Here is a 55,397-nt window from a genome sequence, read left to right as displayed (position 1 = left end):
GACGGCGGTGAATGTCGTCTCGCCCAGAATTACAAAATGAACCGGCTCAGATCGGCGTTCTTGGCGAGATCGCCGATGTGCTTCTGCACGTAGTCCGCATCGACTCGGATGGTGTCGCCATTGCGGTCGGGCGCGGTGAAGGAAATCTCGTCCAGCACCCGCTCCATCACGGTCTGGAGCCGCCGCGCGCCGATGTTCTCGACCGTCGAATTGACGGCTACTGCGATGTCGGCGAGCGCATCGATGGCGTCATCGGTGATGTCGAGCGTGACGCCCTCGGTCTGCAGCAGCGCGACATATTGCTTGATCAGCGAGGCCTCGGGCTCGGTGAGGATGCGCCGCATGTCGTCACGGCTGAGCGCCTGCAATTCGACGCGGATCGGCAAGCGGCCCTGCAATTCCGGCAAGAGGTCGGAGGGTTTTGCGACGTGGAAGGCGCCCGAGGCGATGAACAGGATGTGGTCGGTCTTCACCGCGCCGTGCTTGGTCGAGACCGTGGTTCCTTCGATCAGCGGCAGCAGATCGCGTTGCACACCCTCGCGCGAGACATCGCCGCCGACGCGGCCCTCGCGCGCGCAGATCTTGTCGATCTCGTCCAGGAACACGATGCCGTTGTTCTCGACCGCGCTGATCGCCTCCAGCGTCAACTGATCGTTGTCCAGTAGCTTGTCGGATTCCTCGTTGACGAGAATCTCGTGCGAGCCCTCTACCGTCAGGCGCCGCGTCTTGCTGCGGCCGCCCAGCTTGCCGAAGATATCGCCGATCGAGATCGCGCCCATCTGCGCGCCCGGCATGCCCGGGATCTCGAACATCGGAAAGCCGCTGCCGGAGGACTGCGTCTCGATCTCGATTTCCTTGTCGTTGAGCTCGCCGGCGCGCAGCTTCTTGCGAAAAGACTCCCGCGTCGCGGCGCTGGAATTGGCGCCGACCAGCGCGTCGAGCACGCGCTCCTCCGCAGCGAGCTGTGCGCGTGCCTGCACGTCCTTGCGCTTGCGCTCGCGCACCTGGGAGATCGCGACCTCGACGAGATCGCGCACGATCTGCTCGACGTCGCGGCCGACATAGCCGACCTCGGTGAACTTGGTGGCCTCAACTTTAAGGAACGGCGCGTTCGCAAGCTTGGCGAGGCGGCGCGCGATCTCGGTCTTGCCGACGCCGGTCGGGCCGATCATCAAAATGTTCTTCGGCAGCACCTCTTCGCGCAAGGAGCCCTGGAGCTGCTGGCGGCGCCAGCGGTTCCGGAGCGCGATGGAGACGGCGCGCTTGGCGTCGGATTGGCCGACGATGAAACGGTCCAGTTCGGAAACGATTTCGCGGGGGGAGAAGTCTGTCATGGGTCTTAGCTAGGGTCAGAAGCAGGCCGGGACAAGCCGCTTTTTTGTGTCAGATGATCGGCGGGCCCGACTGCCATTGTTTCACGGCGTCGATCGGATGGATCAGCATCAGGATGTTCAGCGTCAGATTGTCGCGAATATGCAGCGCCAACATGACCTCGAAGGCGAGACCGATCACGATAGTGGCCGAGACCGGCAGAGTACGTGCCGCGAGGAAACCCAGCACCATGAACAGCGTGTCCGAGATCGAATTGACTATGCTGTCGCCGTAATAATCCAGCGAGATCGTGCCGGCGCGATAGCGCTCGATGATGAACGGCGAATTCTCGACGATCTCCCAGGCGCCTTCGATCAGCATGGCGATGATCAGCCGCGCCGGCCAGGACAGTCGCAGGAACGGCAGGCGCGAGAACAGGAACCAGGTCAGTCCATAGAACAGGAAGCCGTGAAGGATGTGCGAGAAACTATACCAGTCGGCGATGTGCTGGGAATTCTCCGAACTGTTCACCACGCCATGCCAGAGCTTGACGTAGCCGCAGGTGCAGATCGGCACCCGCCCCATCGCGAACAGGATCGAGGCCTGCAGCGCCAGCAGCAACAGCGCGATGCCGACCCATGCAATCGGTGGAAACGCTGCCCTGCTCCTGCCGGTGTATGTCAGCGTCACGGCTCGCACACCATCAAGAGGGCTGCTCCGTCGGGCGTCTCGACCATGCGGTCGCGGATGAACCCCGCCTTCTCATAGGCCCGCACGGCACGCAGATTGAGCGGATCGGGATCGGTCACCATGCGCGGCAGGCCGTGCCGCAGCTCGGCATCGACGAACTGGCGGATAAAGGCCGAGCCATGGCCGCGCGCGATCATGTCGCTCTCGCCGATGAACTGGTCGATGCCACGCGTGCCCTCCGGTTGCGACCCGAAGCCTGTATTCCAGGCGGTCAAGCCGTAGCACTGAAGATAGCCGAAGGGCCGGTTGCCGGCCAACACGATGAACTGGTCCATCGCGGGCTCATCGAGGTCGCTGCTCACGAGCGAAAACTGCTGGTCCGGATCGCCCCACCATTCCCGCACATGCGCCGCGCCGAGCCATCGCCGGACCAGCGGCAGGTCGGCCGCGGTCATCGGGCGGAAGGCGTAGGAATGGCCCATATTGCTACCGATCGGTGCTGCGCTCCCTCTCCCGCTTGCGGGGGAGGGTTGGGTTGGGGGTGCCTCCGCAATCGACACTCCCAATGTGGAGCTAGCCCCACCCGGCGCTTCGCGCCGACCTCCCTCGCAAGCGGGAGAGGTTGCAGCGCGCGGATCGGGCGTTCCCAGCAAATGACACTTTGCCTAGCCGGTCGGCAGGCTTTCGATGGTCAGGTTGCGGTTGGTGTAGACGCAGATCTCGGCGGCGATATCCAGCGAGCGGCGAACGATGGTCTCGGCATCCTTGTCGGTGTCGAGCAGCGCACGCGCCGCGGCCAGCGCGTAATTGCCGCCCGAGCCGATCGCCATCACGCCAGCCTCCGGCTCCAGTACGTCTCCGGTGCCGGTCAGGACCAGGGAGACGTCCTTGTCGGCCACGATCATCATGGCCTCCAGTCGCCGCAGGTAACGGTCGGTGCGCCAGTCCTTGGCGAGCTCGACCGCGGCCCGGGTCAGTTGTCCCGGATATTGCTCGAGCTTGCTCTCCAGCCGCTCGAACAGGGTGAAGGCGTCGGCGGTGGCGCCGGCGAAGCCGCCGATGACGTCGCCCTTGCCGAGCTTGCGGACTTTCTTGGCGTTGGACTTGATGACGGTCTGGCCGATCGAGACCTGGCCGTCGCCACCGACCACCACCTTGCCGCCCTTGCGGACCGTCAAAATCGTGGTGCCGTGCCAGACCGGCAGGCTGTTCCGGGAATCCTGCATGAAATACCTCGTTGTCCGGCCTGATTTAGGGGGTCGGAGGCGCGTGTACAACGGGCCGCTCCGGTCCCAAATTTCGCTCACCATAGACGCAAGTGCCGCCCTGCCAGGGCGATCCCGCAGTAGCGAAGGCGTCATTTGGCTGTTAAAAGACCGCCGTTTTCCGGCTTAGGTGGACCAATGCGCACCGCGACGATCAAGCGCAAGACCAAAGAGACCGACATCGAGGTGACTGTGAACCTCGATGGTTCCGGCGCGTCCAACATTGCGACCGGCATCGGCTTTTTCGACCATATGCTCGATCTCCTCGCCCGCCATTCCCGCATCGACCTGACGGTCAAGGCGGTGGGCGACCTGCACATTGATCATCATCATACCACCGAGGACACCGGCATCGCGCTGGGCCAGGCGGTCAAGCAGGCGCTCGGCAACATGGCCGGCATCACCCGCTATGCCGACGTTCACTTGCCCATGGACGAGACGCTGTCGCGCGTCGTCATCGACATTTCGGGACGGCCGGTCCTGGTGTTCAGGGTCGACTTCTCCCGCGACAAGATCGGCGAGTTCGACACCGAGCTCGTGCGCGAATGGTTTCATGCCTTCGCCATGAACGCCGGCGTGACTCTCCACGTCGAGACCCTATATGGCGAGAACAGCCACCATATCGCCGAATCCTGCTTCAAGGGTCTGGCGCGGGCGCTGCGGGCGGCGGTCGCGATCGATCCGCGGGCGGCGGGCGAGGTGCCCTCGACCAAGGGCTCGCTCGGCGGCTGACCTCTTCGTTCGGCGGCGCCAAGGCGGTGCTGGCGGCTTCTATTCAATCCTCGAGAACGGGGCATCCCAAATGCCTGTGTACACAGTTCATGCTCCCACCCCCGGCGGGGCCGACCTGCGCGCGACCGACAAGTTCGCGTTCGTGCGTGACGGCTTCCATTTCTGGGCGATGGTGTTCGGCCCGCTCTGGCTGCTCTGGCACAGGCTCTGGCTGGCGCTGATCGGCTGGCTGATCTTTGCTGCCGCGTTCTATGCCGGGCTGTCCAGCCTTGGGCTCGGACGCACCTCGATCTTCTTTGCCGAAATCGTCGTTGCTCTTCTGATGGGCCTCGAGGCCTCGAGCCTGCGCCGCTGGACGCTGTCACGCGGCAATTGGCGTCAGCTCGACGTCGTCGTCGCCGACGACAAGGACACCGCCGAGCGGCGCTTCTTCGAGCGCTGGAGCCAGAAGCAGCGCGGCATCGTCAACGATCAGTGGGCCGTCGATCGCGGCGGTCCGCCGCCGACCCGCAACGTGCCGGGTCAGCACTTCTCCAACCCGCCGCCGCTGCCGGCCGGCGGCATCATCGGATTGTTTCCAGAACCGGGAGGGTCAAGATGAGCGTAGCCATCATCGATTACGGTTCCGGCAATCTGCATTCCGCCGCCAAGGCGTTCGAGCGCGCCGCGCGGAGCCTGGAGAATCCGCAAAAGGTCTTCGTCACCAGCGATCCGGATCAGGCTTATGGCGCCGATCGCCTGGTGCTGCCGGGTGTCGGTGCCTTCGCCGATTGCCGGCGCGGGCTCGATGCCGTCAACGGCATGGTCGAGGCGATCACCGAAGCGGTCAGGGTCAAGGCGCGGCCGATGTTCGGCATCTGCGTCGGCATGCAGCTCTTCGCCACCCGCGGCAAGGAGCACGTCATCACCGATGGGCTGAACTGGATCGCCGGCGATGTCGAGAAAATCACGCCGCGCGACGAGAGCCTGAAGATCCCGCACATGGGCTGGAACACGCTCGATGTGCTGCGTGAGCATCCGGTGCTGAACAAGCTGCCGCTCGGTCCCAAGGGCCAGCATGCCTATTTCGTGCACTCCTACCACCTCAATCCGGCCAATGAGGCGGACGTGCTCGCGCGCGCCGACTACGGCGGGCCGGTGACCGCGATCGTCGCCAAGGACACCGCGGTCGGCACGCAATTTCACCCCGAGAAGAGCCAGCGTTTTGGCCTCGCCCTGATCTCGAACTTTTTGCGATGGAAGCCGTGATTCTCTTTCCTGCCATCGACCTCAAGAACGGCCAATGCGTGCGCCTCGAGCAAGGCGACATGGCGCGCGCGACCGTGTTCAACCTCGATCCCGCGGCGCAGGCACAGAGCTTTGTCGCGCAGGGTTTTGAATATCTCCACGTCGTCGATCTCGACGGCGCCTTTGCCGGCAAGCCGGTGAACGCGCAGGCCATCGAGGCGATGCTGAAGACGATCAAGATTCCCGTCCAGCTCGGCGGCGGCATTCGCGATCTCTCAACCGTCGAAGCCTGGCTCGACAAGGGCATCACCCGCGTCATCATCGGCACCGCCGCCGTGCGCGATCCGGAGCTGGTGAAGGCTGCCGCGAAGAAATTCCCCGGCCGCGTCGCGGTCGGGCTCGATGCCCGCGACGGCAAGGTCGCGGTCGAAGGCTGGGCTGAGACCTCGCAGGTGACCGTGCTGGAGATCGCGCAGCGTTTCGAAGATGCCGGCGTTGCCGCCATCATCTTCACCGACATCGCGCGCGACGGCCTGCTCAAAGGGCTGAACCTGGACGCGACCATTGCGCTCGCCGAGGCCATCTCCATCCCCGTGATCGCCTCCGGCGGCCTCGCCTCGATCGAGGACGTCAAGGCGATGCTGACGCCACGAGCATCGAGGCTCGCCGGTGCGATCGCCGGCCGTGCGCTTTACGACGGCAGGCTCGATCCCGCTGCGGCCCTCACCTTGATCCGCAACGCGCGCCCCGCTTAGGAGACATCAGATGTTCAAGGCGCGCGTAATCCCCTGCCTCGACGTCAAGGACGGCCGGGTCGTCAAGGGCGTCAATTTCGTCGACCTCCGCGATGCCGGCGATCCCGTCGAGGCGGCGATCGCCTATGACGCGGCCGGCGCCGACGAGCTCACTTTCCTCGACATCACCGCGACCCATGAGAACCGCGGCATCATGCTCGACGTGGTCCGGCGCACGGCGGAAGCCTGCTTCATGCCGGTCACCGTCGGCGGCGGCGTGCGGACCATCGACGACATCAGGACGCTGCTGCGCTCCGGCGCCGACAAGGTCTCGATCAACAGCGCCGCGGTGTCGCGGCGCGAGTTCGTCAAGGAAGCGGCCGAAAAGTTCGGCGAGCAGTGCGTGGTGGTCGCGATCGACGCCAAGCGCGTCAAGCGTCCGGGGGGCTCCGATCGCTGGGAGATATTCACCCATGGCGGGCGCAATTCGACTGGCATCGATGCCATCGAATATGCCCAGGAGGTGGTGTCGCTCGGCGCTGGTGAAATTTTGCTCACCTCGATGGATCGGGACGGCACCAGGCAGGGGTTTGACATCCCGCTGACCCGGGCGATCGCCGACAGCATTACCGTCCCCGTGATCGCTTCGGGCGGCGTCGGAAATCTCGATCATCTCGTCGACGGTATCCGCGACGGGCATGCCACCGCGGTCCTGGCCGCCTCGATCTTCCACTTCGGGGAATTCACCATCCGCGAAGCCAAGGAGCACATGGCCAGGCGCGGGCTAGCCATGCGCCTCGATGCCTGACGACTCCCGTTCATAAAAATGCTACATCAGCCGGGATGCCGGCTGAACCAGCCGGGGCGCGTTCCGAGTATTCTGTATGCCGCGTTTCACGATCCACGATCTGGCCCAGACCATCGATGTCCGCGCGGCATCCGGCGGAGAGGGGTCCTATACCCGCAAGCTCCTGGACAAGGGTGCGGAGCATTGCGCCAAGAAGTTCGGCGAGGAAGCGGTCGAAACCGTAATCGCAGCAGTCGAAAACGACCGCGCGCATCTGATCGCTGAAAGTGCCGACCTGCTCTACCACTTCCTTGTGTTGCTCAAGGCACGCGGCGTAAAGCTGGAAGAAGTCGAGGCGGCGCTGGACAAGCGGACCTCGATGTCAGGGTTGGACGAGAAAGCATCGCGCAAGAGCGACTAGCCAAGGTGGAAACGGTCATGGATATCCGCGCGCCCGAGCAGCAGTATAATCCGTACCGCATTTATACGCGCGAGCAGTGGGCGCGATTGCGCGACGATACGCCGATGACGCTGGAGCCCGGTGAGTTCGACCGGCTGCGTTCGATGCACGATCGCCTCGACCTTCAGGAGGTGGAGGACATCTACCTGCCGCTGTCGCGCCTGCTGTCGATCTATGTCGATGCCATGCAGCGCCTGTATTATTCGCAGCGCCAGTTCCTCAACATCCGCGACCGCAAGATGCCCTACATCATCGGCGTCGCAGGTTCGGTTGCGGTCGGAAAGTCGACCACGGCCCGCGTACTCCAGGCCCTGCTCGCGCGCTGGTCGCCGCGCCCCAAGGTCGACCTGATCACGACCGACGGTTTTCTGTATCCCAACGCCGTGCTCGAGCGGCAGGGCAACATGCAGAAGAAGGGATTTCCCGAGAGCTACGATCTGCCACTGCTGCTCGGCTTCCTCTCCGACATCAAGGCCGGCCGCCACCACGTGCGTGCGCCGGTCTATTCGCATTTGACCTACGACATCGTGCCGAACCAGTGGGTCGAGATCGACCAGCCGGACATCCTGATCGTCGAGGGCGTCAACGTGCTGCAGACCGGCAAGCTGCCGCGTGACGGCAAGGCGGTGCCGGTCGTCTCCGACTTCTTCGATTTCTCGGTCTATATCGACGCCGATGAAGCGGCGCTGCGGCAGTGGTACATCAAGCGCTTCCTGGCGCTGCGCGACACCGCGTTCACCAATCCAAAGTCCTACTTCAACCGCTACGCGCCGTTGTCCGACGAGGAGGCCACCGCCACCGCGATCGCGATCTGGGAGCGCACCAACCTCGCCAATCTCGAGGACAACATCCTGCCCACCCGCCCCCGCGCGACGCTGATCCTGAAGAAGGGCGCCGACCACGTGGTGGAGAGCGTGGCGCTGCGAAGGCTGTAGCCATCGCTATCGTAGGGTGGGCAAAGGCGCGCCCTTCGCGCCGCGCCCACCATCTATCCGCATTGTCAAACGTGAATGGTGGGCACGCTGCGCTTTGCCCACCCTTCGGCTGCTTTGCTCTGAGTGCACGACTTCCACGTCGTCATTGCGAGCGAAGCGAAGCAATCCAGAATCTTTCGGTGGAAGGATTCTGGATTGCTTCGTCGCTTGCGCTCCTCGCAATGACGACGGAGAGACCTCTTTAGAGCACCAGATGCCGCGCCGCCGCGAGCCCGGCCAGCGCCTCGTCGAGCTTCTCGCGATCGAGCGGCTTGATCAGGAATCCGTCCATGCCTGCCTCGAAACAGGCGTAGCGATCTTCCACCAGCGTGTTCGCGGTGAGCGCCAGGATCGGTGTGCGGCGGCCGCCGGTGCGGGCTTCATGTGCGCGGATGCGCTTGCTCGCCTCGATGCCGTCGAGCTGCGGCATCTGGATGTCCATCAGCACGAGATCATAGGACGCGCCGGCCGATGAAGCGGCGAGCCAGGATTCCAGCGCCGCCTCGCCATGGACCGCGATGACGACGCGGTGGCCGAGTTTTGTCAGCAGCGACCGCATCAAGAGTGCGTTGATCTCGTTGTCTTCGGCGACCAGGATCGAAAGACCCTTTGCCGGCGCAGCGCCCGCCTCCGCTGGTTCAACCGGTTCCGGTGCGAGATCGGGCGAGATCACCTCCGGCGTCAGCGCCAGCCGGGCGGCAAGCGAGGCCGCGCGCAATGGCTTCACCAGATAGCCGGTGAAGGCCGGACACAGCTTTTCATGCCGTGAGCTCGGCGTCAGCAGCACCAGGCGCTGCGTCGCATGCGTGCGGGCCACCTCGCCGAGGCGATCGGCGACAGCGGTACCGAGGGCGCGATCGATCAGTACGGCATGCCATGAACGTTCCGGCAGCAGCGCTTCGGCGACCGCCGCGTCCGAGATCATGCAGGTCTGGCCGCCCCAGCGCTCCAGCCGCCGTGCGATCAGCGAGGCCTCGATGCCGTCGGCGATCAGGAGAATCGACTTGCCCGCGAGCTCCGGGCTCGGGAACGTCGTCTGTCCGGCGCCGCCTTGCGAAGGCGCCAGTGGGATCGCAACCTCGAAGGTCGAGCCCCTGCCCGGTTCGCTCTCCAGCGTGATGCGGCCGCCCATGCGCTTGACGATGCGTTCGCTGATCGCAAGGCCGAGCCCGGTGCCGCCATAGGTGCGCGCGACGCGCTCGTCGGCCTGCTCGAATTCGCGGAAGATGCGTGACTGCGCTTCCGGCGCGATGCCGATGCCGGTGTCGCGGACCAGAAAGCTGATCTCGTTGGGCCAGATGCCGGGCTCAACGATCAGCGCGACCCCGCCGCTCGCGGTGAATTTGATCGCGTTGCCGGCGAGATTGAGCAGCACCTGGCGTAGCCGTGCGGCATCGCCCATGACTTCGAGCGGAAGACGCTCGTCGACATAGGCGGCGATCTCGAGATTCTTGGCCTGCGCCCGCGGCGCCAGCAGCTCGGTGATCTCCTCGATCAGGGTCGACAGCGCGAAGGGACGCAGCTCGAAGTCGAGCTTGCCGGCCTCGATCTTGGAATAGTCGAGCAGCTCCTCGATCAGCGCCATCAGCGCTTCGCCCGAGGTTTTCACGGCCCTGGCATAGGTCGTCTGCTCCGGCGTCAACGTGGTGTCGAGCAGGAGCCCGCTCATGCCCATGATGCCGTTCAGCGGCGTGCGGATCTCGTGCGAGGCCATCGCGAGGAAGCGCGACTTGGCGCGGCTCGCGGCATCGGCCTGGTCGCGTGCATCCGACAGCGCGCGTTCGGTCTCGGTGCGGTCGGTGACGTCGCGTCCGACGCTCTGTAATTCGGCGGGCTGGCCGGCATCGAGACGCACATAACCTTCGCGCCAGGCGATCCAGCGCGCGCCGAGATGCGTTGCGATCTTCTGGTCGTGGATGCGCGTGCCGTTGCTTTCGCGCGCGCTGTCGCCCTGCTCCAGCACGTCGAAATCGAAGCGGGTGCCGACCAGCGCGGTGCGGACCTCACCGGCCAGCGCGCAATAGGCGTCGTTGGCGAAGGTGATGCGGCTCTGATGGTCGCGCAGCACGATGAGATCACCTTGCGACTCAAAGAGGCTGCGCGCGCGTTCCTCGGCCTCCTTCAGCTCCCAGTTGCGGTCGATCAGCGCCTCGTTGTGGACCGCGAGCTTGCGCATCCTCTTGTTGACGAAGCGCAGCCGCATGCTCAGCGTCGCAAGGCCGAGGCAGGCAAGCGCGAACAGAAAGCTTGCGCCGATCGCAAACGCATTGGGGTCGTAGCCGGAATTCTCGGCCCGGCTGCCGGTGATGAAGCCATAGGCGGCGCCGAACGTCGCCGAGAAGATCATGGACGAGCGGATCGCGAAGGCGATCCTGGGATGGCTGCGCCTGAAGCGGCGCATGCGCACCTTGATCCGGAACGTCCGACCCATCCCTACCGACCCCGACTCTTTCCGAAACCCTGTGATCGCGCGCAGCGACGATGTCCCGGCCGACCTTGCGAACAGTTTGAGGTTTGGAAGCCGCCTCCAAACAGGGTTGATGAGGGGTTAATGCCTCAGAGCGCGGCGGCCTGGAGATGATGGTGGACGCCGCGGGCGCCGACGATCAGCGCCGCCGCCTCGCGCTGCGAGAACGTCTTCGAGCGCACATAGATGCGGTAGTCGGCCGGCCCGTCGGTGGAAAGATAGATCACCGCACGGTCATGGCCCGGATTCGCGGAAATCGCGACCAGGCGCGTCGCGGCATTGGTCTCGCAGGCGCCCGGCTCGTCGCTGATGCCGTCGTCGACCACCGCGAAATCCGCGGCGTCCGCGTTCTCGGTGATCCGGACCCGTACGGTGGCCTGCGCGGGATCTTCGGTGAAGGCGACCTGGACGCCGGCCGTCCAGAACAGGGATGTCAGCTCGACCGAGGTTTCGCCAATCGCGATGCAGGGATGCGAGACCGATCCGATCTCGCTGCGAGCGAACACCGCAGCCGCCAGGAGGGGAACAACCGAGGCCAGGATCTTGAAACGCAACATGACACTCTACTCGCCGGGCCGCGCGGACACTTGCGGGCCTTATGGTTTGCAGAGCGTAAAGGAAACTCGTTACCGCCGGGTTGATGCCCGAGGTCGTTACGCCAGCTGGCGCACATCCTCTGCGAGTGCGCGGTAGGACAGCGCCTCGGCGAGATGCAGCCGGCCGATCTTGTCCGCGGCGTCGAGGTCGGCGAGCGTGCGCGCCACCCGCAGCACGCGGTGATAGCCGCGCGCCGACAGCCGCATGCTCTCGGCGGCATCGCGCAGCAGTTTCTGGCCCTGCGCGTCAGGCTTGGCGATCTCCTCCAGCACCGAGGCCGGCGCCTCGGCATTGGTGCGGACATGCGGCAGCCCCGCATCGGCATAGCGCGCGAGCTGGATGTCGCGCGCCGCGGCCACGCGCGCGGCGACTTCCGCCGAGCCCTCCGCCGGCGGCGGCAGGATCAGATCGGCCGCAGTGACCGCCGGCACCTCGATGCGCAGGTCGATGCGGTCCATCAGTGGGCCCGAGATGCGCGCCTGGTAGTCGGCCGTGCAGCGATCGATGCGACTGCGCTTGCAGGCATAGCCCGGCTCGAACGCATTGCCGCAGCGGCAGGGATTCATCGCCGCGACCAGCATGAAACGCGCCGGATAAGTCACGCGGTGATTGGCCCGGGACACCGAGACCTCGCCGTTCTCCAGCGGCTGGCGCAGCGAATCCAAGACGCGCGGATCGAATTCGGGCAGCTCGTCGAGGAACAGCACGCCTTGATGCGCCAGCGAGATCTCGCCGGGCTTTGCCCGCATGCCGCCGCCGGTGAGTGCGGCCATGCTGGCGGAATGATGCGGCGAGCGGAACGGCCGCCGCGACGTCAGCGCGCCGCCCTGGATCTCGCCGGCAACGGAGGCGATCATCGAGACCTCCAACAGCTCGCTCGGCGACAGCGGCGGCAGGATCGACGGCAGGCGCGCGGCCAGCATCGATTTGCCAGCGCCGGGTGCGCCGATCATCAGGAGGTGATGTCCGCCGGCCGCCGCGATCTCCAGCGCCCGCTTGGCGCTCTCCTGACCCTTGATGTCACGCAGGTCGAGCGTTGAGGCGGCGGCCTCATGCACCTTCGGTGAGGGCCGCGACAGCACCTGCGTGCCCTTGAAATGGTTGGCGATCTGAATCAGCGAACTCGCGGCGATGATCTGGATGTCCGGGCTCGCCCAGGCCGCCTCCGAGCCGCAGGCGGCCGGACAGATCAGCCCCTCCTCGCGCGTATTGGCGCCGATCGCGGCAGGCAGAACGCCGGCCACCGGCGCGATCGAGCCGTCGAGGCCGAGCTCGCCAAGTACGGTGAAACCCGTCAGCGCATCCGGCGGAATCGCCCCAATCGCCGCCATCAGGCCGAGCGCGATCGGCAGGTCGTAATGGCTGCCTTCTTTGGGCAGATCGGCGGGCGCAAGATTGACGGTGATCCGCCGCGCCGGCAGCGCCAGGCCGGAGGCGATCAGCGCCGAGCGGACTCGTTCGCGGGCCTCGGATACCGCCTTGTCCGGCAGGCCGACGATGGCAAAGGCCGGCAGACCCGGCGCGACCTGCACCTGCACGTCGACCGTGCGGGCCTCGATCCCCTCAAAGGCGACTGTAGAAACCCGCTGAACCATCTTCGACCCAGGCTGCCCCTCGCACAATCAAGGGTAGCAGGGCGAAGCGCACCTGACAAGAACAATACGGGAACAATTTCGCGGCGAGAGAAGCCCTAACGGATCGTAAACGGGATCAGGACAGTACGCCTCGAATGCGAGCTTCTATGCTCAGCACATTCCAACGAATGTTCGCTACTCCTAGGCTCGCGGGATGGGCCGTGATCTAACCAGTGAACAATCGAAATGCTTGCAAATCGCCGCAGAAGCGAACGTCGGGTGTGCAGTCGGCTCGCCAAGATTCATTTTGGCGCGGGCTCGCTGCCGAGGGACTGCACGATCACGGATATTTCCGACGGTGGCGTGAAAGTGGTGGCGGAGTTCTTGGAAGTGCCGCCGCAATTCACCATCATCTTCGCGCCCGACTATTCCCGCCAATGCCGCCTGCGCTGGCGCATCGGCTGCGAATTCGGCGCCGAATTCACCGACTAGGGCGAGCATGATCCGGAAAAGCGTGCAGCGGTTTTCCCTCGCGACAAACGCGGAACGCGTTTGCGCGGAGATCATCTCAAACAATAGATTCGCCGGGCGTGTTCCCTTAACGGGAATTTAGCGTTAATCGGCAAAGCATCTCTGATCACTCGCCGACGGTAGATCAGAGCATGTCCAAGCGTTCGCCCCTTGCCTCTCCTCCGGCGAGATTCCTCCTTCCCGCGCTCCTGGTGCTCGCCCTCGGTGGCTGCCAGACCACGGGCCTCGAGGACATCACCGGTGCGCTCGGCGGCAAGACGGAAACCGCGGGCAAGCAAGACGCCAAGCCGGACGTGGACGCTTTGCGCGAGCGCTATCGCGCCAAGCCGAGCGATCCCAACGTCGCGCTCGAATACGGCAAGGCGCTGCGCGAGACCGGCCAGCGCGCCCAGGCGGTTGCGGTGCTGGAGCAGGCCGTGCTCGGCCATCCCAGCAACAAGGCGCTGCTCGCCGGCTACGGCCGCGCGCTCGCCGATAATGGCAATTTCCAGCAGGCCTTCGACGTGCTGAGCCGCGCGCACACGCCGGAGGATCCCGACTGGCGCATCCTGTCGGCGCAGGGCGCGGTGCTGGATCAGCTCGGCCGCAACGAGGAAGCGCAGCAATATTACGCGACTGCGCTGAAGATCGTACCCGACGAGCCGTTGGTGCTGTCCAATCTCGGCCTGTCCTATGTGCTCCAGAACAATCTGCCCAGGGCGGAGGAGACGTTGCGGCGTGCCTACGAGCGCAATCCCGCCAATTCCCGCGTCCGGACCAATTTCGCCTTCGTGCTGGGGTTGGAAGGAAAGCAGTCCGAGGCCGAGACCATCGTGAAGGCCGATCTGCCGCCGGCCGAAGCCGAGGCCAAGGTCGCGGCGCTGCGCCAGCTCCTGGCGAAAAGGCAGCAGCGGGCCGACAACAAATAGCCCGGCGCAGGTTTAGGCTTACGACGCCTTACGATGCGGCGCGGAGCTGCGCCCGCCCCTGCCCTTCAGCTTCTTCAGAAACGGCCCGAGCAGCGAGCGCTTCGGCTTTTTCATGTCGCCGCGCCCGGCGAGACGGTTCGCCATGTTCTGGAACAGCTCGGTGGTGCGGTGGCTCCTGGAGACTTCCGCGATCATCTGGCCGTTGTTGGCGGCGGTCGAGAACAGCTTCGAATCGAACGGGATCACCGCGATCGGCTGGCTTTCCATCGTCTTGGCGAACGCCTTGACCTCGATCTCCGCGCGCTTGGGCATGCCGACCTGGTTGATGCAGTAGAGCGGTGGCCGATCGTTGGGCCGCGCGCCCTTCAGCACGCTCAGCATGTTCTTGGTGTTGCGCAAGTTGGCGAGATCGGGCTCGGCAACGATCAGGATGTCGTCGGCGCTGACGAGCGCGCGCCGGGTCCAGCCCGACCATTGATGGGGAACGTCGAGCACGATGCAGGGCGTGGTCATCCGCAGCGTGTCGAACACCGCGTCGAACGCCTCAGCGCCGAAATCATAGACGCGATCAAGCGTCGCCGGCGCGGCGAGCAGGCTGAGATGCTCGGTGCATTTGGCGAGCAGGCGCTCCATCAGCGCAGTATCGGGACGATCCTGCGACAGCACCGCGTTGGCGATGCCCTGGATCGGATCCTGATTGTAGTCGAGGCCTGCGGTGCCGAAGGCGAGGTCGAGATCGATCACGACCGAATCGAGCGCCAGATCGCGCGCGATGGTCCAGGCTACGTTGTGCGCCACGGTGGATGCGCCAACGCCGCCCTTGGCGCCGACCACCGCGATGACGCGGCCGGTGATGATGGCTTCCGAGGCCGAGAACAGGCTGCAGATCGAGCGCACCACGTCGATGGTCTCGACCGGGCCCACCACGTAGTCGTTGACGCCGCGACGCACGAGCTCGCGATAGGGAGCCTCATCGTTGGGATTGCCGATCACGACCACGCGCGTGCCGGGATCGCAGACGCCGGCGAGGTCATCGAGCCCTTCGAGGATGTCGCGCGTGCCGTCGGATTCGATCACGATCACGTTCGGCGTCGGCATCGAATCATAGACTTCGATCGCCGCGGCAAGGCCGCCGTCCTTGGCGGTGAGATGCGCCTTGGCGAGACGACGGTCCTGACCCGCCGCGGTCACCGCGGCGAGCGTCTGCTCGGTCTCGCAAAACGCCTGCACCGAAATGCGCGGGACCGGCGCAATGTGTTCCTCGGGGTGCCGCGGATCGTCCGCTTGGTCTTCGTGGCCGTCTGTCATTTGCCTGTGTCGCTGAGTTTGGCCTTGTCAGCCTCGGGATAGGTGGTCGAAGTCGGCGAGCCCTTGCGATAGCGGTCGAAGGCGATGTCGCGCCGTGCGGTATAGACCGGCGTTTCCGCCCGCGGTTGCTCGAGGTCGGCAGGGTTGTCGATCATTGCCGCGAGATTGCGCTGGCTGGCGCAGCCCAGATTGAAGTAGGGCTGGTTCTCGTTGTAGCCGGGGTTGAGGATGGAAGGACCTATGTCTTCCGGCCACAGGCCGCAGGGGCCGGCGACGGCTGCGATCCTGGAATAGCTCAGCCGGATGGTCGGCAGCAGACCCGGATCCTCGGGACGGTATGGATGCTGGACGATCGCGCGCGACGGCACGCCGCCCGCCGTCAGCACCGAACGAATCTCCTGATAGGTCGCCGCTGCGGGCCTGGCATTCGCGGTGCTGATGGGCACATCCACGATGACGGAGCCGGTGCCTTCGCGCACCCAGTCCCGGGCGATGCCCACGACGTCGGCGTGCTGTTCGGCCGAGAGGCCGCCGCGGGACTTGCCGACGAAGATCACGATCGAGCGCTTGGCTTCCTGCACCGCGATCGGATGACGCTGGCGATAGTCGGTCGGCACCGTCTGGGTGACGATCTCGCCTGTGGTGTTGCACGCGCCCAGCATGACGGATAGCCCCGTCAGTGCGATTGCGAGGCGCAGCCTGCCACGGTGATCGGCCGCTGTATTCGCCATCCTTGTCCCCCTCTTGCCCCTCGTCCCCAAAGTGTCGTCGTCGAGCCGCCTGCCCGTCTCAGTCGATGATGAAGCCGAAATCACCCTGGTAGCCGCTGATGGGATCAGCGCGGCGCGCGATGCCATAGAGACGGTTCATGCGGCCGAGCAGCGCCGACTGCGCATCCGAGCTTGGCGCGAAGCCGTCGTCAGGCCGCGACAATTCCTTCTGCGCGACCGCGCGCACCACGTAGGGCGTTACGATCACCATCAGTTCGGTTTCGTTGTTGACGTAGTCCTGGCTGCGGAACAGCTGGCCGAGGATCGGCACCTGGTCGACGCCGGGCAGGCCGTTGATCGCCTGCTTGGTCTGCTGCTGGATCAGGCCAGCCATCGCCATCGAGCCGCCCGAGGGAATCTCGAGCGTGGTCTCGGCGCGGCGGGTCTGGATCGATGGGATGGTGATGGAGCTCGATGAGGTCGAGGACAGCGCCTGCGTCACCGAGATTGCGTTCTGGTTCGACAGCTCCGACACCTCGGTCATCACCCGCAGGCTGATCCGCCCTTCGCTGAGCACGACCGGCGTAAAGTTCAGGGAGATACCGAATTTCTTGTAGGTGATCTGAGTGGTACAGACATGCGTGGTCGGATCGCAGGAGTAGCCTGCGGGTATCGGGAATTCGCCGCCGGCGATGAAAGTCGCCGATTCACCCGAGATCGCCGTCAGGCTCGGCTCGGCCAGCGTCCGCATCACGCCGGCGCTTTCCATCGCGCGCATGGTGGCGCTGACGGTGGCCACGCCCTTGGCGAGGCCGGCGACGCCGAGCCCGTTGCCGCTGACCAGCGGTCCGCCGCTGACCGAGAAGGGGTTGGAGTTGTTGAAATTCACGACCGCAGTGCCGGCGTTCAGGCTGGCGCTGAGGTCGACGCCCATCTGCTTGACGATGTCGCGGCGCACTTCGCCGACGACGACCTTGAGCATCACCTGGTCGCGACCGCGCACGACGATGTTGTTGACGACCTTCTCCGAGCCGCCGACCAGCTTGGCGGCGACGTCGCCCGCCTGCTGCGCCTCGACCGGGCTCGACACCGAACCGGTCAGCATCACGCTGTCACCGACGCCTTCGATCTGCACGCCCGGCAGCGACTGGCGCAGTGCTGCGCGCATGCCGTTGAGGTCGCGCTTCACCGCGATGTCGTAGGAGGCGACCTGCTGGCCGTCGGCCGAGAAGAACACGACGTTGGTCTGACCGACCTGGCCGCCGATGATATAGGCGCGCTGCGCCGAGCGGATCACCGCATTGGCGATCTTGGGATCGGCCACCAGCACGTCCTTGACCTCACGCGGCAGGTCGATGACGACCGACTTGCCGACGCCGAGCGAGAGGAAGCGTGTCCTGGCCGGCGCGATCGTCGCAACCGGCGCCACGCCGAGATCCGGCGCCTGCATCGGCGCCTGGTCGCCGACCGGCGCGTCGGCACCGCTCGCCCAGTTCGGCGCCGTGACCAGCCCCAGCAGCAGCATTGCCCCCGTCCAGAACGCGCGTGCGCCATTCCCCCGAATGCGCATGCACGTCCGATTGTCCCCGTAGTTCATCTTGGGTGTCCCCATCACTTCTGTGACGTAAGTTGCCGCGCCGGCACGCCGTAGCGGATCACGCTGACGCCGCCGGGCCGCTTGATCGCCTGATCTTCGAGCGAGACTTCCGATGCGTTGGCATCGGCGATGCTGCGCAGTGCAAGCTGCAGCGTGCCGCCCTGGCGCGCGGCAGAGAGTGTGGCGGCCTGGTCGGGCCTGAGCTCGAGCGTGACGGTCTTGCCGACCACGGCGTTCTGGCCGTCCTTTTCCTTCGGCGCCTGATCGATCGCGAGCACGCGGATGTTGGTCAGGATGATCTCGGAAAGGATGATGTCATTGCCGTTGGTCTGGCCGTTGTTGCCGTTGGCGCCATGGCCGGCGTCGGGATTCTTCAGGCGCCGCGTCAGGATGATGTCGACGCGGTCGTTCGGCAGGATGAAGCCGCCGGCGCCGGTCTCGGCTGAAATCTCGGTGGAGATCGCGCGCATGCCGGACGGCAGGATCGCGGCCATGAAGCCGGAGCCATCGGCCTTCACCAGCTTCTGCTCTCGGATCGGCTCGCCCTGCATCAAGGGCACGCGCGCGATCGAGCCTGCAATCTGGTTTTGCGCCTCGGGTCTGTTGTCGCGGCGGATGAAAGCACCGCTCGCTGTCGCAGCGGGCCAGATCTGCCATTGCAGGTCCTCGGGCTTCAAAGCCTGGCCGAGCTGGATGTCGGATTTGGCGACGAGAACCTCGACCGTCGGCAGCTTCTCGGCCACCGGGAGGACCGGCGCGGGCTTGTTCTCATAGCCGTTCGCCAGATACGCGGCGACGCCGCCGGCGCCCAGCGCAATGACGAGAACGACAATGCGTGCGGTATTCATACGCTGCTACTCTTACGCGGGACACTCGAACCGCACGTGGCGGGTTCCCCGACGTCGATGAGTAGGCAGTAAAGGTATAAGGGGTGTTGCGAGCCCGAATGTGATGGCCGGTCACGGTGCGGGTTTTGGGCGGATGGTGAATGGCGCGTTATTCAAGCAAGCCGCGATCCCCGTAGATTCACGCACGTCGACACGCGCTCGCAGATGCCGTGCGAGCCGTCATGGTGAATGGGTGGTTAGGGTTTTAGCGAAGCTCGCAGCGAGCTCGCCACCGCAGCGAGGCGGAAACAATCCGACACATTGTCGGTGTCGTCCTGGCGTTCGCCAGGACGACATTGGAGAGGCGGTGTACAACATCCGGATTTCGCTGGGCTCCATCCGGGCTACGAAACTAGACGCGCTACTTCTTTCGCCTCTGCTCGATCACGTCCCAGATCCTCGCCGCAATATCCGGGCCGCCGAGCCGCGCGATGGCGCGGATGCCGGTGGGCGAGGTGACGTTGATCTCGGTAAGGCGGTCGTTGATCACGTCGAGGCCGACGAACAACAGGCCGCGCTGGCGCAGCGCGGGCCCGACCGTCTCGCAGATCTCGCGTTCGCGCGGGGTGAGCTCGGTCTCCTTTGCCGCGCCGCCGCGCACCATGTTGGAGCGCAGATCATCTGCGGCCGGCACGCGGTTCACGGCACCGGCGAATTCGCCGTTGACCAGGATGATGCGCTTGTCGCCGTGCTTCACCTCGGGGATGAACTGCTGGATCACCCAGGGCTCCTTGAACGTCACCGAGAACATGTCGAACAGCGAGCCGAAATTCATGTCCTGCGGCATCACGCGGAACACCGCCGCACCGCCATGGCCGTGCAGCGGCTTCATCACGACGGCGCCGTGCTGCTCGCGGAAAGCGTTGATCTCATCGAGGTCGCGCGAGATCAGAGTCGGGGGCATCAGTTGCGGAAAATTCATCACGAACAGTTTTTCGGGCGCGTTGCGCACCGACGCCGGATCGTTGACGACCAGCGTCTTGGGATGGATGCGCTCCAAAAAGTGCGTCGAGGTGATGTAGGCGAGGTCGAACGGCGGATCCTGCCGCAGCAGCACGACGTCAAAGCCGTTCAGCGCCTCACGCCGGGGCTCGCCGAGCGTGAAGTGATCGCCGGGCTCGTCGCGCACGGTCAGGAGCTGGACCGGAGCGACCAGCTCGTCGCCGACCATCGAGAGCTTGTCCGGCGTGTAATAGGACAGGCCATGGCCGCGCTTCTGCGCCTCCAGCAACAGCGCAAAGGTGGAATCCCCGCGGATGTTGATGCGGGCGATGGGGTCCATCTGGACGGCGACGTTCAGTTTCATGGGCTGCCTTTCAGGTCGAGGCGTCGAATGCCGCCAACACATGGCGTGGAAGTCGCTTCGGCGCAATCAGCATGGCGTCGAATCGCAATTCGAATTCGGCATGCTCGGGATGCGTAGCGAGCCAGCCTTGCGCGGCGTCGATGATGCGCTGCTGCTGGCGCGGCGTCACGGCAAAGGCGGCCTCATCCAGGCTTGCACGCGCCTTGACCTCGACGAAGGCGATCAGGTTGCGGCGGCGCGCCACGATGTCGATCTCGCCATGCGGCGTGCGGTAGCGTTTTGCGAGGATGCGATAGCCCTTTGCCATCAGATAGGCGGCGGCGCGGCTCTCGGCTGAGATGCCGGTGCGGAACGCGGCCAGGCGCTCGGGCGAGGCGACTTTTAGTTCCGTCGGCGTGGTACCATTGGTCTTCGCCCCCTCAGTCTTCGGCATCGCCGCCCCGCAGATCCTTGGCGAGCTCGAGCGCGCGCGCATAGACCTCGCGGCGCGGTCGCCCGGAAAGCGCGACCGCATGCGCCACGGTGTCCTTGACGCTGTGCGTGGCGAGCTGCTCACGCAGGAGATCGTCGAGCGCATCCGATGTCAGCACCTCGGCATCGGCGGCGGGCGGGCCGATCACCAGCACGAATTCGCCACGGGTCTCCAGCGTGTCCGCTTCGCGCGCAAGCTGATGAAGCGGGGCGCGTGTGATCTCCTCGTGCAGCTTGGTCAGTTCGCGGCAGATCGCAGCTTCACGACCGCCCATGATCTCGGCGAGGTCGGCGAGCGTATCCTGCACGCGGTTGCCGGAGTCGAACATGACCAGCGTCGCATCGATGCGGGCAAGCTCGGCGAGGCGGCTGCGCCGGGCTGCAGATTTCGGGGGCAGAAAGCCTTCGAAGAAGAAGCGGTCGGTCGGCAAGGCCGCCAGCGACAGCGCTGCCAGCACCGAGGATGGGCCGGGCAGGGCGTAGACCGCGTGGCCGGCGGCGCAGACCTCGCGCACCAGCTTGAAGCCGGGATCGGAGATGAGGGGCGTGCCGGCATCGGAGACCAGCGCGACCGAGCCGCCCTGCGCCAGCGCCTCCAGGATTTTTGGGCGCGCAGCTTCCGCGTTGTGCTCGTGATAGGGCTTGAGCTGAGCCGAGATGGCATAGCGCTCCGTCAGGCGCCGCGTGATGCGGGTGTCCTCGCAGGCGATCACATCGACACCAGCCAAGGTCTCGAGCGCCCGCAGCGTAATGTCGCCGAGATTTCCGATGGGGGTCGCGACCAGATGCAGGCCGGGCGCGGCCTTCGGCGCGGCAAGGCGATGGGCGTCGATGGAAAAACCGCGCGGGGCGGAGTCCGCCGCACCTTCAGGCATATTTATCGGGGCCGGCTTTGCGCGCATAATGAGATGAACTTAGGCATGATCCGAGGGGCTGGGAACCAGTCCGCCGAAAAAGTTCAGGACCGACGCAGGGGCGGGGACGGACGGGAATGTGATCCATCGGGATCACATTCGAGAGGGAAACAAGCGCTGGCGCCATATTCGCGGCGGAAACGCCGCCTTGATGCTGCGTGACGGACGGCGAACAGTTGGCCGGGACGGGGAGGCGTTCGCGTTAGGCGGTCATTATCCTTTTGTTTTGGTTAACTATTTGTCGAGACTATGCGTGAATCCGCGGCCTTGGTCGCGGCAAGACTGGTTCTGACCGGCCAGAAGTGGCCGGTCAAAAGAAGAGTTGCCATGGTGGGCCCGAATTATCCCAAGTTCTCTTCCGAAGAATCGGAGGAGTCTTCCGTTCCGGGCCCCCGTTTGGCGGGGGCGACCCGACGCAGCGCGCTTGGCCTGTTGCTCGGCGCGCCGCTGCTGTCGGCCTGCGCGGGCGTGCAGCAGAGCCTCAGCCAGTTCTCCAACCCCTTCAGCAGCTCTTCGCCTCCGGCCCAGCCCGCCGGGCCGCCGCAGCAGGCGACGACCGCCGGGACCGGCGGCGTGAAAGTCGCCCTGATCCTGCCGCTCTCGGCCGCAGGCAATGCGGGGCTCGCCGCGCAATCCATGCGCAACGCCGCCGAGATGGCGCTGGCCGAGTTCCAGAATCCCAACATCCAGCTCCTGATCAAGGACGACAATGGCAGCCCGCAAGGCGCGCAACAGGGCGCGCAGCAGGCGGTCGATGAAGGCGCCGAGATCATCCTGGGACCGCTGTTCGCGCAGTCGGTCCCGGCGGTGGCGCAGGTGGCGCGCGCGCGCGGCATCTCGGTGATGGCGTTCTCGACCGACTCCAGCATCGCAGGCCGCGGCGTGTATCTGCTCAGCTTCCTGCCGGAGTCCGACGTCAATCGCATCATCGAATATTCCGCGAGCATCGGAAAACGGTCCGTCGCTGCGCTCGTGCCCGAGAATGCCTATGGCAATGTCGTCGAGGCAGCGCTGAAGGCGGCGGTGCCGCGGCGCGGCGGCCGTCTCGTCGCGTTCGAGAAATACGGGTCCGATCGGGCGACGGCGGCGCGCACCGTGGCGCCGCAGCTCGGCAGTGCGGATGCGCTGTTCATTGCCGATGACGGAGATGCCGTTGTCGCGGTCGCGGATGCGCTGACGGCCGCGGGGGCGAATCTGCGCAACATTCAGATGCTGGGCACCGGCCTCTGGGACAATCCGCGCGTCTATGCCAGCGCCGCGCTCCAGGGTGGCCTCTACGCTGCGCCGGATCCAGCCGGCTTCCGCGCTTTCTCCGGCCGTTATCGCACCAAATTCGGTGGCGAGCCGGTGCGCACGGCGACGCTCGCCTATGATGCTGTGGCCCTCGTCGCCGCGCTCGCGCGCACGCAAGGCACGACGCGCTTCTCCGCCGACGTGCTCACCAACCCCTCCGGTTTCGCCGGCATCGACGGCCTGTTCCGCTTCCGCGCCGACGGCACCAATGAGCGCGGGCTTGCGGTGATGAAGGTGACGACGGGCGGTGGTGTTGCGGTGGCCGGCTCGCCGAAGAGTTTTGGGGCTTAGCGCGCTGCCGTAGGGTGGGCAAAGCGAAGCGTGCCCACCGCTTCAATCCAATTTGCGGACAGGTGGTGGGCACGGCGCAAGTGCGCCTTTGCCCACCCTACGGCAGCGCGTTACGCCGCGAGATCCGCGACCACGGCATCCAGAACCGGAAATCCGCTACTCGTCACACGCAGGCGGCCCGTCGGATCCACCGTGATCGCGCCTTCCTCGCGCAGCAGCGCGATGCGGCGGGGGTCGAGCGGGCGGCCGGAGAGTGCAGTGTAGCGATCGGGGTCGATGCCCTCGGCGAGGCGCAATCCCATCAGCAGAAATTCGTCGGCCCGCTCTTCGCTGTTGAGGAGCTCGTCGGTGACGACGCCATGGCCGGAAGCTTCGACCCGCATCAGCCAAGCTTCGGGGCGCTTCTCGGTGGCGGTCGCGTGCCTGATGCCGTCGATGTCGAGACGGCCGTGGGCGCCGGGGCCGATGCCGGCATATTCCTCACCACGCCAGTAGACGAGATTGTGCCGGCACTCCGCGCCGCGCCGCGCGTGATTTGAAATCTCGTAGGCAGGCAGGCCGAGCCTGTCGCAGGTCTCCTGCGTCACGTCGTAGAGCGCGCGGGCGACCGCTTCGTCCGGCGTCTTCAATTTGCCGGCCTGGTGCAGGCCGAAGAACGGCGTGCCTTCCTCGATCGTCAATTGATAGAGCGACAGGTGCTCGGCCGCTTCATCGATGGCGTGGCGGAGCTCGTCGGCCCACATCGCCGGCGTCTGGTCGGGGCGGGCGTAGATCAGGTCGAACGAATAGCGGTCGAACGAGCGGCGCGCGATGGCGACCGCATCGAGCGCCTCGCGGGCGCTATGCAGGCGGCCCAGCGCCTTCAGCGAGGCATCGTCGAGCGCCTGCACACCGAGCGAGACGCGATTGACGCCGGCGGTGCGATAGCCGGCGAAGCGCGTGGCTTCGACGCTGGTCGGATTCGCCTCCAGCGTGACTTCGACATCTTTGGCGACGGTCCAATGCTTGCCGATGGCGTCGAGCACCGCACCGACGGTCGCGGGCTGCATCAGCGACGGCGTGCCGCCGCCGAGGAAGATCGAGGTGACTTCGCGGCCCGGCGCGCGCTCGGCGGTGGTTGCGATCTCGCGAGCGAAGGCCGCCGCAAAGCGCGCCTCGTCGATCGCGGCGTGCCGGACATGGCTGTTGAAATCGCAATAGGGACACTTCGACAGGCAGAACGGCCAGTGCACGTAGACGCCGAAGGCTTCCTTAGCGCGGCTCAAGGCAGATCTCCGCCAGTTTCACGAAGGCACGGGCACGATGTGACAAGCCAAGGCCGATCGGCGGCAGGCCATGCTTCTCGATGCTGGTCATCTCGCCGAACGTACGTGTGTACCCGTCGGGCAGGAACATCGGATCATAACCGAAGCCGGCTGTGCCGCGCGGCGGCCACACCAGGGTGCCGTCGACGCGCGCCTCGACCTCTTCAAGATGATCGTCGGGCCAAGCGACGCAGAGCGCCGAAACGAAGTGTGCCTTGCGCTTGTCGGGTGTGGTCGCGCCGCGCTCCTGCAACAGGCGCTCGATCTGCGCCATCGCCGCGGCAAAGTCCTTGTTGGGGCCGGCCCAGCGAGCGCTGTAGATGCCGGGAGCGCCGTCGATCGCGTCGACCATGATGCCGGAATCATCGGCGAAGGCCGGCAGCTTCGTCGCCTTTGCCGCCGCGATCGCCTTGATCGCGGCGTTGCTGCGGAAATGGTTGCCGGTCTCTTCGGGCTCGGCCAAGCCAAGGTCACCGGCCGAGACCGCCTCGACGCCATGGGGCGCGAGCAGCTCCCGCATCTCGGCGAGCTTGCCGGGATTGTGGGTCGCGATCACGAGTTTTCCGGTGATTCGGCGGTGCATGGCCTATTGACTACGCCACGGCCAGTTTCTGCAAGTCCACGAGACGCGCGACGCCCTTGCGCGCCAGCGCCATCAGGGCCAGGAACTCGGTTTCCGTGAACGGTTCGCGTTCCGCGGTGCCCTGCACCTCGATGATGCGGCCGTCGCCCGTCATGACGAAATTGGCGTCGGTCTCGGCTTCCGAATCCTCGGCATAATCGAGGTCGAGCACCGGGGTGCCGTTGTAGATGCCACAGGAGATCGCGGCGACATTGTCGCGCAGCACGTTGGCCTTGATCATGTTGCGCGACTTCATCCAGTTGACGCAATCGGCGAGCGCGACCCAGGCGCCGGTGATCGAGGCGGTGCGCGTGCCGCCGTCGGCCTGGAGCACGTCGCAATCGACCGTGATCTGGCGTTCGCCGAGCGCTTCGAGGTCGATGATGGTGCGCAGCGAGCGGCCGATCAGGCGCTGGATCTCGACGGTGCGGCCGCTCTGTTTTCCGGCGGACGCCTCGCGGCGGGTGCGCTCCAGCGTGGCGCGCGGCAGCATGCCGTATTCGGCGGTGACCCAGCCGCGGCCCTGGCCCTTCAGCCACGGCGGCAGGCGGTCCTCCAGCGTGGCGGTGACCAGCACATGGGTGTCGCCGAATTTCACGAGGCAGGAGCCTTCCGCATATTTGACGACGCCACGCTCCAGCGTCACGGGGCGCAACTCGTCGGGCGCACGGCGGCTTGGCCGCATGGGAAATCCTCCAAAACTCACGGGAAAAGGCTGTTCGCGGTGCTTGTAGGAGGGGGAAGGGTGGGCGGCAAGGTTTTTTCGCCCCAACGCCGCGCTTGTCAGAACCCTCAGGGATGGACAAATTACAAGCATCTGAGAGGAGTTAACGTCTGTGGCCCATCACGATCCGATCCATCTGATCGCGCCGCACGCAGGCCTGGCCCAGCTCAACGAGCGTTCCCGCGACATCTTTCGTCAAATTGTCGAAAGCTATCTCGCGACCGGCGAGCCGGTCGGCTCGCGCAACATTTCCCGGCTGATCACGGTTCCGCTGTCGCCGGCCTCGGTGCGCAACGTGATGGCCGATCTCGAGCAGCTCGGCCTGATCTATGCTCCGCATACCTCCGCTGGCCGGCTGCCGACGGAACTCGGCCTGCGCTTCTTCGTCGACGCCCTGATGCAGGTCGGCGAGCTCAACGAGGCCGAACGCCAATCGATCCAGAGCCAGCTCGCCTCCGTCGGCCAGGCCCAGTCGGTCGAGGCGGCGCTGGACCAGGCGCTGACGCGGCTGTCGGGCCTCACCCGGGCCGCCGCGGTCGTGATGACGCCAAAATCCAATGCGCGGCTGAAGCATATCGAATTCGTCCGCCTGGAACCGGAACGGGCGCTCGTCATCCTGGTCGGTGAGGACGGCCAGGTCGAAAACCGCGTGCTGTCGCTGCCGCCGGGAGTTCCCTCCTCGGCGCTGACGGAAGCCAGCAACTTCCTCAATGCGCGGATTCGGGGCCGGACGCTGGCCGAAGCACGACTCGAGCTCGAAACCGCGTTGGGACGGGCCCGCGCCGAGCTCGATCAACTGACGCAGAAGGTGATCTCGGCCGGAATCGCGAGCTGGTCCGGCGGCGAGAATGAGGACCGCCAGCTCATTGTCCGCGGCCACGCCAATCTGCTCGAGGACCTGCATGCGCTGGAGGATCTCGAACGCGTGCGGCTCCTGTTCGACGATCTGGAGACCAAACGCGGCGTGATTGACCTTTTGGGCCGTGCCGAGACCGCCGAGGGCGTGCGAATCTTCATCGGCAGCGAGAACAAGCTGTTCTCGCTGTCCGGCTCCTCCACCATCATCTCGCCCTACCGGGATGCCGCCGGCCATATCGTCGGCGTTTTGGGCGTGATCGGGCCGACGCGGCTGAACTATGCCCGGGTGATCCCGACCGTGGACTATGCCGCCCGCATCGTCAGCCGCCTCCTGGGGGGCTGACCGGCAGTTTAGGCCGATCACGGGCGCTTGATTTTCGTAGCTTTAGGCACGATATCCCAGCCAACAATCCCTTCAGACGAGTTCGAGACAGCAGCCGATGACCGATCAAAACCGGCAACCCGAAGACACGGCCGCGCCGACCGGCGAGCCCGTGGTGTCGAAGCCCTATGTGATGCCCGACGATCCCGAGCCTGGTTCGGTCGAGCTGCTGCAAAAGGAAGCCGCCGAGGCGCGCGACCGGATGCTGCGGACGCTGGCGGAGATGGAGAACCTGCGCAAGCGCACCACCAAGGAGGTCGCTGACGCCCGTCTCTATGGCATCACTGGCTTTGCCCGCGATGTGCTCGACATCGCCGACAATCTCCAGCGCGCGCTCGATGCCGTCCCGGCCGAGGACCGCGCCAATGCCGACCCCGGCCTGAAATCGCTGATCGAGGGTGTCGAGCTCACCGAGCGCTCGCTGCTCAATGCGCTGGAAAAGCACGGCGTGAAGAAGTTCGACCCGCAGGGCCAGAAGTTCGACCCCAATTTCCAGCAGGCGATGTTCGAGGTGCCTGATCCGTCGGTGCCGTCAGGCACCGTGGTGCAGGTCGTGCAGGCCGGCTACACGATCGGCGAGCGCGTGCTGCGCCCGGCGCTGGTCGGTGTCGCCAAGGGCGGCGCCAAGGCCGCGGCCGCCGCCAACAACAACGAATCGAACGGCGCGGCGTAAGCCGCGCTTGCCGCACTCCTGCTTGCGCAGACCCTCACGCTGAGCAGCTTGTGGGGTTTTCTCGTCATTCCGGGATCGCGCTGACGCGCGCCCCGGAATGACGAGGGGAGAAAGCTGCGAGAGCTCGGCCTTCGTGGTTCGAGACGGCGCTGACGCGCTTCCTCACTATGAGGGTCTGACAGGCCTTCCTAAGCGCTCACCGCGATATCACCCGACTGAATCCGCTTCACGCCGGCCTTGGCCATATCGGCCCAGGCCTTGGCCAGCGAGCCCTGCGTGTCGATGCCGCGGCAGGCGTCCTCCACGACATAGACCTCGAAACCCGCCTTGCGCGCGTCGAGTGCGGTCCAGGCGACGCAGAAATCTGTCGCCAGCCCCGCGACGAAGACGCGCTTGATCTTGCGCCCCTTGAGGTAGCCGGCGAGCCCGGTCGAGGTCTTGCCGTCGGCTTCGAGGAACGCCGAGTAGCTGTCGACGTCCTTGTGAAAGCCCTTGCGGATGATCAGCTCGGCTTGCGGGATCGAGAGGTCCTTCGACAGCGCGGCGCCGTCGGTGCCCTGCACGCAATGATCCGGCCACAGCACCTGCTTGCCGTAGGGCAGGTCGATGGTCTCGAACGGCTTCTTGCCGGAGTGCACCGAGGCGAAGGAAACGTGGCCTTGCGTGTGCCAGTCCTGCGTCATCACCACGTTCGCAAACGCTTTCGCGATCCGGTTGATCACGGGCACCACCTGCTCGCCTTCCTTCACGGCGAGGCTGCCGCCGGGCAGGAAGCAATTCTGTACGTCGATCACGAGCAGCGCGGATGCATCATCCGGCTTGATCGATGCCGCCGCGAGGACCGGATTTGACGCGAGGGTCGCAAGCGCCGTCGTCCCAAGCGCCGCCAAGACTTGTCGCCGATCCAGCATCGTTCGCCTCCCTCCAGGATGAACCCAACGAGGGAGGAGCGTAGTTCCGCTGGTGTACGAACAGAAGCCCGAAAATGCAGCCGGTTCTGTCCAGCGCTTGGGCTAGCCCTTCGGCTGGATGCCGTCGCGCACGGCGCGGAAGCGGGTGAAGGCGTTCGACCACTGGTCGCGCGGGGCGCTGGCGATGATGCGCAGCGAGGTGCTGCCGCCGAAGCGGATCCACTGCACCACCGTCACCGGGGTCTTGTCCTTGCCGCTGACGCCGTCGATCCGGGTCTCATAGCCCTGCTGGCCGTTGATGCGGATCGGCTCCGACATGGTGACGCGCGATTCGCGCATGCCGGGGATCTGGAGCGCCGCTTCCTGGGCAAAGCGGGCGCGGTCGTCGGCCTGCTGCGGCGTCGCACCGATCAAGCCGAGGATCATGTATGGCTTGGGCTCGAAGCCCGAGCTCTCGTCGCCATCGGCGAGGATGATGCTGATGCCGGGCGCCAGCGTGCGGACATTCTTGAACTCGGCGAGATCGGTGATCTTGAATGGCATCAGCGCGATCTGCTCGTCGACCGACACCTCCCTGCGGGTGACGGTGCTCGCAAACATCTGCCGCACCGCCTCGTCGGTGTAGATCTTGGTGGCGTTCTCGGGGATCTGCACGGCGACATAGCCGGAGAAGCCGGCGCCCGGCACGATCATCGAGTAGCGTTTCACCGGAGTATCGCCGGCCTTGCCGCTCTCCGTGGTGAAATAGGCAAGGCCCGCGGGCGTCTCGATCTTGTCCTGCTTGACGCCGGTGCCCGCAGGATTGGCGTTGAAGGCGCTCGCGACCTCGCCATAAGCCGCCGGCGGCAGCTCGGTGACCAGCACCTTGACGCTGCCGTCCTCGTTCTCGAAGCCCGGAAAGGTCTTGGCCTTGTTGAGGCCGATGAGCGGCACCATGCCGAGGCGCAAGCCAGGCGGAAACATAGCATCGGCGGAGGCGGCCGGAAGCGCGGAAGCAACGAGGAGCGCGAGCGCGGCGAGGGGGCGGATGAGCTTCATGGGCACTCTACTTGGTTCACATTGAGGCCGTTCGATGGTGGCCATCGGGCCTCTTTGTCGCGTGAGGCAGCCCCGCTGGCGAGGCGACCCGACGGCCCGCCTTTTAGCGGGTTTGGTCTTGCCGCAACAGGGCCGGGCGGCCTGCGGCGACGGCTCTGGCGAGGGCAGGGACCTGTTAATATTTCCTCACCCGCAAGGCCGGCGGCACCCGGATATGATCTTCCAAAACCCAATGTTTTCACGGCCGAAACTTGCGTTCGGTCCTTGCGGCCCCCTCCCCCCCTCCTATATGAGCCTCAACCATCGCAATATCGCGGATGTTTGATCTTAGGGGGTTTTGGATCGGGTGCCTTCTGGGCCCAACCAACCTGCCGCAATAAAGAAGGGTATCAGGACCATGGGAAAGGTCATTGGGATCGACCTCGGCACCACGAACTCGTGCGTCGCCGTAATGGATGGCAAGAACGCCAAAGTCATCGAGAATTCCGAAGGCATGCGCACGACGCCTTCGATCGTCGCCGTCACGGATGATGGCGAGCGCCTCGTCGGCCAGCCCGCCAAGCGCCAGGCCGTCACCAATCCCGAGCGCACCTTCTTCGCAGTGAAGCGCCTCATTGGCCGCCGCTACGACGACCCGATGGTCGAGAAGGACAAGAAGCTCGTTCCGTACAAGATCGTGAAGGCTTCCAACGGCGACGCCTGGGTCGAGGCCGACGGCCAGACCTATTCGCCCTCGCAGGTCTCGGCGTTCATCTTGCAGAAGATGAAGGAGACCGCGGAAGCCCATCTCGGCCAGAAGGTCGATCAGGCCGTCATCACCGTTCCCGCCTACTTTAACGACGCCCAGCGCCAGGCGACCAAGGACGCCGGCAAGATCGCGGGCCTTGAAGTGCTACGCATCATCAACGAGCCGACCGCGGCCGCGCTCGCCTACGGCCTGGACAAGACCAAGGCCGGCACGATCGCTGTGTACGACCTCGGCGGCGGTACGTTCGATATCTCCATTCTCGAAATCGGCGACGGCGTGTTCGAGGTGAAGTCGACCAACGGCGACACCTTCCTCGGCGGTGAAGATTTCGACATGCGCCTGGTCGGCTATCTCGCCGACGAGTTCCAGAAGGAACAGGGCATCAACCTGCGCAACGATAAGCTCGCGCTGCAGCGCCTGAAGGAAGCCGCTGAAAAGGCCAAGATCGAGCTGTCGTCGACGACGCAGACCGAAATCAACCTGCCCTTCATCACCGCGGACCAGACCGGCCCGAAGCATCTGACGATGAAGCTCACCCGCGCCAAGTTCGAGGCGCTGGTCGACGACCTCATCCAGAAGACGGTCGAGCCCTGCCGCAAGGCGCTGAAGGATGCCGGCGTCACCGCCGGTGAGATCGGCGAAGTGGTTCTGGTCGGCGGCATGTCGCGCATGCCGAAGGTCCAGGAAGTCGTGAAGCAGCTGTTCGGCAAGGAGCCGCACAAGGGCGTGAACCCGGACGAAGTCGTGGCGATCGGTGCTGCGATCCAGGCCGGCGTGCTCCAGGGCGACGTCAAGGACGTGCTGCTGCTCGACGTGACCCCGCTGTCGCTGGGCATCGAGACGCTGGGCGGCGTGTTCACCCGCATCATCGACCGCAACACCACGATCCCGACCAAGAAGAGCCAGGTGTTCTCGACCGCCGAGGACAACCAGAACGCGGTCACCATCCGTGTCTTCCAGGGCGAGCGTGAAATGGCGGCCGACAACAAGATGCTCGGTCAGTTCGACCTGATGGGCATTCCGCCGGCCCCGCGCGGCATGCCGCAGATCGAGGTGACCTTCGACATCGACGCCAACGGCATCGTCAACGTCTCGGCCAAGGACAAAGCGACCGGCAAGGAGCAGCAGATCCGCATCCAGGCCTCCGGCGGTCTGTCGGAATCCGACATCGACAAGATGGTCAAGGACGCCGAGGCCAATGCCGCGGCCGACAAGCAGCGCCGCGAGGCGGTCGATGCCAAGAACCATGCCGACGCACTGGTGCATTCCACCGAGAAGGCGCTGGCCGAGCACGGTTCGAAGGTTGCCGAGACGGAACGCCGCGCCATCGAGGATGCCGTCAGCGATCTCAAGGAAGCGCTGAAGGGCAACGATGCCGAGGCGATCAAGGCCAAGACCAATACGCTGGCCCAGGCTTCGATGAAGCTTGGCGAGGCCATGTACAAGCAGCAGGCCGAGGCCGACGCGGCCAAGGACGCTGCGAAGGACGACGTGGTCGACGCGGAATTCACCGAGGTCGACGACGACAAGAACAACAAGAAGTCCGCCTGAAACCCTTAGAGGGTCATGATGCGGACGGCTTGGACCCCACACGCTCTACCGGCCTCCCCCCTCAGCGGGGAGGCCGTCGTGTCGGGTCGGACGGGGCCTGTCCCCGTTACGATCAATCAATTCCCAGCCGTTATGCTGAACGCCGCCGTGCTGCCCTCTGCCGCAGGGCGGAAGGCTGCCTATATTGTCGCGTGGCGACGCTGTTTCGCTCCGACTTGAATCGCGATTGGATAGACCGAGTCCGACATGTCCACCAAGCGCTGCTACTACGAAACCCTCGAAGTCGAACGCGACGCCGATGATTCCGTACTGAAATCGTCCTTCCGCAAGCTGGCGATGAAATTCCACCCCGACCGCAACCCCGGGGACGACACCAGCGAAGTCCGGTTCAAGGAAATCAACGAGGCCTACGAGGTCCTCAAGGACAAGGACAAGCGCGCGGCCTACGACCGTTACGGCCACGCCGCCTTCGAGCAGGGCGGTGGCGGTGCCGGCTTCGGTGCCGGCTTTGCCTCCTCTTTCTCCGACATTTTCGAGGATCTGTTCGGCATGGCCGGGCAGCGCGGTCGCGGCGGCCGCGAGCGCGGCGCCGACCTGCGCTACAACATGGAAATCACGCTCGAGGAAGCCTTTGGCGGCAAGACGGCGCAGATCGAGATTCCCGTCTCCGTCACCTGCGAGGCCTGCTCGGGCACCGGCGCCAAGGCCGGCACCAAGCCGAAGACCTGCTCGACCTGCGGCGGCGCCGGCCGCGTGCGGCAGTCACAGGGCTTCTTCACGCTCGAGCGCACCTGCCCGGGCTGCCAGGGCCGCGGCCAGATGATCGAGGATGCCTGCCCGTCCTGCGCGGGTCAGGGCCGGGTCACGCGCGAGCGCACGCTGTCGGTCAACATCCCCCAGGGCGTCGAGGACGGCACAAGGATCAGGCTCGCCGGCGAGGGCGAAGCCGGTGTCCGCGGCGGCCCGCCCGGCGATCTCTACATCTTCCTGTCGCTGGCCCAGCACCAGTTCTTCCAGCGCGACGGCGCCGACCTGCATTGCCGCGTACCGATCTCGATGGTGACGGCTGCGCTTGGCGGCGAATTCGAGGTGCCGACCATCGAGAAGGCCAAGACCAAGGTGAAGGTCCCGGCCGGGACCCAGTCCGGCCGCCGATTCCGCATTGCATCAAAAGGTATGCCAGTACTGCGCTCGCGCCAGATGGGCGACATGTATGTCCAGGTCGTGGTCGAGACCCCGCAGAACCTCACCAAGAAGCAGCAGGAATTGCTGGCCGAGTTCGAAAAGCTCTCTTCCGGCAACACTCAGCCGGAATCCGAGGGTTTCTTCGCCAAGGTCAAGGACTTCTTCGGTAACCGGGCGAACTGACTCGGCTTGACCGTTCCGCCCGCGGCCTATACCTCTTTATGACTATTTTCTGACACGCCGCGGCGACGCGGTCCCCGTCCGGTCCTGACATGCCATTGCCATCGTCCGCGCGTGCGTTGAAGAAGCCCCGTCTCGACGACGAGGTCCGTTTTCTCCGATCGTGGATCGAAAAGCCGCTCCATATGGGCGCCGTGATGCCTTCGGGTAAGCTCCTTGCCCGGACCATGGCGCATTATGTCGACGTCGATTCGGACGCACCGGTGGTCGAGCTCGGACCTGGCACCGGCGCCATCACCTCGGCGCTGATCGAGCGCGGTGTCGACCCCAAGCGACTTGTCCTCGTCGAATACAATCCCGGCTTCTGCGCGCTGCTGCGCGACCGCTATCCGCAGGCCAAGGTTGTGCAGGGCGATGCTTACCGCCTGCGTGATACGCTCTGGAACGTGCTGAGCGCGCCGGCTTCCGCGGTCGTCTCTGGCCTGCCGCTGGTGACCAAGCCGATGCTGACGCGGCTGCGGCTCATTCGCGACGCCTTCACGGCGCTGGCGCCCGGCGCTCCCTTCGTGCAATTCACCTATGCGGTGGTGCCGCCGATCCCGAAATCGCTGCCCGGCGTGTCCACAGAGGCCTCGGAACGGATCTGGATGAACCTTCCGCCGGCCCGCGTCTGGGTGTATCGCAAGGACTAATTCCGCCGGCTTCCTCTATTGCGCGGCGGGCTCGTTTCGCCGAACGCATTGGATTGGATGCCCGCACCAAGAATCCTGGTCATTCCCGGCTCGCTGCGCACCGGCTCGCACAATGCGAAGCTGGCGGCGGTCGCTGCATATGAATTCGCCCAGGCCGGCGTCGACGTCACCCGCGTCTCGCTCGCCGATTTTCCGCTGCCGATCTATGATGGCGACCTGCAGGCCAAGTCCGGCGTGCCGAAGCACGCGGTCAATCTCAAGCGCATGATCGGCGCGCATCAGGGCGTCCTGATCGTCACGCCCGAATACAATGCTTCGGTGCCGCCGCTCCTGAAGAACGCGATCGACTGGGTCAGCCGCGTGCAGGATCCGCACGAGGCGCGCGGCGAGGTGTTCCGCAACCGTGTCTTCGCGCTTGCCGGCGCCTCGCAGAGCCGGCTCGGCGCGTCCCGCGCGCTCCAAGCGTTGCGGCTGATCCTGACCTCCTGCCACGCCAATGTGATTGCCGGCCAACTCGCGCTCGCCTTTGCCGACCAGGCCTATGACGATATGGACAGGTTGAAGAGCCAGGCCGATATCGACGCGCTGAAGGAGCTGGTGCGGCAGTTGATCGACGTTTCCCAACGCATGATGTGAGGTGACATGACGCCAACCGAAATCGCCCCCAAGGACCGCCTGATCGTCGCGCTCGATCTGCCGAGCGTTGATGCCGCGGAGGCGATGATTAATCGGCTCGGCGACAGCGTCACCTTCTACAAGATCGGCTATCGGCTCGCCTATGCCGGCGGCTTGCCGCTGGTCGGCAAGCTCGCCGACAAGGGCAAGAAAGTCTTCCTCGATCTCAAGCTGCACGACATCGGCAACACGGTGACGCAGGGCGTCGAGAGCATCACCAGGTTGGGGGCGACCTTTCTCACCGTGCACGCCTATCCGCAGACCATGAAGGGCGCCGTCGAAGGCCGCGGCAATACCAGCCTGAAGATCCTCGCGGTCACGGTGCTGACCTCCTACAACGACGACGACCTGCACGCCGCCGGCTATCGGCTCGGTGTCTCCGAGCTGGTCGAAGCACGCGCCCAGCAGGCGCAGGTCCTCGGCGTCGATGGCCTCGTCTGCTCACCGGAAGAAGTGGGGGCCTTGCGCAAGATCGTCGGGCACCGGATGAATCTCGTCACCCCCGGCATTCGGCCCGCAGGCTCTGCGACCGGCGACCAGAAGCGCATCATGACGCCGGGCCGCGCGATTGCCGCGGGCTCCGACTATCTCGTCGTCGGGCGACCGGTGGTGGAAGCGGCCGATCCAAAGGCTACGGCTGAGGCAATCCAGGTCGAGATCGCGCAAGCGGTCGGCTGACCGACACACCAAGGAGAAGAAGAATGGCAAAAGGCTACTGGATCGGACGCGTCGACGTGTCGAATGACGAGGGCTACAAGCCCTATGCGGTCGCGAACGGCCCGATCTTCAAGAAATGGGGCGGTCGCTTCGTCGTCCGCGCTGGCAAGTTCACCACCGTCGAGGGCCAAAGCCGCACCCGCAACGTGGTGATCGAATTCCCGGACTACGAGACCGCGATCGCCTGCTACAATTCGCCGGAATACCAGGCCAACATCAAGGTGCGCCAGCCGCACTCGATCGCCGACCTCATCATCATCGAGGGCTACGACGGCCCGCAGCCCTGAGAACGCACGCTCACGAGAGTGATTGACGCGAGGGCGATCCCTCTCGCGTACAGAACGCGCATCCGATACTCGGCGGACATCGTCTTGACGGCCTCACGCGATCAAACGGGTGGGACCGTTGGCGTCTGAGGCGAAGGCTTCGGCGTCATTAGTTCCAATCATTTGCCGGATTCTTTTGTCCCCAAATGGGGATTGCCGCATCCATCTCCCTTCATCCAAGGTTGCTTGATCGAAGGCCCCATCGATTGGTGATGGGCATCAAGCAACCCGAAATCTGCGAAGTCCATGACGGGCCGCAAGGCGACCCGCATCGCGCATTTCCATGCAAAGGGAGCGGAGATCATGGCAGTGATCATCGGAACAGCAGGCGACGATGTATTGCCTGGCACGGCTGCGGACGATCAGATCTTTGGCCTTCAAGGTAACGACACCATTACTGGCCTAGATGGCAATGATACCGTAAGCGGCGGCGCGGGCAACGATTCCATCGATGGCGGTGCTGGCAACGACACCCTGAATGGAAATGCCGGCATCGATACGATCACCGGCGGCGATGGCGATGACACGATCAATGGCGGTGCGGGTGACGATACGCTGAACGGAAACGCCGGCATCGACACCATCCATGGCGACCAGGGCAACGACATCATCGATGGTGGAACCGGCGATGATCACCTGTTCGGTGACGCCGGCGACGACAGCATCCACGGCGGCGATGGCAATGATGACGTCCATGGCGGCGCGGGTGCCGACACCCTGTGGGGCGACGCCGGCAACGATACATTGGACGGCGATGCCGGCAATGACGTCTTGAACGGTGGCGACGGTAACGACGTACTCAACGGTGGCTTCGGAGATGACACTCTGAACGGCGACGCTGGCAACGACACGCTGAACGGCGGACTTGGCAATGACCTGCTGAATGGCGGCACCGGTGACGACATTCTGAACGGCGGTCTGGGTGCCGATACTCTGAACGGCGGTGACGGAAACGACACCATGCATGGCAATGCGGGCGACGACATCATGGATGGCGGCGCCGGCAACGATACGATGTTCGGCGATGCCGGCGACGATGAAATGGCCGGCGGCGCAGGTAACGACGTCATGAGCGGCGGCGCCGGTGACGACGAACTCAGCGGCGGAACCGGGAACGATACGCTCAACGGCGACGCCGGTGATGACACGCTCGACGGCGGCGACGGCACCGATACCCTGAATGGCGGCGATGGGGCCGACATCCTGTCGGGAGGCGCCGGCAACGACACTCTGAATGGCGGCGCCGGGGATGACGAGCTGAACGGCGGCAACGGAGCCGACGTTCTGAGCGGCGGACTCGGCGACGACGTGCTGACGGGCGGTGCGGGGACCGATACGCACAATTTCGGCGACAACACGGCTACCAACTTCGGCAACGATGAAGTCACCGACCTCAGCTTTGCCGATGGCGATGCCGTTCATGTCGATGCTCCGCCAGGCTTTGACCCGGCTACGGTCGTCGTGGAGGACGACGGCACCAACACCGTGCTGGATTTCGGCTTCGGCGCGATCCAGCTCGATGGCATCACGGGCGGTGCGACGCCGTTCGAGTCGATCGACGACATCAACAATGCCGCCGGTTATACCGCCGTCGAAATTGCCTAGCACCACCAGCGGGAGCGGGGCGGCCGTTAGGCCGCCCTGCTCTCTGTACATACTCAGTCAGTGATAGTGCCGGCCAGTTATGTATTCGCGTAACCATGGTGCGATCCCAGCGTCTGGCGAGAGATCGCTGGTGGCTTTGATTCCCGGACGATCCGCATTGGTGTGGATCGTGTGTTTCAGCGTGTCCGTAAACCTGCTGCTGCTGGTCGTACCCTTCTACTCCATCGAAGTGTTCGACCGCGTGCTGAGCAGCGGGAGCGTCGAGACCCTTGTTGGCCTCACCGTCATCGCCGTGGGCGCTCTCGGCTTCAGCGCTGTCTTCGACACGTTTCGTAACCGATTGTTGAGCCGGTTCGCCGTCGGATTCGAGCGCTGCCTCGCCCCGATCCTCCTTGAAAGCAGCATTGTCGGCGCCACGCCGGGCGATGGCCGGCCGCACGATCTCGTCAAGCTTCGCGAGTTGAGGACTTTCCTGTCGAGCGGAACGGTCACATCGCTGATAGATGCTCCATTCCTCCCGGTGTTCATTCTCATCCTGTTCTTCCTGCATCCTTGGTATGGCCTCATCGCCTTGACCGGGGTGGGGGCCCTGCTGGCCATGGGAGTTGCAAGCCACCGGATCGCGCGCGGGGAAATCGCGCAAGCCTCGCACGCCGCGTTGAAGACGCAGGCGATGCTCGATGGAATTGTCCGGCACTCCAGCGTGGTGCAGGCGATGGGCTGGACGCGAGGTGCCATCCGCGCATTCATGAGCCTCAATGACGAAGCGCTGTCGCCGGTAGTGCGCGCCAGCGAACGCGTCTACACGATTGCGGCCACGGCGCGCATGGTCAGGACGATGTTGCAGATTACCGCGATCGGCGCTGGTGCCTGGCTCGTGCTTCAGAACGAGGTGCTTTCCGGCAGCCTGATCGCGAGTTCTATCCTGATAGCTCGCACGTTGCAGCCGATGGAAGGGCTGGTCTCGGCCTGGCGCGCGCTGGCATCCGCGCAGGATGCCTGGGCACAAGTTTGCGACGCCGCCGCACCGGTGCTTGTGCGCGCGCGGAAGACATTGCTTCCGCCACCATCCGGCATGCTCGAAGTCGAACGGGTGACATTCCGGATTGGTACGGGGCAGCGGCCCATTCTCGCAGGCATATCATTTCAATGTCGGCCTTCAGAACTCGTCGTCGTGATCGGACCGACCGGCGCCGGAAAATCGACATTGCTGCGCTTGATGGCTGGCCTGGAGCGGCCGAGCAGCGGTACGATCCGGTTGGACGGCGCAGCTCTGCAGAACTGGGATCCCGACCAGCTCGGTCAATTCGTCGGCTACCTTCCACAGGACGTGCAGCTGTTGGGCGGCACGGTGGCAGAAGCCATCGCCGGTTTCGGGGAATGCGCGCGCGATGATGATATCGTCGCCGCCGCGATGCTCGCGCAGGCGCATGACATGATCCTGTCGCTTCCGGCTGGCTATCAAACCGACATCGGGCGCGACGGTAGCAGGTTGTCCGACGGCCAGCGCCAGCGCATCGGTCTTGCGCGTGCATTCTACGGCGATCGCAAATTGCTCCTGCTAGACGAGCCCAATGCCAACCTCGACCCCGACGGTGAAGAAGCATTGTGCTCGGCCATCCAATCCGCCAAAGCGCGCGGCGCAGCATCGGTGATTGTGACGCATCGGCCGCGTCTCCTGACGATCGCGGATACCGTCCTGCTTTTGAGGGACGGCAACCAGATCACGTTCGGACCGCCCGTTCAGGTTCTTCGCGCCCAGCGGCCAGCGTCGGTCCCGAAACCGCAGGTGGTCGCTCGCGATGCCGAACCCCAGAAACTGCCGAGGGGGAGAGCTGCGCCATGACGCAGAACGCCATCGTAATTTCGGCACCTGCGGGCCGTCCCGATCGGACGACGTCGAGCAGAGAGCAACCTCGATCCGAGATGGGACGGATCATCGCATGGGGCTGTGTTCTGCTCGTCCTGCAGTTTTGCGGCTTCGGCCTGTGGGCGACAACGGTTCCGCTTCGCGGCGCCGTCGTGGCGCCCGGCTTCATCAAGGTCCATTCGAAGCGTAAGGCGGTGCAACACCTCGAAGGAGGAATCATCAAGTCGATCTATGTCCGGGAAAACGATCACGTCGAAGCCGGTCAGCTCGTTGCCCGCCTCGACACGGCGCAGATCGAAGCGACCCTTGGTTCCCTCGAAACGAAGTTTTTTGCCGACTTGGCGATGGAGGCGCGCCTCGCGGCGGAGCAGAATGCCGCAGAGTCGATCCGGTTCCCGGACGAACTGCTCGAAAGTGCGACCCGTCTCGCTGCGCGTATCGCCATTCAAACCCAGGAAGTTGAATTTGCCGCGCGGCTGGCCGCGATCGAAAACGAGCGCAAGGTGATCGATCAGCAGATGTTGCAAAACGCGGACGCCATCCGCGGCCTGGAGAGCAACACTGAAGGTCTAGAGCAGCAACTCGTACTGTTGCGAGAAGAGATAGCCGATACAAGCTATCTCCTGGCAAAGGGGCTCGCCCGAAAACCGCGCGTCTTGGCGTTGAAGCGCGCCGAAGCCGAAGCAGCCGGACAGGTCGCTCGCAATGCTGCATCGATCTCGGAAATGCAGGGCAAGATCGCGGAATTGAAGGACAGGCGCCGACAACTCGGGTTCAACCAGAATCAGGACATCGCCAAGCAGCGTCACGAGACGAGCGAGGAAATCGGTGACCTTCGACATCGAATTGCCGCGTTGCGCGCCCAGCTTGTTCGGTCTGAATTGCGTGCCCCTGAAAGTGGAAGGATCGTCGGCCTTAACAGCAGAGACCTCAATGCCGTGCTTGGACCTCGGGAAACCCTTCTGGAAATCGTTCCGACGCAAGATCGGCTGGTCATAGAGGCGACATTGAAGCCTACGGATCGGGAAGAGGTCTATGTCGGACAGATGGCGCGTGTGCGGGTTCACGCGCTGAACATTCGTCGCCGGCCGATGCTCGAGGGAAGGGTCGTCGGCGTCGCAGCAGACGCGCTGACCGATACCAACTCGGGCGTGAGTTCTTAGTCTGGCGGAGGTCGAGCTCGATCCCAACGCGCCGACAGCCTCCTACATCTCAACACTGCTGCCCGGTATGCCCGTCGAGGTGTTTGTCGAGACGGGAGAACGAACCTTTGCGGAATACCTTCTGCAGCCGATGACGCTGCGCATCAATCGTGCATTCAAGGAGAATTGAGACGCTGGTAAGGGGTAGGCCGGCCTACGAGGGAGGCGACCGTGCATGAGTGCAGTAAAGCACTACCTTCCGGACAGGATGGCTTTGGTTTCGATTGCGTCGAGCGCGCCTCGACACAGGGTAATGACGGAGGTGCTGCATCAGCACCATGTTTGGAGCGGCACCCGCACCAGACCGCGATGGAGTATTTTGCGCACGCCATGGCGGAGCTGCTCCATTGCAGGAGCTGCTACGTCGCAATGATATCTTCCTCCGGGCTGGAAGAAGTCAAAATCGGTGACGCCACGGCCGATCCGTCATCCACGACGGTGGTTGCGCGAATTGCGCGCAAGGGCACGGCTGAGGACGTTACCTCTCTGCAGCCGATCAATCCCCGGACCGCGTTCGTGCGGAAGCTGATTGGCTCTCAACCTTCGACAGAGAGTCATTCAGTCATCGGCAGGTTTGCTTCCCGCGAACGGGCGACTGTCATATTCGTGGCGGGTTGGCGACCTACTGCGCTCGCAGCAGCCGAGATTCCGGGCTTGGCGCATGCCGTGCGCCCAATGTGGGAGGCAGCTCATTCGCTTGCCCGGCAATCGCCGGTCGAACGTGTCGATGCTCAGATCTGGCTCGAAGAGCTGACCTTTCCCGCCATCATTACAGACGAGAGCCTGCGTGTTCACGCGGTCAATCGAGGCGGACGGGTGCTGCTTGCCAAGCGCGAGTTGCTGAGGCTGGACGGCGGCAGGCTCGCTGCCTCACGCGGTTCCATAACCGAGGGCTTGCGGGAGGCGATCCGCGACGTGCTGCTTCAGAGCAGGGGCCACGGATGGCTCAATACCACGGTCCCGCTTTCGATGGATCGTCAGCAATTCGCCTTCGCCAAGATCGGCGTCGTTCCAGCGCAGGACGAGTTGGGAAGGGCCTTGATCGTCGTGCCGCAATTCGACGAAGTGCACGGCGCGCACTGCATCGCATCCGCATTCGGGTTGAACTGGGCCGAGGAAAGGATTGTTGCCCGGATCCTTCAATTCCAGTGCCCGCGCGATATCGGGGCCGAGCTTCGCCTTACCGAGGCAACGGTTCGAACGTACACCAAGAGGATCATGCTCAAACTAGGGATCAATCGACAGTCGGAGTTCTTTCTTCTGTACCATCTCACCCAATCGCCTTTTGGCGCAGGCAGGCGCGAGAAATCATTGAGCCGTGTGGCCTCCGAGCGTCCATCGGAGGAAGATGGTCCAATGAGATTGTGGACGGCTGGCAAACGTTCGCTCGATTGAGTTAAGGCGCTCCCGTGATGCTGGGTCGCATGTGCCGTGCAGCTTTTCTCTACCGGGCGTTCGCCGTCGTGACGGTTGCCGGGGCCGGCTTCCATGCCGACGCCCAGAACGTTCAATTGGCAATTCCAATCGCCTGCGAGCCTGGCCGGAGCTGCTACATCCAGAACTACACCGATCTCGATCCATCTCGATCCGCGCGAGATTACAAGTGCGGGACGCTGACCTACGACGACCACAACGGCACCGACTTTCGCTTGCCCTCACTGGCGGTGCAAAAGGCCGGCGTCGAGGTGCGCGCGGCGGCAAACGGCCGCATTCTTCGTACACGCAACGACGCGCCGGACGGTGCGTTTGCAAAATCGGGGCGCGAAGCGGTGCGTGACGCCGAATGTGGCAATGGCGTCGTCATCGAACATCCGGCGCAATGGGAAACCCAATATTGCCACCTGGCCGCCGGCAGCGTGTTGGTCAAGCCGGGAGACAGGGTCGAAATCGGGCAGCCGATCGGTCGTGTCGGTCTGTCCGGCCTGACGGAGTATCCTCACCTGCATTTCACCGTGAGGCACGGCGGCGCAGTCGTCGATCCCTTTGCCTATGGCGTTCGCCCCGACTCCTGTGAAGGCGGTGAATCCCTGTGGCTTCCGGCCGTACGCGCAAAGCTCGAGTATCAGGAGCGAGCCATCCTCAATGGCGGCTTCACGACCGGTCCGGTCACGATGGAACTGATCGAGGACGGAAGCGCCGAGAGGGAGAGACCATCAGCCAGCTCACTGGCAATCGTCGCGTTCGTGCGGGCGATCGGGCTGAAGGCGGGCGACGCGCAATGGCTGGTCGTCAAGGACCCGCTCGAACATGTCATTGCAGAAAATCGAGCCGCACCACTTCAAGGCAACAAGGCGCAGATCATGCTGTTTGCCGGGAAAAAGCGCCCCCCTGGCGGCTGGGACCATGGCACCTACAAGGCCACCTATGTTGTCGGGCGCGACGGCCAGGTCGTGCTCAAGAAGGAGCTGGAGCTCGTGCTCTAGTTCCGGATTCCGGCCGGCGAATCCGGCTGCGCCGGGGCGGTTAGAGACTTGGATCGGTTGCCGGAACGGCTCGCTCCCGCTATAGGGCGTGGAGAGGTGAGCCATGTCCGATATGCGCTTGATTGTTGCAGGGGCCGGCGGCCGGATGGGCCGTGCGTTGACGCGAGCGATTGCCGAGAGCGAAGGCGCGGTGCTGGCGGGTGCGCTGGAAGCGCCGGGCTCGGAGCTGCTCGGCAAGGACGCCGGCGTGCTCGCAGGCCTGCCGGCTAACGGCATACAACTCTCCGCCGATCTCTGGGCGATGTCGAAGGATGCCGACGGCATCCTGGATTTCACCGTGCCGGCGGCGACCATCGCCAATGTCGCCATCGCCGCCCAGCGCGGCCTCGTGCATGTCATCGGCACGACGGGCCTTTCGGCCTCCGACAACGCCGTGATCAAGAGCGTCACCAACCGCGCCGTCGTCGTGCAGTCCGGCAATATGAGCCTCGGCGTCAACCTGCTCGCCGCCGTGGTCAAGCGCGTCGCCAAGGCGCTCGACCAGAACTTCGACATCGAGATCGTCGAGACGCATCACCGCATGAAGGTCGATGCGCCCTCGGGCACGGCCTTGATGTTGGGTCAGGCCGCTGCGGCGGGCCGCGGCGTCTCGCTCGATGAGCATTCGGAACGCGGCCGTGACGGCATCACCGGCGCACGGCGGTCCGGCAATATCGGCTTCGCGTCCTTGCGCGGCGGCACTGCGGCCGGAGATCACAGCGTGAGCTTTCTTGGGCCGTTCGAGCGCCTGACGCTGTCGCATCATGCCGAGGACCGCATGCTGTTCGCCCATGGTGCTCTGAAGGCAGCGCTGTGGGCGCATGGCAAGAGCCCCGGGCACTACTCCATGGCCGACGTGCTCGGTCTTGCCGACATCTGAACGGAAATAAGTAACGGAAAGCAGTCAATGAGCGAACGTCTCCTCGTGCTCGTGCGCCACGGCCAGAGCGAATGGAATCTGAAGAACCTGTTCACCGGCTGGAAGGATCCTGATCTCACCGAGCTCGGCGTGAGGGAAGCCAGGGAAGCCGGCCGCAAGCTGAAGGCGCAAGGGCTCGTCTTCGACGTCGCCTTCACCTCCGTCCTGACGCGCGCACAACATACGCTCGATCTCATCCTGGGCGAGATCGGCCAGGAGGGCCTGCCGACAGCCAGGGATCTCGCGCTGAACGAGCGCGACTATGGCGATCTGTCGGGCCTTAACAAGGACGACGCGCGCAAGAAGTGGGGCGAGGAGCAGGTCCACGTCTGGCGCCGCTCCTACGATGTGCCGCCGCCCGGCGGCGAGAGCCTGAAGGACACGCTGGCGCGCGCGCTGCCCTATTACGTGCAGGAGATCCTGCCCGGCGTGCTCAACGGCAAGCGCACGCTGGTCGCCGCCCACGGCAACTCGCTGCGCGCGCTGATCATGGTGCTGGAGAAGCTGTCGCCCGAAGGCATTCTAAAGCGCGAGCTCGCCACCGGCGTGCCGATCATCTACCGGCTCAACGCGGATTCGACGGTGGCCTCGAAGCTGGATCTGGCGGGGTAGGCCCTGCCGCTGAGCCGTAGGGTGGGCAAAGCGCAGCGTGCCCACCATGCGCCAGCGATTGCGGAAGAGTGGTGGGCACGGCGCTATGCGCCTTTGCCCACCCTACAAGGTCGGGGCCTACTGCACCCCCAACCGCCCGGCTTCCCAGCCCAGCATCGCCTGCTTGCGGGTGATACCCCAGTGATAGCCGGTGAGCGTGCCGCTTTTGCCGAGCGCGCGGTGGCAGGGCACGACGAAGGAGACCGGGTTCTTGCCGACGGCGGCGCCGACGGCGCGCGAGGCCTTCGGATTGTTGATGTTGCAGGCGATGTCGGAATAGGACACCGCGCGTCCCATCGGGATCTTGAGCAGCGTCTCCCACACCCGCACCTCGAAATCGGTGCCGATCAGCACGACGCGAAGCGGCTGGTCGGGCCGCCAGAGCCTTGGCTCGAAGATGCGCTGCGCGAGTGGCGCCGTGCCCTCGTGGTCCTCGACATAGGTGGCGTTCGGCCAACGCCGCGTCATGTCGGCAAGCGCGACCATCTCTTCACCGGGATCGGCGAAGGCGAGGCCCGACAATCCGCGTTCGGTCGCGATCACGATCGCGGTGCCGAAGGGCGAGGGATGGAAGCCGTAGCGCAGCGTCAATCCCGCGCCGCCATTCTTCCATTCGCCCGGCGACATCGCTTCATGGGTGACGAAGAGATCGTGCAGCCGGCCGGGCCCCGACAGGCCGGAGTCGAGCGCGGCGTCGAGGATGCTCGCGGAATCCCGCAAGAGGCCCTTGGCATGGTCGAGGGTGAGCGCCTGCATGAAGGCCTTTGGCGTGATCGAGGCCCAGCGGCGGAACAGATGGTGCAATTCATCCGGCGTGACGCCGGCGGCATCCGCCATCGCCTCGATGGTCGGTTGCGCGCGCCAGTTCTCCGAGATGAAGGCGATCGCCCGGCGCACGGAATCGTAGTCGCGCAATGCCGCGTTCTGGGAGCCCGGCCTGGCCAGGCGCTGGTCATGTATGGCGAGTGTCATCATGACGGGAAATGTAGGAGAGGGGGCGGTTCGAAACCACCCGATTTCCGACTCGCAAATCAGGTGACCGGGTTGTAGGTCGGGCCGCGCCTGGCGGCGTTCAGTGCCTGGATTAAGGCCTTGGCAAAGCTGGCTTTTTCCTCAGGACCCAGGAACCCGCCGATCGACAGGCAGCGGCCCCGCGAGATCAGGTAGAGGTGTTCGAGGCCGTACTCCTCGTCGACGTCCTGGTCGAGGCGGACCCAGAGCGGGTTGAACACCCATTCGGCGACCTGGCCGCGATGGCTCACCCGCCGCACGCGCAACTCCGACGGCGTGATGACGATCTCCTCGCTCGCCCGCGCGGTGCGGAAATTGACCCTGAAGGCCCACCAGATCACCAGCACGTCGAGGCCGAAGAAGCCGAACACCGGCCATGCCCCCATCATCAGGAAGACGATTCCGGTGGCAAAGCTGACAACGCTCAAAAACAGCATCACGGCAAGAAAGCCGGTGCGGTTCAGCGAGCGGTGCGGCGTGAGCAGCGCGGAGAAGATCGGCACCTCGCTCTCGCGCTCAATTTCGTTGCCTGTGCTCATTGTCCCTCAGTATATCCCGATCATGGCGAAAATCACCCGCAAGGCAGCCGCGCGCAAACCGGCCGTGCCGAAGAAAAAGGCAAAAGAGGCCACGGCCAAGCCCACGGTCAAGCCGAAGCGGCCTGCGAAGACCTCGCTCAAAGCGATTAAGCGCTGGACGCCCGCGGAGATCCACGAGGTCTTCAGCCGTTTCCGCAAGGCCAATCCGGAGCCGAAGGGGGAGCTCGAGCATCTCAATCCCTTTACGCTGCTTGTCGCCGTCGTGCTGTCGGCGCAGGCGACCGACGCCGGGGTCAACAAGGCAACGCGGGAATTGTTCAAGGTCGCCGATACCCCGCAGAAGATGCTTGACCTCGGCGAGGAGCGCCTGCGCGACTACATCAGGACCATCGGTCTCTACCGCACCAAGGCCAGGAACGTGATCGCGCTGTCGGCGAAGCTGCTGTCGGAGTTCGGCGGCGAGGTGCCGCGCACGCGCGCCGAGATCGAGTCGTTGCCCGGCGCGGGGCGCAAGACCGCCAATGTCGTGCTCAACATGGCCTTTGGCGAGCACACCATGGCGGTCGACACCCATGTCTTCCGCGTCGGCAACCGCACCGGCCTCGCGCCCGGCAAGACGCCGCTCGAGGTCGAGCTCGGTCTCGAAAAGGTGATCCCTGCCGAGTTCATGCTGCATGCACATCATTGGCTGATCCTGCACGGCCGCTATACTTGCCTCGCGCGCAAGCCGCGCTGCGAGGTGTGCCTGATCAACGATCTCTGTCGCTGGCCGGAGAAGACGGTCTGAGTCAGCAGGCTGTCGTTCCGGGTTCGCCTCTTCGAGGTGACCCGGAATGACGATGGTAGCATTGGCGTTCGTCCGAGGTGCTTTGGGGTGATGTCGTGAGTCAACAAGAACAAGTCGCGCCGTCAGCACCTGCCGCAGCGCCACCCAAGCCAACGTCGTCACCAGCGAGCTCACTCTGGAGCCGCCTCGCGATTCCACTGTTTGCCGTGATCGTCGCGCTCGGCTTCGTCGCGCTGGCGACGCAGCGCTTCGACGAGTGGGTCGGCGACGCAGTGATCCAGACCACCAACGACGCCTATGTGCGTGCGGAGCTGACGCGGCTCTCCCGCCGCGTCGCCGGTGAAGTGCTGACCGTCGCGGTGACCGACTTCCAGCGGGTCAAGGCCGGCGACCTCCTGATCCAGATCGATCCCGCCGACTACGAAGCGCAGGTCGCGCAGGCGGAAGCGGCGGTCGCCGCGGCGCAGGCCGCGCTCGACAATTTAAGCAACCAGATCGAGCTGCAATATGCCACGATCGCGCAGGCCCAGGCCGCGCGGCTATCGACAGAGGCTCTGGAGGTCGAGGCGCGACAGGAGCAGGAGCGCCAGCAATCGCTGTCGCAGACTGAGGCCGGCACGCGGCAGCGGCTCGAGCAGGCGGTCGCCGCTTACGCCAAGGCGCAGGCCGACGTGCGCGCGAGTCGCGCCGTGATCGCGCAGCAGCAGCATCAACTCGAAGTCCTGCAAGGCACCAAGAAGCAGCGCGCCGCCGATCTCGAAGCCGCCAAGGCGACGCTCGCCAGCGTCAAGCTCAAGCTCGGCTACACCAGGATCACGGCACCGTTCGATGGCGTCGTCGGCGAGCGCCAGGTGCAGCCCGGCGACTACGTCAACATCGGCACCAATCTCATCAATGTCGTGCCGCTGCCGAAAGTCTATGTGATCGCGAACTACAAGGAGACGCAGCTCACTCATGTGCAGCCGGGCCAGCCGGTCGAGATCACCGTCGATGGCTTCCCGCGCGAAAAGCTGCGCGGCCGGGTCGAGCGCATCGCGCCGGCGACCGGCGCGCAGGTGGCGCTGCTGCCGCCGGACAATGCGACCGGCAATTTCACCAAGGTGGTGCAGCGCATCCCCGTGCGCATCCAGTTCGACGACAACCAGCCGCTGCTGGCACGCCTCGTGCCGGGCATGTCCGTCGTGACCCGCATCAACACCAACGGTGCAGACGCGAATGGCGGCAAATGACGATGCCGGTCGCGGGCCGGTCTCGCGCGGCGGCATCGCGCAGCAGCCGCTGTTCGCCGTGGCCGCCGTATTGCTCGGCTCCTTCCTCGCCAATTTCGACAGCCGCCTGACCACTGTCGGCCTGCCGGATCTGCGCGGCGCGTTCTCGCTCAGCTTCGACGAGGGCGCCTGGCTCTCCACCGCCGGCATCGGCTCGCAGATCTTCATCGCGCCCGCGGTGGCCTGGCTTGCCACGGCATTTGGCCTGCGGCGCGTGCTCGGCATCCCGAGCCTCGTCTATGCCGTGGTCTCGCTGATCATTCCCTTCGTGCACGACTATCCGATGCTGATGGTGCTCAGCGTCGTGCATGGCCTGCTGTTGGGGACCTTCGTGCCGGCGACGCTGATGATCGTGTTCCGCAACCTGCCGATCCGCTGGTGGCTGCCGGCGATCGCGCTCTACTCGATCCGCGTCGGCTTCGCGTTCGACACGTCGAGCTCGCTGGTCGGCTTCTATGTCGACCATCTCGGCTGGCAATGGCTGTACTGGCAGGGCGTCGTGATCGCGCCGCTGATGGGCTTGATGGTCTATCTCGGCACGCCGAGCGAGCCGGTCAACCGCGACCTGCTGCGCGAAGCCGATTGGGGCGGCATGTTGCTGCTCGGCGCCTCGGTCGGGATGATCTATGCCGGGCTCGACCAGGGCAATCGCCTCGACTGGCTGGAATCCGGCACGGTGATGGCGCTGCTCGCTGGCGGCGGCGTGCTGTTCGTGGGCTTCCTCATCAACGAGGCGCTGGTGCGCCGGCCCTGGGCGCATGTGAACGTGCTGTTCTCGCGCAATATCGGGCTGTCGCTGGTCGTGATCCTGCTCTACACGCTGACCAGCCTTTCCAACTCATCGCTGGTGCCGAACTTCCTCGCCACCGTCGGCCTGCTCAGGCCGGAGCAGAGCGGCCTTCTGCTGCTCACGTACGGCGCGCTGCCGATGTTCGTGCTGGTGCCGATCTCGATCTGGCTGCTCCGGCATTTCGACACCCGTACGGTCGTGGTGCTGGGATTTGCCTGCTTTGCCGCCGCCAACCTTTGGGGCACCCAGCTCACGCATGACTGGGCGCGCGAGGACTTCATCGGCATCGTGCTGCTGCTGGCGATCGGCCAGTCGCTGACGCTGCTGCCGTTGATCGTCACGGCGCTGTCCAACTCCGACCCGAGCCGCGCCACTGCCTTTGCCGCCTACATCCAGATCATGCGACTCGGCGGCGCCGAGATCGGCGTGGCGCTGATGGGAACGTGGCTGCGCGTCCGCGAGCAGGTCCATTCCCTCTATCTCGGCCAGAACCTCACCGTCGGCGACGCCGACGTGGTGCGGATGCTGAAGCAGCTCGCCGATCATTTCGCCGCCCATGGTGCGGGCTCGGCGCCGGCGCGCGCGGTAGGAACGCTCGCGAGCTTCGTCCAGCGCGAAGCCAATGTGCTCGCCTACATCGACGGCTTCTGGCTGTGCTTCTGGCTTGCGATCGCAGCGCTCGGCCTCATCGCGCTGATCACCCGCGCGCCGCCGGGCCCGTTCACGCCGGCGCCGTTCGGCTTCGCCAAGACTGTGCTGCGCAAATGCGGGGTGCCAGTGACCTGATGGTCACCGCATCGACCGCGCCGGCTCGATCAGCTCGGGCCGCGACCCGGACAGGCGCTTGTGCATGTGAACCATGAAGGCCATGCCGAAGATCGGCGTCGCCAGATTGACGATCGGGATCGACACGAAAGCCGCGATGATCAGGCCGGCGGTGAAGATGGTCGCCGCATTGTCCCGCCGCATCGCCTTGGCTTCCTCCGGGGAGCGAAAGCGCATCGCGGCGAGCTCGAAATATTCGCGGCCGAGCAGCCAGGCGGCGGCGAGGAAAAAGATCAGAAAGCCGGCGCCGGCCAGGAACACCAGCGGCAGCGCGGCCAGATAGACCAGGATCGTCAACAGCGCGGTCTTGAGGCCCTCGTAGATCGCCTGGTTGAACGGCAGCGCAGCGCCCGGCCGCTCGGCGGGGTAGTGTTCGCGCTCGACAATGTCGGCGACGTCGTCGACGAACAGGCTCGCCACCAGCGAGGTGATCGCGGGCATCAGGAAGATGCCGCCGAACACGACGCCGAGGCCCGCCGCGATCGAGACGATCCAGGCCATAACCTCGAGCGATGAATGCCAGCTCGGCCCGAGCAAGCCTTCCAGCCACACCTCGCCATAGGTCGCAAACCAGCTCAGCAGCCGCTGCAGGCCGATCGCCAGCACGGTGATCAGCACCAGGGCAACACCGATCGAGCGCCACAGGATCGAGCGCATCGGCGGCGAGATCATTTGCGACAGCGCCTTGACGGCGGCATCCAGCATGGGGGGTCCTCTCACGAAATCACCCGCGAGAGGTAGACACGCGGAACCGCTTCGGCAAGGGACGTTGACCCGCTATTGCCTGCGGCCTAAAGCGCGATCGGGCCGGAACGGGATGAGCCAGATGGCTGCTATGCCGCGTCGAGCGGCTTGCCGCGCACGTTCGGTCCGAACAGCGCCATTGCGATCACCACGATCAGCATCGCGGCGGTGATCAGGCCGAACACGCCGGTGACGCCGCCTTCCTTCAGCATGTAGGCGACGATGAAGCCGGAGAACGTCGCGCTCAGCCGGCTCATCGAATAGACGAGGCCGGAGGCACGCGCCCGGATCTGCGTCGGAAACACCTCGGTCTGATAGGCGTGGTAGGCGTAGGACATCGTCGTGTTGCAGGCCGTCAGCAATACGCCGCAGATGATCAGCAGCGCCGGCGCGCTGAGCTGCGCGAACGCCATGCCGAAGACGATGATGGCGATGCAGGCGCCGGAAATGATCCAGCGCCGCTCGAATTTGTCGGCAAAGCTCGCGGCCAAGAGCGGCGCGATCGGGTAGGCAAAGGCGACGACGAAGGCATATTGCAGGCTCTTGGTGACGGTGATGCCCTTCTCGACCAGCAGGGTCGGCACCCAATTGGCGAAGCCGTAGAAGCCGAAGGCCTGGCACAGGTTGAACACCATGAAGAGCACGACGAGCGAGAGGTAAGGCGGCCGGAACAGATCGGCGAAGCCGACGGTCGCAACCGGCCGCGTCACAGAACGCGCCGACGTAACGCCGGAGCTCGGTGCGGCGGTGCTTCCGGCGGCGGCCTCCAGCGTCGCCAGGATGCGGAAGGCCTCCTCGGTCCGGCCATGCCGCGCCAGCCAGAGCGGGCTCTCCGGCAGGAACAGGCGCAGCACCCAGATGACCATGCTGGCCGCGGCCCCGATCAGCACCACCCAGCGCCAGCCATCGAGGCCCAACGGCGCGAGCGGCACCAGCCACCAGGCGAGGAAGGCGACGATGGGCACCGCGATGAACATGATCGCCTGGTTCACCGCGAAGGCGCGCCCGCGCATCCAGCTCGGCACGAGCTCGGTGATGTAGGCGTCGATGGTGATGACCTCGACGCCGATGCCGACGCCGGCGAGGAAACGCCAGAGCAAGAGGCCTTCCGAGGAGGTCTGGCAGGCCATGATCACCGAGGCCGCGGTGTAGCCGAGCAGTGCGTAGGTGAAGATCGCACGCCGTCCGAAACGGTCGGCGAGAAAGCCGAGGAAGAAGGTGCCGACAAACAGGCCGGCAAAGGTCGATGCGACGAAGGCGCCGATGCCGGAGAAGCCGAAGAACGCCTGTGTCGTCGTGGTCAAGAGCCCGCTGCGGCTCAGGCCCGGGGCGATATAGCCGGTCAGGAACAGATCGTAGATCTCGAAGCAGCCGCCGAGCGAGAGCAGGATGATGAGCTTCCAGACGTGCGCGGAGGCCGGCATGGCCTCCAGGCGCCGCGAGACTTCGTCCGGCGCCGCGGCCGTCGTATCGAGCTCAAAGCCGGTGTCGATGCCCACCACGCTCATGATGTCCTCCCGTGCGCGCGGAGATGGCCTCCGCTGGTCCCGGCGGCTTTCTTGCCGAAGCTGTGCCGGATCGCATCATGTTGGCGGGTCGAAGCCAGAAATCCAGACGAACATATCGATGGTAGCGATCGATATTCTCGAACTCGGCTCCTCCTCGCCTCTCCCCGCCTGCGGGGAGAGGCCGGAATTTGCGACAGCAAATTCCGGGTGAGGGGGAGTCTCCGCGAGTCCATCTCTCACCGTGTGCGCGGAGAGAGGCCCCTCACCCCAACCCTCTCCCCGTAAGAACGGGGAGAGGGAGCGCACCGCTACCGCGGCGAAAGTCGGCTTTCAACCCAACAGCTTCGCCTGCCAGCGTCCGCCATGCACCTCGTCTGCGATCAGCTTGAGGATCAGCCGACGCATCTCTTCCATGACGTAGGTCATCGGGCGGTTGCGCAGGCGGCAGAGATAGAGCGTTCGGGTTAGCTTCGGCTCGATCACCTCGCGTGCGACCAGGCGGCCCGCCGCGAGCTGCTCCTGCGCGAACAACTTCGTCGCGATGCTGCATCCGAGGCCCGCAACCAGCGCGCCGGTCATGCCGCTGATCGAGTTGGCGTGCAGGATGGCAACGGCTTCCAGCCGCTTGAGCAGCACCGGGTCATCCAGCAACGCGCGGGCGGAGAGACCGTGGCGCAGCAGGATCAGCGGCAGCCGGCTCAGTTGCTCGAACCGGATCGGTGCCTTGGTCTTGCCGACAAGCTTCGCGGTACCGACCAGGAACATCTGCTCCTCCAGCACCGGCTCGGCGATCAGGTCCTTTTCCGACGGCGGATTGTAGACCAGCGCGAGATCGACGTCGGAGGCCATCAGATGCATCAGCGTCGCGCCGGACAGGCTCTCGGTGAGCGACAGCTTCAGCTTCGGATACTCGGTGAGCACGGTGCGCATCAAGGGTACGCCGATTGCCTTGACGCCGGAATTGGCCATGCCGATCGAGATATCGCCCGCAATGACGCGCGCGCCCTGGCGCACCTCGGTCTCGGCTTCCGCCATCGCGCGCAGGATGATGCGCGCGTGCTCGTAGAGCCGCTCGCCGGCAGCCGTCGGTTCCATGCCGCGCGACTTGCGCTCGAACAGGGGCGCGGCAAACTCGGCTTCGAGATTTGAGATATGATGGCTCAGCGCAGACTGCGCGACATTGACCTGGTCGGCGGCGCGCGACAGGTTCCGCTGCTCGTAGACGGCGATGAAATAGCGGAGCTGGCGCGAATCCATGATGGGCAGCGTTCGAAAACCGTGAAGACACCATTCGACAGATTATATTTTTAAGAAGGCTTGTGAAGGCCTAGGCTCTCGAGCCGGCGAACAGGAGAGGCGCATGGAGAGGGAAGAACCGGCGGCCGGGCTGCCGCTGGCAGGCGTGCGCGTCGTCGAGATGACCCACATGGTGATGGGCCCGACCTGCGGCATGATCCTCGCGCAGTTGGGCGCCGAGGTGATCAAGGTCGAGCCGCCCTCAGGCGACAAGACCCGCAGCTTGGGGGGCATGGGCACGGCCTTCTTTCCGCTCTTCAACCGCGGCAAGCGCAGCGTCGTGCTGGATTTCGAGAAGGCGGAGGATCGCGAGACCATGCACCGCCTGCTCGCGACCGCCGACGTGTTCCTGGAAAACTTCCGCGACGGCCAGCTCGAAAAGCAGGGGCTCGGCGCCGACGAACTGCGCCGCCGCCATCCGCATCTGATCGTCGCGGGCCACAAGGGCTTTCTGTCCGGCCCCTATGAGCATCGCCCGGCGCTCGACGAGGTCGTGCAGATGATGTCGGGTCTCGCCGCCATGACCGGCACGCGCGAAAAACCGCAGCGTGTCGGCTCGTCCGCCAACGACATCATGGGCGGCATGTTCGGCGTGATCGCGATTCTCGCGGCGCTCTATCAGAAGCGCGCGGGCAAGCGCGACGGGGCCGACATCCGCATCGGACTGTTCGAGAACTGCCTGTTCCTGGTCGCCCAGCACATGGTCGAATATGAAATGACCGGCAACAAGCCGCGCTCGATGCCGGAGCGCGAGCACGCCTGGCCGATCTACGACATCTTCGATGCCGGCGGCGGCGAGCGCATTTTCATTGGCGTCGTCACCGAAGGCCATTGGCAGAGCTTTTGCCGGGAGTTCGGCCTCGCCGAGTTCCTGGACGACGCGAGCTTGCGGACCACGACCGACCGCATTCTGGCGCGGTCGCGCATCATTCCGCGCGTGGCCGAGGTGATCAGGCAGTGGAACGTGGCGGAGCTCTCGCAGAAGCTCGACGCGCTCAACATCTGCTTCTCGCCGATCAACCGGCCCGAGGATCTCTTTGCCGATCCCCACGTGCTGCGGCCGGGCGGGCTCGTCAACAACGTCACTGCCGACGGCAAGCCGTTCCGTGTGCCGGCGCTGCCGATCGAATGGAACGGCAGCAATATCGGCGAAGGCCTGAAGGTCGCGCCGCTCGGCGCCGACACCGCGGCCGTCCGTGCCGGGATCGACAATGAAGACCCCACGTCCAAAGCCGCAGGGAGGCGTGCATGAGCCGGATTCAGGAGATCTACCCGTCGGATCGCGTCAGCCTGCGCGAGGTGGGCCTGCGCGACGGGCTCCAGCTCGTGAAGAAATTTCCGTCGACCGATGCCAAGAAGCGCTGGGTGCGCGACGAATACGCCGCCGGCGTCCGGCATTTCGAGGTCGGCTCGTTCCTGCCGGCAAAAACCTTTCCGCAGTTCGTCGATGTGCGCGACGTGATCGCGACCGTCGCAAAATTGCCCGGCGCGCATGGCATCGCACTTGCGCTCAATGAGCGCGGCGTGAACGAGGCGCTCGAGTCCGGTGTCGGCGAGATCGCCTCGGTGGTCTCGGCCACCGAGGAGCACAGCCAGGCCAATGCTCACCGCTCGCGCGAATCCGCAATCGCCAACGTCAAGCGGCTCTGCGAGATGCGCGACGCCAGCAGCCACAAGCCGCTGGTGAATGCCGCGATCTCGATGGCGCTGGGATGCTCGATCACCGGTCCGGTCGATCCCGCGGAAGTGTTGCGGCTGGTCGACAAATGCCTCGAAGCAGGGGTCGATTTCGTCGCGATCGCCGACACCGTCGGCTATGCCGGACCGAAGCACGTGGCCGAATTGACGCGCGCTGCGGTGAAGCTCGCCGGTTCAAAGCCGATCTGCATCCATCTCCACGACACCCGCGGCATGGGCATCGCGAACGCCGCGGCCGCGCTGGACGAAGGCGTGCGCATCCTCGACGGCTCGCTCGGAGGTCTCGGCGGCTGTCCCTTCGCGCCCGGTGCGACCGGCAACGTCGTGTTCGAGGATCTCACGTTCCTGTGCGAGAGCAAGGGGTTTGCGACGGGGATCGACCTGGAGAAGCTGGTCGCGGTGCGCAAGATCCTGCGCGAGGAAATGCCGAACGAGCCACTGTACGGCGGTGTCGCGCGGGCGGGCCTGCCGAGCGGGAGCTCAGCGAAGGCGGCGTGATCTTCGCCTCTCCCCGCTTGCGGGGAGAGGCCGGAATCGCGCGGAACACGCGAATTCCGGGTGAGGGGGACTCTCCTCGAGTCCAACTGTCACCGTCCCCGTGG

Annotated in this window: 54 protein-coding genes; 30 read left to right on the top strand and 24 right to left on the bottom strand. The window is 65.0% G+C overall.

The window, feature by feature from the left end; genetic code table 11:
- Positions 1-29: 29 nt before the first annotated feature.
- The 4 genes from hslU to hslV all read right to left on the bottom strand — a co-directional run bounded on the left by hslU (position 30) and on the right by hslV (position 3,227).
- Entirely contained in the window at positions 30-1,334 is a 1,305-nt protein-coding gene (hslU, locus tag AXW67_RS34490) for an ATP-dependent protease ATPase subunit HslU (RefSeq protein WP_063681500.1), read from the bottom strand.
- Positions 1,335-1,383: 49 nt separating this feature from the next.
- Positions 1,384-1,995 carry a DUF2585 domain-containing protein gene (locus tag AXW67_RS34485; protein WP_430648744.1) on the bottom strand — a complete coding sequence of 204 codons (612 nt, stop codon included), beginning with the start codon at positions 1,993-1,995 and terminating at the stop codon, positions 1,384-1,386.
- 2 nt (positions 1,996-1,997) lie between these two features.
- On the bottom strand, positions 1,998-2,483 hold the full coding sequence (locus AXW67_RS34480; RefSeq protein WP_063681498.1) for a GNAT family N-acetyltransferase: 486 nt from the start codon (positions 2,481-2,483) through the stop codon (positions 1,998-2,000).
- 183 nt (positions 2,484-2,666) lie between these two features.
- The gene (gene hslV, locus AXW67_RS34475; protein WP_063681497.1) at positions 2,667-3,227 is read right to left on the bottom strand and encodes an ATP-dependent protease subunit HslV; all 561 of its coding nucleotides are present in this window, start codon (positions 3,225-3,227) and stop codon (positions 2,667-2,669) included.
- A 177-nt stretch (positions 3,228-3,404) separates the two neighbouring features.
- Here hslV and hisB point away from each other — a divergent pair, with 177 nt between their 5' ends.
- The 7 genes from hisB to coaA all read left to right on the top strand — a co-directional run bounded on the left by hisB (position 3,405) and on the right by coaA (position 8,141).
- Positions 3,405-3,998, top strand: coding sequence for an imidazoleglycerol-phosphate dehydratase HisB (gene hisB / locus AXW67_RS34470; protein WP_063681496.1), 594 nt, complete (start codon positions 3,405-3,407; stop codon positions 3,996-3,998).
- A 70-nt stretch (positions 3,999-4,068) separates the two neighbouring features.
- Positions 4,069-4,599 (top strand): DUF2628 domain-containing protein, encoded by a 531-nt coding sequence (locus AXW67_RS34465; protein ID WP_063681495.1) that lies wholly within the window; start codon positions 4,069-4,071, stop codon positions 4,597-4,599.
- Positions 4,596-5,246 (top strand): imidazole glycerol phosphate synthase subunit HisH, encoded by a 651-nt coding sequence (gene hisH, locus AXW67_RS34460; protein ID WP_063681494.1) that lies wholly within the window; start codon positions 4,596-4,598, stop codon positions 5,244-5,246. Before AXW67_RS34465 ends, hisH begins: the two co-directional genes overlap by 4 nt.
- Positions 5,243-5,980: a 1-(5-phosphoribosyl)-5-[(5-phosphoribosylamino)methylideneamino]imidazole-4-carboxamide isomerase gene (gene hisA / locus AXW67_RS34455; RefSeq protein WP_063681564.1), complete on the top strand. Its 738-nt coding sequence runs from the start codon at positions 5,243-5,245 to the stop codon at positions 5,978-5,980. The genes hisH and hisA overlap by 4 nt, the downstream gene beginning before the upstream one ends.
- Before the next feature lie 10 nt (positions 5,981-5,990).
- Positions 5,991-6,767, top strand: a complete 777-nt coding sequence (hisF, locus tag AXW67_RS34450) for an imidazole glycerol phosphate synthase subunit HisF (RefSeq protein ID WP_063681493.1) — start codon at positions 5,991-5,993, stop codon at positions 6,765-6,767.
- Between the two features lie 76 nt (positions 6,768-6,843).
- Positions 6,844-7,167 carry a phosphoribosyl-ATP diphosphatase gene (locus tag AXW67_RS34445; protein ID WP_063681492.1) on the top strand — a complete coding sequence of 108 codons (324 nt, stop codon included), beginning with the start codon at positions 6,844-6,846 and terminating at the stop codon, positions 7,165-7,167.
- Positions 7,168-7,184: 17 nt separating this feature from the next.
- Positions 7,185-8,141, top strand: a complete 957-nt coding sequence (gene coaA, locus AXW67_RS34440) for a type I pantothenate kinase (protein WP_063681491.1) — start codon at positions 7,185-7,187, stop codon at positions 8,139-8,141.
- Between the two features lie 241 nt (positions 8,142-8,382).
- Here the strand turns inward: coaA and AXW67_RS34435 are convergent, their stop codons facing one another.
- The 3 genes from AXW67_RS34435 to AXW67_RS34425 form a co-directional block, all read right to left on the bottom strand.
- Positions 8,383-10,611, bottom strand: coding sequence for an ATP-binding protein (locus AXW67_RS34435; protein ID WP_063681490.1), 2,229 nt, complete (start codon positions 10,609-10,611; stop codon positions 8,383-8,385).
- 125 nt (positions 10,612-10,736) lie between these two features.
- Positions 10,737-11,204 (bottom strand): hypothetical protein, encoded by a 468-nt coding sequence (locus tag AXW67_RS34430; RefSeq protein WP_063681489.1) that lies wholly within the window; start codon positions 11,202-11,204, stop codon positions 10,737-10,739.
- Between the two features lie 96 nt (positions 11,205-11,300).
- Entirely contained in the window at positions 11,301-12,839 is a 1,539-nt protein-coding gene (locus AXW67_RS34425; RefSeq protein WP_063681488.1) for a YifB family Mg chelatase-like AAA ATPase, read from the bottom strand.
- Positions 12,840-13,064: 225 nt separating this feature from the next.
- Between AXW67_RS34425 and AXW67_RS34420 the strand changes: the two genes are divergently transcribed.
- Both AXW67_RS34420 and AXW67_RS34415 read left to right on the top strand, forming a co-directional pair.
- Positions 13,065-13,310, top strand: a complete 246-nt coding sequence (locus AXW67_RS34420) for a PilZ domain-containing protein (RefSeq protein WP_011083489.1) — start codon at positions 13,065-13,067, stop codon at positions 13,308-13,310.
- A gap of 170 nt (positions 13,311-13,480) precedes the next feature.
- Positions 13,481-14,257 carry a tetratricopeptide repeat protein gene (locus AXW67_RS34415; RefSeq protein WP_063681487.1) on the top strand — a complete coding sequence of 259 codons (777 nt, stop codon included), beginning with the start codon at positions 13,481-13,483 and terminating at the stop codon, positions 14,255-14,257.
- Positions 14,258-14,275: 18 nt separating this feature from the next.
- Here the strand turns inward: AXW67_RS34415 and AXW67_RS34410 are convergent, their stop codons facing one another.
- The 7 genes from AXW67_RS34410 to rsmI all read right to left on the bottom strand — a co-directional run bounded on the left by AXW67_RS34410 (position 14,276) and on the right by rsmI (position 21,438).
- The gene (locus tag AXW67_RS34410) at positions 14,276-15,565 is read right to left on the bottom strand and encodes a CpaE/TadZ family protein (RefSeq protein WP_063681486.1); all 1,290 of its coding nucleotides are present in this window, start codon (positions 15,563-15,565) and stop codon (positions 14,276-14,278) included.
- A complete protein-coding gene (locus AXW67_RS34405; protein WP_027554065.1) occupies positions 15,562-16,296 on the bottom strand; it encodes a CpaD family pilus assembly protein in 735 nt (244 codons plus the stop codon). The genes AXW67_RS34410 and AXW67_RS34405 overlap by 4 nt, the downstream gene beginning before the upstream one ends.
- A 58-nt stretch (positions 16,297-16,354) precedes the next feature.
- Positions 16,355-17,872 carry a type II and III secretion system protein family protein gene (locus AXW67_RS34400; protein WP_027554066.1) on the bottom strand — a complete coding sequence of 506 codons (1,518 nt, stop codon included), beginning with the start codon at positions 17,870-17,872 and terminating at the stop codon, positions 16,355-16,357.
- A 14-nt stretch (positions 17,873-17,886) separates the two neighbouring features.
- On the bottom strand, positions 17,887-18,720 hold the full coding sequence (gene cpaB, locus AXW67_RS34395) for a Flp pilus assembly protein CpaB (RefSeq protein ID WP_027554067.1): 834 nt from the start codon (positions 18,718-18,720) through the stop codon (positions 17,887-17,889).
- 400 nt (positions 18,721-19,120) lie between these two features.
- Positions 19,121-20,065: a glutathione synthase gene (gene gshB / locus AXW67_RS34390; protein ID WP_063681485.1), complete on the bottom strand. Its 945-nt coding sequence runs from the start codon at positions 20,063-20,065 to the stop codon at positions 19,121-19,123.
- 10 nt (positions 20,066-20,075) lie between these two features.
- Entirely contained in the window at positions 20,076-20,498 is a 423-nt protein-coding gene (locus tag AXW67_RS34385) for a YraN family protein (RefSeq protein ID WP_027554069.1), read from the bottom strand.
- Positions 20,485-21,438, bottom strand: coding sequence for a 16S rRNA (cytidine(1402)-2'-O)-methyltransferase (rsmI, locus tag AXW67_RS34380; protein ID WP_063681484.1), 954 nt, complete (start codon positions 21,436-21,438; stop codon positions 20,485-20,487). Before rsmI ends, AXW67_RS34385 begins: the two co-directional genes overlap by 14 nt.
- Before the next feature lie 339 nt (positions 21,439-21,777).
- Between rsmI and AXW67_RS34375 the strand changes: the two genes are divergently transcribed.
- Complete coding sequence (locus tag AXW67_RS34375; RefSeq protein ID WP_027554071.1) at positions 21,778-23,034, top strand: penicillin-binding protein activator; 1,257 nt, start codon at positions 21,778-21,780, stop codon at positions 23,032-23,034.
- A gap of 110 nt (positions 23,035-23,144) precedes the next feature.
- Here the strand turns inward: AXW67_RS34375 and hemW are convergent, their stop codons facing one another.
- Genes hemW through rph form a run of 3 tightly spaced genes read right to left on the bottom strand, consistent with a single transcriptional unit; the run spans position 23,145 to position 25,645 of the window.
- Complete coding sequence (gene hemW, locus AXW67_RS34370) at positions 23,145-24,299, bottom strand: radical SAM family heme chaperone HemW (protein WP_027554072.1); 1,155 nt, start codon at positions 24,297-24,299, stop codon at positions 23,145-23,147.
- Positions 24,286-24,921, bottom strand: a complete 636-nt coding sequence (rdgB, locus tag AXW67_RS34365; protein ID WP_063681483.1) for an RdgB/HAM1 family non-canonical purine NTP pyrophosphatase — start codon at positions 24,919-24,921, stop codon at positions 24,286-24,288. The genes hemW and rdgB overlap by 14 nt, the downstream gene beginning before the upstream one ends.
- Before the next feature lie 10 nt (positions 24,922-24,931).
- The gene (gene rph, locus AXW67_RS34360; RefSeq protein WP_027554074.1) at positions 24,932-25,645 is read right to left on the bottom strand and encodes a ribonuclease PH; all 714 of its coding nucleotides are present in this window, start codon (positions 25,643-25,645) and stop codon (positions 24,932-24,934) included.
- Between the two features lie 151 nt (positions 25,646-25,796).
- On the opposite strand from rph, the gene hrcA reads away from it, so the two are divergent.
- Positions 25,797-26,885 (top strand): heat-inducible transcriptional repressor HrcA, encoded by a 1,089-nt coding sequence (gene hrcA / locus AXW67_RS34355; RefSeq protein ID WP_027554075.1) that lies wholly within the window; start codon positions 25,797-25,799, stop codon positions 26,883-26,885.
- A gap of 97 nt (positions 26,886-26,982) precedes the next feature.
- Positions 26,983-27,597 carry a nucleotide exchange factor GrpE gene (grpE, locus tag AXW67_RS34350; protein WP_063681482.1) on the top strand — a complete coding sequence of 205 codons (615 nt, stop codon included), beginning with the start codon at positions 26,983-26,985 and terminating at the stop codon, positions 27,595-27,597.
- Between the two features lie 188 nt (positions 27,598-27,785).
- Here the strand turns inward: grpE and pncA are convergent, their stop codons facing one another.
- Positions 27,786-28,508: a bifunctional nicotinamidase/pyrazinamidase gene (gene pncA / locus AXW67_RS34345; RefSeq protein ID WP_063681481.1), complete on the bottom strand. Its 723-nt coding sequence runs from the start codon at positions 28,506-28,508 to the stop codon at positions 27,786-27,788.
- 102 nt (positions 28,509-28,610) lie between these two features.
- A complete protein-coding gene (locus tag AXW67_RS34340; RefSeq protein WP_063681480.1) occupies positions 28,611-29,546 on the bottom strand; it encodes a hypothetical protein in 936 nt (311 codons plus the stop codon).
- 397 nt (positions 29,547-29,943) lie between these two features.
- Between AXW67_RS34340 and dnaK the strand changes: the two genes are divergently transcribed.
- From dnaK to AXW67_RS34275, 13 genes are all read left to right on the top strand, one after another.
- Positions 29,944-31,845, top strand: a complete 1,902-nt coding sequence (gene dnaK / locus AXW67_RS34335) for a molecular chaperone DnaK (protein WP_027554079.1) — start codon at positions 29,944-29,946, stop codon at positions 31,843-31,845.
- A 246-nt stretch (positions 31,846-32,091) separates the two neighbouring features.
- A complete protein-coding gene (gene dnaJ / locus AXW67_RS34330; RefSeq protein WP_027554080.1) occupies positions 32,092-33,213 on the top strand; it encodes a molecular chaperone DnaJ in 1,122 nt (373 codons plus the stop codon).
- An 89-nt stretch (positions 33,214-33,302) separates the two neighbouring features.
- Complete coding sequence (locus AXW67_RS34325) at positions 33,303-33,902, top strand: class I SAM-dependent methyltransferase (protein WP_027554081.1); 600 nt, start codon at positions 33,303-33,305, stop codon at positions 33,900-33,902.
- 57 nt (positions 33,903-33,959) lie between these two features.
- On the top strand, positions 33,960-34,538 hold the full coding sequence (locus AXW67_RS34320; RefSeq protein ID WP_027554082.1) for an NADPH-dependent FMN reductase: 579 nt from the start codon (positions 33,960-33,962) through the stop codon (positions 34,536-34,538).
- Positions 34,539-34,544: 6 nt separating this feature from the next.
- The gene (pyrF, locus tag AXW67_RS34315) at positions 34,545-35,255 is read left to right on the top strand and encodes an orotidine-5'-phosphate decarboxylase (protein WP_063681479.1); all 711 of its coding nucleotides are present in this window, start codon (positions 34,545-34,547) and stop codon (positions 35,253-35,255) included.
- Positions 35,256-35,278: 23 nt separating this feature from the next.
- The gene (locus AXW67_RS34310) at positions 35,279-35,581 is read left to right on the top strand and encodes a DUF1330 domain-containing protein (protein WP_063681478.1); all 303 of its coding nucleotides are present in this window, start codon (positions 35,279-35,281) and stop codon (positions 35,579-35,581) included.
- A 285-nt stretch (positions 35,582-35,866) separates the two neighbouring features.
- Positions 35,867-37,225, top strand: coding sequence for a calcium-binding protein (locus AXW67_RS34305; RefSeq protein ID WP_051310758.1), 1,359 nt, complete (start codon positions 35,867-35,869; stop codon positions 37,223-37,225).
- Between the two features lie 130 nt (positions 37,226-37,355).
- On the top strand, positions 37,356-39,071 hold the full coding sequence (locus tag AXW67_RS34300; protein ID WP_245315809.1) for a type I secretion system permease/ATPase: 1,716 nt from the start codon (positions 37,356-37,358) through the stop codon (positions 39,069-39,071).
- Positions 39,068-40,258 (top strand): HlyD family type I secretion periplasmic adaptor subunit, encoded by a 1,191-nt coding sequence (locus AXW67_RS34295; protein ID WP_245315808.1) that lies wholly within the window; start codon positions 39,068-39,070, stop codon positions 40,256-40,258. Before AXW67_RS34300 ends, AXW67_RS34295 begins: the two co-directional genes overlap by 4 nt.
- A 369-nt stretch (positions 40,259-40,627) precedes the next feature.
- Complete coding sequence (locus AXW67_RS34290) at positions 40,628-41,692, top strand: helix-turn-helix transcriptional regulator (RefSeq protein WP_245315807.1); 1,065 nt, start codon at positions 40,628-40,630, stop codon at positions 41,690-41,692.
- A gap of 17 nt (positions 41,693-41,709) precedes the next feature.
- Positions 41,710-42,720, top strand: a complete 1,011-nt coding sequence (locus AXW67_RS34285) for a M23 family metallopeptidase (protein ID WP_245315806.1) — start codon at positions 41,710-41,712, stop codon at positions 42,718-42,720.
- Between the two features lie 103 nt (positions 42,721-42,823).
- Positions 42,824-43,639 (top strand): 4-hydroxy-tetrahydrodipicolinate reductase, encoded by an 816-nt coding sequence (gene dapB / locus AXW67_RS34280; RefSeq protein ID WP_063681474.1) that lies wholly within the window; start codon positions 42,824-42,826, stop codon positions 43,637-43,639.
- Positions 43,640-43,666: 27 nt separating this feature from the next.
- The gene (locus tag AXW67_RS34275; RefSeq protein ID WP_063681473.1) at positions 43,667-44,290 is read left to right on the top strand and encodes a 2,3-bisphosphoglycerate-dependent phosphoglycerate mutase; all 624 of its coding nucleotides are present in this window, start codon (positions 43,667-43,669) and stop codon (positions 44,288-44,290) included.
- A 117-nt stretch (positions 44,291-44,407) separates the two neighbouring features.
- On the opposite strand, the gene AXW67_RS34270 is transcribed toward AXW67_RS34275, so the two are convergent.
- Together AXW67_RS34270 and AXW67_RS34265 are read right to left on the bottom strand one after the other, a co-directional pair.
- Positions 44,408-45,304 carry a methylated-DNA--[protein]-cysteine S-methyltransferase gene (locus AXW67_RS34270; protein WP_027550125.1) on the bottom strand — a complete coding sequence of 299 codons (897 nt, stop codon included), beginning with the start codon at positions 45,302-45,304 and terminating at the stop codon, positions 44,408-44,410.
- 56 nt (positions 45,305-45,360) lie between these two features.
- Positions 45,361-45,879, bottom strand: a complete 519-nt coding sequence (locus tag AXW67_RS34265) for a DUF2244 domain-containing protein (protein WP_027550124.1) — start codon at positions 45,877-45,879, stop codon at positions 45,361-45,363.
- Between the two features lie 22 nt (positions 45,880-45,901).
- Between AXW67_RS34265 and nth the strand changes: the two genes are divergently transcribed.
- The 3 genes from nth to AXW67_RS34250 all read left to right on the top strand — a co-directional run bounded on the left by nth (position 45,902) and on the right by AXW67_RS34250 (position 49,510).
- Positions 45,902-46,666, top strand: coding sequence for an endonuclease III (gene nth / locus AXW67_RS34260; RefSeq protein ID WP_027550123.1), 765 nt, complete (start codon positions 45,902-45,904; stop codon positions 46,664-46,666).
- Positions 46,667-46,761: 95 nt separating this feature from the next.
- Complete coding sequence (locus AXW67_RS34255; RefSeq protein ID WP_063681472.1) at positions 46,762-47,895, top strand: HlyD family secretion protein; 1,134 nt, start codon at positions 46,762-46,764, stop codon at positions 47,893-47,895.
- Entirely contained in the window at positions 47,882-49,510 is a 1,629-nt protein-coding gene (locus tag AXW67_RS34250) for an MFS transporter (protein ID WP_063681471.1), read from the top strand. Before AXW67_RS34255 ends, AXW67_RS34250 begins: the two co-directional genes overlap by 14 nt.
- 3 nt (positions 49,511-49,513) lie before the next feature.
- On the opposite strand, the gene AXW67_RS34245 is transcribed toward AXW67_RS34250, so the two are convergent.
- From AXW67_RS34245 to AXW67_RS34235, 3 genes are all read right to left on the bottom strand, one after another.
- Positions 49,514-50,254 carry a sulfate transporter family protein gene (locus AXW67_RS34245; protein WP_063681470.1) on the bottom strand — a complete coding sequence of 247 codons (741 nt, stop codon included), beginning with the start codon at positions 50,252-50,254 and terminating at the stop codon, positions 49,514-49,516.
- Between the two features lie 128 nt (positions 50,255-50,382).
- Positions 50,383-51,801: an MFS transporter gene (locus AXW67_RS34240; RefSeq protein WP_063681469.1), complete on the bottom strand. Its 1,419-nt coding sequence runs from the start codon at positions 51,799-51,801 to the stop codon at positions 50,383-50,385.
- Between the two features lie 330 nt (positions 51,802-52,131).
- Entirely contained in the window at positions 52,132-53,058 is a 927-nt protein-coding gene (locus AXW67_RS34235; protein ID WP_063681468.1) for a LysR family transcriptional regulator, read from the bottom strand.
- Between the two features lie 103 nt (positions 53,059-53,161).
- Between AXW67_RS34235 and AXW67_RS34230 the strand changes: the two genes are divergently transcribed.
- Both AXW67_RS34230 and AXW67_RS34225 read left to right on the top strand, forming a co-directional pair.
- A complete protein-coding gene (locus AXW67_RS34230) occupies positions 53,162-54,349 on the top strand; it encodes a CoA transferase (protein ID WP_063681467.1) in 1,188 nt (395 codons plus the stop codon).
- A complete protein-coding gene (locus AXW67_RS34225; RefSeq protein WP_063681466.1) occupies positions 54,346-55,293 on the top strand; it encodes a hydroxymethylglutaryl-CoA lyase in 948 nt (315 codons plus the stop codon). Before AXW67_RS34230 ends, AXW67_RS34225 begins: the two co-directional genes overlap by 4 nt.
- Positions 55,294-55,397: the final 104 nt, after the last annotated feature.

It is taken from the genome of Bradyrhizobium neotropicale (assembly GCF_001641695.1).
Taxonomy (GTDB): domain Bacteria; phylum Pseudomonadota; class Alphaproteobacteria; order Rhizobiales; family Xanthobacteraceae; genus Bradyrhizobium; species Bradyrhizobium neotropicale.
The sequence above is the reverse complement of the archived record's forward strand: the minus strand, read 5'-3'. Positions and strand labels throughout refer to the sequence as shown.

What these genes read in the sequence shown, in the direction of transcription:
- dnaJ (WP_027554080.1), top strand. Translation starts at nt 32,092, where the DNA reads ATGTCCACCAAGCGCTGCTACTACGAAACCCTCGAAGTCGAACGCGAC.
- nth (WP_027550123.1), top strand. Translation starts at nt 45,902, where the DNA reads ATGGCGAAAATCACCCGCAAGGCAGCCGCGCGCAAACCGGCCGTGCCG.
- AXW67_RS34320 (WP_027554082.1), top strand. Translation starts at nt 33,960, where the DNA reads ATGCCCGCACCAAGAATCCTGGTCATTCCCGGCTCGCTGCGCACCGGC.
- AXW67_RS34270 (WP_027550125.1), bottom strand. Translation starts at nt 45,304, where the DNA reads ATGATGACACTCGCCATACATGACCAGCGCCTGGCCAGGCCGGGCTCC.
- hslU (WP_063681500.1), bottom strand. Translation starts at nt 1,334, where the DNA reads ATGACAGACTTCTCCCCCCGCGAAATCGTTTCCGAACTGGACCGTTTC.
- AXW67_RS34295 (WP_245315808.1), top strand. Translation starts at nt 39,068, where the DNA reads ATGACGCAGAACGCCATCGTAATTTCGGCACCTGCGGGCCGTCCCGAT.
- hisF (WP_063681493.1), top strand. Translation starts at nt 5,991, where the DNA reads ATGTTCAAGGCGCGCGTAATCCCCTGCCTCGACGTCAAGGACGGCCGG.
- AXW67_RS34415 (WP_063681487.1), top strand. Translation starts at nt 13,481, where the DNA reads ATGTCCAAGCGTTCGCCCCTTGCCTCTCCTCCGGCGAGATTCCTCCTT.
- AXW67_RS34480 (WP_063681498.1), bottom strand. Translation starts at nt 2,483, where the DNA reads ATGGGCCATTCCTACGCCTTCCGCCCGATGACCGCGGCCGACCTGCCG.
- gshB (WP_063681485.1), bottom strand. Translation starts at nt 20,065, where the DNA reads ATGAAACTGAACGTCGCCGTCCAGATGGACCCCATCGCCCGCATCAAC.
- AXW67_RS34250 (WP_063681471.1), top strand. Translation starts at nt 47,882, where the DNA reads ATGGCGGCAAATGACGATGCCGGTCGCGGGCCGGTCTCGCGCGGCGGC.
- AXW67_RS34385 (WP_027554069.1), bottom strand. Translation starts at nt 20,498, where the DNA reads ATGCCGAAGACTGAGGGGGCGAAGACCAATGGTACCACGCCGACGGAA.
- AXW67_RS34305 (WP_051310758.1), top strand. Translation starts at nt 35,867, where the DNA reads ATGACGGGCCGCAAGGCGACCCGCATCGCGCATTTCCATGCAAAGGGA.
- AXW67_RS34465 (WP_063681495.1), top strand. Translation starts at nt 4,069, where the DNA reads ATGCCTGTGTACACAGTTCATGCTCCCACCCCCGGCGGGGCCGACCTG.
- rph (WP_027554074.1), bottom strand. Translation starts at nt 25,645, where the DNA reads ATGCGGCCAAGCCGCCGTGCGCCCGACGAGTTGCGCCCCGTGACGCTG.
- AXW67_RS34445 (WP_063681492.1), top strand. Translation starts at nt 6,844, where the DNA reads ATGCCGCGTTTCACGATCCACGATCTGGCCCAGACCATCGATGTCCGC.
- cpaB (WP_027554067.1), bottom strand. Translation starts at nt 18,720, where the DNA reads ATGAATACCGCACGCATTGTCGTTCTCGTCATTGCGCTGGGCGCCGGC.
- AXW67_RS34285 (WP_245315806.1), top strand. Translation starts at nt 41,710, where the DNA reads ATGCTGGGTCGCATGTGCCGTGCAGCTTTTCTCTACCGGGCGTTCGCC.
- hisB (WP_063681496.1), top strand. Translation starts at nt 3,405, where the DNA reads ATGCGCACCGCGACGATCAAGCGCAAGACCAAAGAGACCGACATCGAG.
- AXW67_RS34310 (WP_063681478.1), top strand. Translation starts at nt 35,279, where the DNA reads ATGGCAAAAGGCTACTGGATCGGACGCGTCGACGTGTCGAATGACGAG.
- pncA (WP_063681481.1), bottom strand. Translation starts at nt 28,508, where the DNA reads ATGCTGGATCGGCGACAAGTCTTGGCGGCGCTTGGGACGACGGCGCTT.
- hslV (WP_063681497.1), bottom strand. Translation starts at nt 3,227, where the DNA reads ATGCAGGATTCCCGGAACAGCCTGCCGGTCTGGCACGGCACCACGATT.
- AXW67_RS34375 (WP_027554071.1), top strand. Translation starts at nt 21,778, where the DNA reads ATGGTGGGCCCGAATTATCCCAAGTTCTCTTCCGAAGAATCGGAGGAG.
- AXW67_RS34275 (WP_063681473.1), top strand. Translation starts at nt 43,667, where the DNA reads ATGAGCGAACGTCTCCTCGTGCTCGTGCGCCACGGCCAGAGCGAATGG.
- AXW67_RS34340 (WP_063681480.1), bottom strand. Translation starts at nt 29,546, where the DNA reads ATGAAGCTCATCCGCCCCCTCGCCGCGCTCGCGCTCCTCGTTGCTTCC.
- AXW67_RS34225 (WP_063681466.1), top strand. Translation starts at nt 54,346, where the DNA reads ATGAGCCGGATTCAGGAGATCTACCCGTCGGATCGCGTCAGCCTGCGC.
- dnaK (WP_027554079.1), top strand. Translation starts at nt 29,944, where the DNA reads ATGGGAAAGGTCATTGGGATCGACCTCGGCACCACGAACTCGTGCGTC.
- AXW67_RS34400 (WP_027554066.1), bottom strand. Translation starts at nt 17,872, where the DNA reads ATGAACTACGGGGACAATCGGACGTGCATGCGCATTCGGGGGAATGGC.
- AXW67_RS34290 (WP_245315807.1), top strand. Translation starts at nt 40,628, where the DNA reads ATGGCGGAGCTGCTCCATTGCAGGAGCTGCTACGTCGCAATGATATCT.
- hisH (WP_063681494.1), top strand. Translation starts at nt 4,596, where the DNA reads ATGAGCGTAGCCATCATCGATTACGGTTCCGGCAATCTGCATTCCGCC.
- rdgB (WP_063681483.1), bottom strand. Translation starts at nt 24,921, where the DNA reads ATGCACCGCCGAATCACCGGAAAACTCGTGATCGCGACCCACAATCCC.
- AXW67_RS34240 (WP_063681469.1), bottom strand. Translation starts at nt 51,801, where the DNA reads ATGAGCGTGGTGGGCATCGACACCGGCTTTGAGCTCGATACGACGGCC.
- AXW67_RS34425 (WP_063681488.1), bottom strand. Translation starts at nt 12,839, where the DNA reads ATGGTTCAGCGGGTTTCTACAGTCGCCTTTGAGGGGATCGAGGCCCGC.
- coaA (WP_063681491.1), top strand. Translation starts at nt 7,185, where the DNA reads ATGGATATCCGCGCGCCCGAGCAGCAGTATAATCCGTACCGCATTTAT.
- AXW67_RS34245 (WP_063681470.1), bottom strand. Translation starts at nt 50,254, where the DNA reads ATGCTGGATGCCGCCGTCAAGGCGCTGTCGCAAATGATCTCGCCGCCG.
- AXW67_RS34265 (WP_027550124.1), bottom strand. Translation starts at nt 45,879, where the DNA reads ATGAGCACAGGCAACGAAATTGAGCGCGAGAGCGAGGTGCCGATCTTC.
- AXW67_RS34405 (WP_027554065.1), bottom strand. Translation starts at nt 16,296, where the DNA reads ATGGCGAATACAGCGGCCGATCACCGTGGCAGGCTGCGCCTCGCAATC.
- AXW67_RS34430 (WP_063681489.1), bottom strand. Translation starts at nt 11,204, where the DNA reads ATGTTGCGTTTCAAGATCCTGGCCTCGGTTGTTCCCCTCCTGGCGGCT.
- AXW67_RS34435 (WP_063681490.1), bottom strand. Translation starts at nt 10,611, where the DNA reads ATGGGTCGGACGTTCCGGATCAAGGTGCGCATGCGCCGCTTCAGGCGC.
- dapB (WP_063681474.1), top strand. Translation starts at nt 42,824, where the DNA reads ATGTCCGATATGCGCTTGATTGTTGCAGGGGCCGGCGGCCGGATGGGC.
- AXW67_RS34230 (WP_063681467.1), top strand. Translation starts at nt 53,162, where the DNA reads ATGGAGAGGGAAGAACCGGCGGCCGGGCTGCCGCTGGCAGGCGTGCGC.
- rsmI (WP_063681484.1), bottom strand. Translation starts at nt 21,438, where the DNA reads ATGCGCGCAAAGCCGGCCCCGATAAATATGCCTGAAGGTGCGGCGGAC.
- grpE (WP_063681482.1), top strand. Translation starts at nt 26,983, where the DNA reads ATGACCGATCAAAACCGGCAACCCGAAGACACGGCCGCGCCGACCGGC.
- AXW67_RS34235 (WP_063681468.1), bottom strand. Translation starts at nt 53,058, where the DNA reads ATGGATTCGCGCCAGCTCCGCTATTTCATCGCCGTCTACGAGCAGCGG.
- AXW67_RS34420 (WP_011083489.1), top strand. Translation starts at nt 13,065, where the DNA reads ATGCTTGCAAATCGCCGCAGAAGCGAACGTCGGGTGTGCAGTCGGCTC.
- AXW67_RS34410 (WP_063681486.1), bottom strand. Translation starts at nt 15,565, where the DNA reads ATGACAGACGGCCACGAAGACCAAGCGGACGATCCGCGGCACCCCGAG.
- AXW67_RS34325 (WP_027554081.1), top strand. Translation starts at nt 33,303, where the DNA reads ATGCCATTGCCATCGTCCGCGCGTGCGTTGAAGAAGCCCCGTCTCGAC.
- pyrF (WP_063681479.1), top strand. Translation starts at nt 34,545, where the DNA reads ATGACGCCAACCGAAATCGCCCCCAAGGACCGCCTGATCGTCGCGCTC.